The 56,725-nt window shown below is 67.7% G+C and carries 56 protein-coding genes, 1 tRNA gene, 1 pseudogene and 1 riboswitch (2 of these 59 only partly in view); of the genes and pseudogenes, 29 read left to right on the forward strand and 29 right to left on the reverse strand.

Annotated features, from left to right (window positions below):
* The 3 genes from PV766_RS01400 to PV766_RS01410 all read right to left on the reverse strand — a co-directional run.
* Positions 1-480, reverse strand: the start of a protein-coding gene (locus PV766_RS01400; protein WP_421096265.1) for a CocE/NonD family hydrolase. Its footprint begins 1,239 nt before the window's first position; only the first 480 of its 1,719 coding nucleotides appear in the window; it begins with the start codon at positions 478-480; the stop codon falls past the left edge of the window.
* Between the two features lie 146 nt (positions 481-626).
* Entirely contained in the window at positions 627-1,880 is a 1,254-nt protein-coding gene (purD, locus tag PV766_RS01405; RefSeq protein WP_064063090.1) for a phosphoribosylamine--glycine ligase, read from the reverse strand.
* A gap of 10 nt (positions 1,881-1,890) precedes the next feature.
* Positions 1,891-2,556 (reverse strand): nucleoside/nucleotide kinase family protein, encoded by a 666-nt coding sequence (locus PV766_RS01410; RefSeq protein ID WP_064063105.1) that lies wholly within the window; start codon positions 2,554-2,556, stop codon positions 1,891-1,893.
* 139 nt (positions 2,557-2,695) lie between these two features.
* On the opposite strand from PV766_RS01410, the gene PV766_RS01415 reads away from it, so the two are divergent.
* Entirely contained in the window at positions 2,696-3,121 is a 426-nt protein-coding gene (locus tag PV766_RS01415) for an HIT family protein (RefSeq protein WP_064063089.1), read from the forward strand.
* A gap of 58 nt (positions 3,122-3,179) precedes the next feature.
* On the forward strand, positions 3,180-4,643 hold the full coding sequence (locus PV766_RS01420; protein ID WP_129977202.1) for an MDR family MFS transporter: 1,464 nt from the start codon (positions 3,180-3,182) through the stop codon (positions 4,641-4,643).
* Positions 4,644-4,664: 21 nt separating this feature from the next.
* Here PV766_RS01420 and PV766_RS01425 read toward each other — a convergent pair whose 3' ends face one another.
* The gene (locus tag PV766_RS01425) at positions 4,665-5,813 is read right to left on the reverse strand and encodes an alpha/beta hydrolase (RefSeq protein ID WP_421096266.1); all 1,149 of its coding nucleotides are present in this window, start codon (positions 5,811-5,813) and stop codon (positions 4,665-4,667) included.
* A 98-nt stretch (positions 5,814-5,911) separates the two neighbouring features.
* Between PV766_RS01425 and PV766_RS01430 the strand changes: the two genes are divergently transcribed.
* The 3 genes from PV766_RS01430 to PV766_RS01440 all read left to right on the forward strand — a co-directional run bounded on the left by PV766_RS01430 (position 5,912) and on the right by PV766_RS01440 (position 7,463).
* Entirely contained in the window at positions 5,912-6,118 is a 207-nt protein-coding gene (locus PV766_RS01430) for a hypothetical protein (protein ID WP_064063086.1), read from the forward strand.
* 40 nt (positions 6,119-6,158) lie between these two features.
* A riboswitch (guanidine-III (ykkC-III) riboswitch) is annotated at positions 6,159-6,223 on the forward strand.
* 13 nt (positions 6,224-6,236) lie between these two features.
* Positions 6,237-6,551 (forward strand): DMT family transporter, encoded by a 315-nt coding sequence (locus PV766_RS01435; RefSeq protein ID WP_026002820.1) that lies wholly within the window; start codon positions 6,237-6,239, stop codon positions 6,549-6,551.
* 81 nt (positions 6,552-6,632) lie between these two features.
* Complete coding sequence (locus tag PV766_RS01440; RefSeq protein ID WP_064063085.1) at positions 6,633-7,463, forward strand: hypothetical protein; 831 nt, start codon at positions 6,633-6,635, stop codon at positions 7,461-7,463.
* A 17-nt stretch (positions 7,464-7,480) separates the two neighbouring features.
* Here the strand turns inward: PV766_RS01440 and PV766_RS01445 are convergent, their stop codons facing one another.
* Positions 7,481-8,350, reverse strand: coding sequence for a ribokinase (locus tag PV766_RS01445; protein WP_084421541.1), 870 nt, complete (start codon positions 8,348-8,350; stop codon positions 7,481-7,483).
* A gap of 10 nt (positions 8,351-8,360) precedes the next feature.
* On the reverse strand, positions 8,361-8,951 hold the full coding sequence (locus PV766_RS01450; RefSeq protein ID WP_421096267.1) for a TetR/AcrR family transcriptional regulator: 591 nt from the start codon (positions 8,949-8,951) through the stop codon (positions 8,361-8,363).
* Between the two features lie 155 nt (positions 8,952-9,106).
* On the opposite strand from PV766_RS01450, the gene PV766_RS01455 reads away from it, so the two are divergent.
* The 5 genes from PV766_RS01455 to PV766_RS01475 all read left to right on the forward strand — a co-directional run bounded on the left by PV766_RS01455 (position 9,107) and on the right by PV766_RS01475 (position 13,224).
* Positions 9,107-9,580 (forward strand): general stress protein, encoded by a 474-nt coding sequence (locus PV766_RS01455; RefSeq protein WP_421096268.1) that lies wholly within the window; start codon positions 9,107-9,109, stop codon positions 9,578-9,580.
* Between the two features lie 172 nt (positions 9,581-9,752).
* Positions 9,753-9,995 carry a hypothetical protein gene (locus PV766_RS01460; RefSeq protein ID WP_016932038.1) on the forward strand — a complete coding sequence of 81 codons (243 nt, stop codon included), beginning with the start codon at positions 9,753-9,755 and terminating at the stop codon, positions 9,993-9,995.
* Between the two features lie 484 nt (positions 9,996-10,479).
* The gene (efeO, locus tag PV766_RS01465) at positions 10,480-11,619 is read left to right on the forward strand and encodes an iron uptake system protein EfeO (protein ID WP_064064450.1); all 1,140 of its coding nucleotides are present in this window, start codon (positions 10,480-10,482) and stop codon (positions 11,617-11,619) included.
* Positions 11,616-12,872, forward strand: coding sequence for an iron uptake transporter deferrochelatase/peroxidase subunit (efeB, locus tag PV766_RS01470; RefSeq protein ID WP_421096269.1), 1,257 nt, complete (start codon positions 11,616-11,618; stop codon positions 12,870-12,872). Before efeO ends, efeB begins: the two co-directional genes overlap by 4 nt.
* 46 nt (positions 12,873-12,918) lie before the next feature.
* A complete protein-coding gene (locus PV766_RS01475; protein ID WP_016932041.1) occupies positions 12,919-13,224 on the forward strand; it encodes a hypothetical protein in 306 nt (101 codons plus the stop codon).
* A gap of 58 nt (positions 13,225-13,282) precedes the next feature.
* Here the strand turns inward: PV766_RS01475 and PV766_RS01480 are convergent.
* Positions 13,283-13,357 (reverse strand) — tRNA-Thr (locus PV766_RS01480).
* A 145-nt stretch (positions 13,358-13,502) separates the two neighbouring features.
* Between PV766_RS01480 and PV766_RS01485 the strand changes: the two are divergent.
* A pseudogene (locus PV766_RS01485) lies at positions 13,503-14,900 on the forward strand (threonine/serine ThrE exporter family protein); the annotation flags it as partial.
* A gap of 348 nt (positions 14,901-15,248) precedes the next feature.
* Here PV766_RS01485 and PV766_RS01490 read toward each other — a convergent pair.
* From PV766_RS01490 to PV766_RS01500, 3 genes are all read right to left on the reverse strand, one after another.
* Positions 15,249-15,485 carry an MbtH family protein gene (locus PV766_RS01490; RefSeq protein ID WP_006551884.1) on the reverse strand — a complete coding sequence of 79 codons (237 nt, stop codon included), beginning with the start codon at positions 15,483-15,485 and terminating at the stop codon, positions 15,249-15,251.
* Positions 15,482-16,873 carry a lysine N(6)-hydroxylase/L-ornithine N(5)-oxygenase family protein gene (locus tag PV766_RS01495; protein ID WP_421096270.1) on the reverse strand — a complete coding sequence of 464 codons (1,392 nt, stop codon included), beginning with the start codon at positions 16,871-16,873 and terminating at the stop codon, positions 15,482-15,484. The genes PV766_RS01490 and PV766_RS01495 overlap by 4 nt, the downstream gene beginning before the upstream one ends.
* A 232-nt stretch (positions 16,874-17,105) precedes the next feature.
* A complete protein-coding gene (locus PV766_RS01500) occupies positions 17,106-17,906 on the reverse strand; it encodes an alpha/beta fold hydrolase (protein WP_421096271.1) in 801 nt (266 codons plus the stop codon).
* A gap of 210 nt (positions 17,907-18,116) precedes the next feature.
* On the opposite strand from PV766_RS01500, the gene PV766_RS01505 reads away from it, so the two are divergent.
* Both PV766_RS01505 and PV766_RS01510 read left to right on the forward strand, forming a co-directional pair.
* Positions 18,117-18,326, forward strand: coding sequence for a hypothetical protein (locus PV766_RS01505; protein WP_016932045.1), 210 nt, complete (start codon positions 18,117-18,119; stop codon positions 18,324-18,326).
* A gap of 37 nt (positions 18,327-18,363) precedes the next feature.
* Positions 18,364-19,875, forward strand: a complete 1,512-nt coding sequence (locus PV766_RS01510; protein ID WP_371053525.1) for an alpha,alpha-trehalose-phosphate synthase (UDP-forming) — start codon at positions 18,364-18,366, stop codon at positions 19,873-19,875.
* A gap of 13 nt (positions 19,876-19,888) precedes the next feature.
* On the opposite strand, the gene PV766_RS01515 is transcribed toward PV766_RS01510, so the two are convergent.
* The 12 genes from PV766_RS01515 to PV766_RS01570 all read right to left on the reverse strand — a co-directional run bounded on the left by PV766_RS01515 (position 19,889) and on the right by PV766_RS01570 (position 31,585).
* A complete protein-coding gene (locus tag PV766_RS01515; protein ID WP_421096272.1) occupies positions 19,889-20,521 on the reverse strand; it encodes a twin-arginine translocation pathway signal in 633 nt (210 codons plus the stop codon).
* Complete coding sequence (locus PV766_RS01520) at positions 20,518-21,030, reverse strand: hypothetical protein (protein WP_421096273.1); 513 nt, start codon at positions 21,028-21,030, stop codon at positions 20,518-20,520. The genes PV766_RS01515 and PV766_RS01520 overlap by 4 nt, the downstream gene beginning before the upstream one ends.
* Positions 21,030-22,442: an MCE family protein gene (locus PV766_RS01525; protein ID WP_421096274.1), complete on the reverse strand. Its 1,413-nt coding sequence runs from the start codon at positions 22,440-22,442 to the stop codon at positions 21,030-21,032. The genes PV766_RS01520 and PV766_RS01525 overlap by 1 nt, the downstream gene beginning before the upstream one ends.
* Positions 22,439-23,656 carry an MCE family protein gene (locus PV766_RS01530; RefSeq protein WP_064063487.1) on the reverse strand — a complete coding sequence of 406 codons (1,218 nt, stop codon included), beginning with the start codon at positions 23,654-23,656 and terminating at the stop codon, positions 22,439-22,441. Before PV766_RS01530 ends, PV766_RS01525 begins: the two co-directional genes overlap by 4 nt.
* Entirely contained in the window at positions 23,653-24,981 is a 1,329-nt protein-coding gene (locus PV766_RS01535; protein ID WP_064063486.1) for an MCE family protein, read from the reverse strand. The genes PV766_RS01530 and PV766_RS01535 overlap by 4 nt, the downstream gene beginning before the upstream one ends.
* On the reverse strand, positions 24,978-26,036 hold the full coding sequence (locus tag PV766_RS01540; protein ID WP_064063485.1) for an MCE family protein: 1,059 nt from the start codon (positions 26,034-26,036) through the stop codon (positions 24,978-24,980). The genes PV766_RS01535 and PV766_RS01540 overlap by 4 nt, the downstream gene beginning before the upstream one ends.
* On the reverse strand, positions 26,033-27,052 hold the full coding sequence (locus tag PV766_RS01545; RefSeq protein ID WP_064063484.1) for an MCE family protein: 1,020 nt from the start codon (positions 27,050-27,052) through the stop codon (positions 26,033-26,035). The genes PV766_RS01540 and PV766_RS01545 overlap by 4 nt, the downstream gene beginning before the upstream one ends.
* Before the next feature lie 2 nt (positions 27,053-27,054).
* A complete protein-coding gene (locus PV766_RS01550; protein ID WP_016933358.1) occupies positions 27,055-28,233 on the reverse strand; it encodes an MCE family protein in 1,179 nt (392 codons plus the stop codon).
* A gap of 10 nt (positions 28,234-28,243) precedes the next feature.
* Positions 28,244-29,092, reverse strand: coding sequence for an MlaE family ABC transporter permease (locus PV766_RS01555; protein WP_026003117.1), 849 nt, complete (start codon positions 29,090-29,092; stop codon positions 28,244-28,246).
* 16 nt (positions 29,093-29,108) lie between these two features.
* Positions 29,109-29,873: an MlaE family ABC transporter permease gene (locus PV766_RS01560; protein WP_064063482.1), complete on the reverse strand. Its 765-nt coding sequence runs from the start codon at positions 29,871-29,873 to the stop codon at positions 29,109-29,111.
* A gap of 466 nt (positions 29,874-30,339) precedes the next feature.
* Complete coding sequence (locus PV766_RS01565; protein ID WP_064063481.1) at positions 30,340-31,266, reverse strand: 3-oxoacyl-ACP reductase; 927 nt, start codon at positions 31,264-31,266, stop codon at positions 30,340-30,342.
* A gap of 133 nt (positions 31,267-31,399) precedes the next feature.
* On the reverse strand, positions 31,400-31,585 hold the full coding sequence (locus tag PV766_RS01570; protein WP_064063480.1) for a ferredoxin: 186 nt from the start codon (positions 31,583-31,585) through the stop codon (positions 31,400-31,402).
* Positions 31,586-31,717: 132 nt separating this feature from the next.
* Here PV766_RS01570 and PV766_RS01575 point away from each other — a divergent pair, with 132 nt between their 5' ends.
* The 4 genes from PV766_RS01575 to PV766_RS01590 all read left to right on the forward strand — a co-directional run bounded on the left by PV766_RS01575 (position 31,718) and on the right by PV766_RS01590 (position 36,312).
* Positions 31,718-32,902, forward strand: a complete 1,185-nt coding sequence (locus PV766_RS01575) for an acyl-CoA dehydrogenase family protein (RefSeq protein WP_255162177.1) — start codon at positions 31,718-31,720, stop codon at positions 32,900-32,902.
* Positions 32,903-32,917: 15 nt separating this feature from the next.
* The gene (locus PV766_RS01580) at positions 32,918-34,033 is read left to right on the forward strand and encodes an acyl-CoA dehydrogenase family protein (protein WP_064063478.1); all 1,116 of its coding nucleotides are present in this window, start codon (positions 32,918-32,920) and stop codon (positions 34,031-34,033) included.
* 4 nt (positions 34,034-34,037) lie between these two features.
* On the forward strand, positions 34,038-35,672 hold the full coding sequence (locus tag PV766_RS01585) for a long-chain-fatty-acid--CoA ligase (protein WP_129977215.1): 1,635 nt from the start codon (positions 34,038-34,040) through the stop codon (positions 35,670-35,672).
* Positions 35,673-35,790: 118 nt separating this feature from the next.
* Positions 35,791-36,312, forward strand: coding sequence for a DUF3253 domain-containing protein (locus PV766_RS01590; RefSeq protein WP_129977216.1), 522 nt, complete (start codon positions 35,791-35,793; stop codon positions 36,310-36,312).
* A gap of 15 nt (positions 36,313-36,327) precedes the next feature.
* On the opposite strand, the gene PV766_RS01595 is transcribed toward PV766_RS01590, so the two are convergent.
* The 4 genes from PV766_RS01595 to PV766_RS01610 all read right to left on the reverse strand — a co-directional run bounded on the left by PV766_RS01595 (position 36,328) and on the right by PV766_RS01610 (position 41,891).
* Complete coding sequence (locus PV766_RS01595; protein WP_129977217.1) at positions 36,328-37,458, reverse strand: nitronate monooxygenase; 1,131 nt, start codon at positions 37,456-37,458, stop codon at positions 36,328-36,330.
* Positions 37,459-37,607: 149 nt separating this feature from the next.
* A complete protein-coding gene (locus PV766_RS01600; protein WP_064063475.1) occupies positions 37,608-38,828 on the reverse strand; it encodes a CaiB/BaiF CoA transferase family protein in 1,221 nt (406 codons plus the stop codon).
* A gap of 274 nt (positions 38,829-39,102) precedes the next feature.
* Positions 39,103-40,215 (reverse strand): NAD(P)H-dependent flavin oxidoreductase, encoded by a 1,113-nt coding sequence (locus tag PV766_RS01605; RefSeq protein ID WP_255162174.1) that lies wholly within the window; start codon positions 40,213-40,215, stop codon positions 39,103-39,105.
* A gap of 8 nt (positions 40,216-40,223) precedes the next feature.
* Positions 40,224-41,891 carry an acyl-CoA synthetase gene (locus PV766_RS01610; protein ID WP_421096275.1) on the reverse strand — a complete coding sequence of 556 codons (1,668 nt, stop codon included), beginning with the start codon at positions 41,889-41,891 and terminating at the stop codon, positions 40,224-40,226.
* Positions 41,892-41,936: 45 nt separating this feature from the next.
* Here PV766_RS01610 and PV766_RS01615 point away from each other — a divergent pair, with 45 nt between their 5' ends.
* Both PV766_RS01615 and PV766_RS01620 read left to right on the forward strand, forming a co-directional pair.
* Positions 41,937-42,836 (forward strand): crotonase/enoyl-CoA hydratase family protein, encoded by a 900-nt coding sequence (locus PV766_RS01615; RefSeq protein WP_421096276.1) that lies wholly within the window; start codon positions 41,937-41,939, stop codon positions 42,834-42,836.
* A 141-nt stretch (positions 42,837-42,977) separates the two neighbouring features.
* Entirely contained in the window at positions 42,978-44,507 is a 1,530-nt protein-coding gene (locus PV766_RS01620) for an AMP-binding protein (RefSeq protein WP_064063472.1), read from the forward strand.
* Between the two features lie 20 nt (positions 44,508-44,527).
* On the opposite strand, the gene PV766_RS01625 is transcribed toward PV766_RS01620, so the two are convergent.
* Positions 44,528-45,565 carry an LLM class F420-dependent oxidoreductase gene (locus tag PV766_RS01625; protein WP_064063471.1) on the reverse strand — a complete coding sequence of 346 codons (1,038 nt, stop codon included), beginning with the start codon at positions 45,563-45,565 and terminating at the stop codon, positions 44,528-44,530.
* A 90-nt stretch (positions 45,566-45,655) separates the two neighbouring features.
* On the opposite strand from PV766_RS01625, the gene PV766_RS01630 reads away from it, so the two are divergent.
* From PV766_RS01630 to PV766_RS01660, 7 genes are read left to right on the forward strand one after another with little or no spacing between them, the layout of a single operon-like run.
* A complete protein-coding gene (locus PV766_RS01630; RefSeq protein WP_064063470.1) occupies positions 45,656-46,627 on the forward strand; it encodes a Zn-ribbon domain-containing OB-fold protein in 972 nt (323 codons plus the stop codon).
* A gap of 13 nt (positions 46,628-46,640) precedes the next feature.
* Complete coding sequence (locus PV766_RS01635) at positions 46,641-47,702, forward strand: thiolase domain-containing protein (protein WP_019290103.1); 1,062 nt, start codon at positions 46,641-46,643, stop codon at positions 47,700-47,702.
* Positions 47,702-48,877 (forward strand): thiolase domain-containing protein, encoded by a 1,176-nt coding sequence (locus tag PV766_RS01640; RefSeq protein ID WP_006551914.1) that lies wholly within the window; start codon positions 47,702-47,704, stop codon positions 48,875-48,877. Before PV766_RS01635 ends, PV766_RS01640 begins: the two co-directional genes overlap by 1 nt.
* A gap of 8 nt (positions 48,878-48,885) precedes the next feature.
* Positions 48,886-49,767 carry a TIGR03619 family F420-dependent LLM class oxidoreductase gene (locus PV766_RS01645; RefSeq protein WP_006551915.1) on the forward strand — a complete coding sequence of 294 codons (882 nt, stop codon included), beginning with the start codon at positions 48,886-48,888 and terminating at the stop codon, positions 49,765-49,767.
* On the forward strand, positions 49,764-50,177 hold the full coding sequence (locus tag PV766_RS01650; protein ID WP_006551916.1) for a nuclear transport factor 2 family protein: 414 nt from the start codon (positions 49,764-49,766) through the stop codon (positions 50,175-50,177). The genes PV766_RS01645 and PV766_RS01650 overlap by 4 nt, the downstream gene beginning before the upstream one ends.
* 9 nt (positions 50,178-50,186) lie before the next feature.
* Entirely contained in the window at positions 50,187-50,759 is a 573-nt protein-coding gene (locus PV766_RS01655; RefSeq protein WP_421096277.1) for a nucleotidyltransferase family protein, read from the forward strand.
* 60 nt (positions 50,760-50,819) lie between these two features.
* On the forward strand, positions 50,820-52,085 hold the full coding sequence (locus tag PV766_RS01660; RefSeq protein ID WP_421096278.1) for a hypothetical protein: 1,266 nt from the start codon (positions 50,820-50,822) through the stop codon (positions 52,083-52,085).
* 82 nt (positions 52,086-52,167) lie between these two features.
* Here PV766_RS01660 and PV766_RS01665 read toward each other — a convergent pair whose 3' ends face one another.
* Complete coding sequence (locus PV766_RS01665; RefSeq protein WP_016931882.1) at positions 52,168-53,421, reverse strand: cytochrome P450; 1,254 nt, start codon at positions 53,419-53,421, stop codon at positions 52,168-52,170.
* 181 nt (positions 53,422-53,602) lie between these two features.
* On the opposite strand from PV766_RS01665, the gene PV766_RS01670 reads away from it, so the two are divergent.
* From PV766_RS01670 to PV766_RS01680, 3 genes are all read left to right on the forward strand, one after another.
* Entirely contained in the window at positions 53,603-54,766 is a 1,164-nt protein-coding gene (locus PV766_RS01670; RefSeq protein WP_016931881.1) for a steroid 3-ketoacyl-CoA thiolase, read from the forward strand.
* Between the two features lies 1 nt (position 54,767).
* Positions 54,768-55,241 carry a nitroreductase family deazaflavin-dependent oxidoreductase gene (locus PV766_RS01675; RefSeq protein ID WP_255162167.1) on the forward strand — a complete coding sequence of 158 codons (474 nt, stop codon included), beginning with the start codon at positions 54,768-54,770 and terminating at the stop codon, positions 55,239-55,241.
* 94 nt (positions 55,242-55,335) lie between these two features.
* Positions 55,336-55,995: a GNAT family N-acetyltransferase gene (locus PV766_RS01680; protein WP_016931879.1), complete on the forward strand. Its 660-nt coding sequence runs from the start codon at positions 55,336-55,338 to the stop codon at positions 55,993-55,995.
* Between the two features lie 63 nt (positions 55,996-56,058).
* Here PV766_RS01680 and PV766_RS01685 read toward each other — a convergent pair whose 3' ends face one another.
* Positions 56,059-56,725, reverse strand: the 3' portion of a protein-coding gene (locus PV766_RS01685; RefSeq protein WP_026002790.1) for an SDR family oxidoreductase. Its footprint extends 248 nt past the window's final position; only the last 667 of its 915 coding nucleotides appear in the window; its start codon lies beyond the right edge, outside the window; the stop codon is at positions 56,059-56,061.

The raw sequence follows: 56,725 nt of genomic DNA on the forward strand, positions 1-56,725 counted from the left end.
GTTCAGTGCCGCGGTGTACCACTGCAGGGTCGCGAGATAGTCGGCGCCGGCGAGACCGACCCGGCCGTTGCTCCACTCCTGGCTGCCGGCCCATTCCACGACGGCCGCGCAGTCGAGCGCGGCCCGGCCGAGCAGCATGCGCGGCCGGCCGCCGCTGGCGTGGTGGCCGCGCATGTCGGCGACGACGAGGACGTAGCCGCGAGGAACCCAGTAGGCGGGATCGGGTGCCTCGAAGGAGGTGCAGTCGCTGAGTTCGAGGTCGCCGATGTGGTTGCCGGATTCGGCGAGCTCGTCGAAGTCGACGGGATACCGGTCGACGCCGGCGTTCTTGCCGTAGGGGGTGACTGCCACCAGTACGGGGCACCGGTCCTGTTCACCGGCACTCGCGGGACGGTAGACGTCGGCTCGCAGGACGGTGCCGTCCGCAGTGCGGACGGGCACGTCGCGCTCGACGACGACATCGTCCGGCAGCTCGTTCACGACGACGTTGTGGTGCCGTAGCGGTGTCGGGTCCGGCGTCGGCGTTCGTCCTCGAAAAACCATGCTGTCACCCCTGCTGGCATCAAGATGCACCGAGTGTGCAACATACAACCGGTAGGTGCAAGGTGGAGAACGAGGATGAAAGGCTAGACCGAGATCCGGCCCTCGACGGCCGCCATACCGATGTCGCGGCGGAAGTGACCGCCCGGCAGCTTCACGGTGGCGAGCCGATCATAAGCGGCTTCGCGCGCGGCCGCGAGATCGGCGCCCACGCCGATCACGTTGAGCACGCGCCCACCGGCGGAGACCAGCGCACCGTCGTCGCGACGCCTGGTGCCGGCATGCAGCACCGTCTCGCCCTCGGCACCGGTGATCACGTCGCCGGTACGCGGGGTGGACGGGTAGTGCTCGGCGGCGAGCACCACGGTCACCGCGGCGCCGCCCTTCCAGCGAAGCGGCGGGCGATCGGCGAGGGTACCGGTGGCCACCGCGTTCAGGACCTCACCCAGCGGCGACTCGAGCAGCGCGAGCACGGCCTGGGTCTCGGGATCGCCGAAGCGGCAGTTGAACTCGACCACGGCCGGACCTTCGGCGCCCATCGCCAGACCCGCGTAGAGCAGTCCGGAGAAGCCGCATCCGCGCCGCACCATCTCGGCCGCGACCGGTTCGACGACCTCGGAGACGATCTGCTCGACGCTGCCCTCGGGCAGCCACGGCAACGGGGTGTAGGCACCCATTCCGCCGGTATTGGGGCCGGTGTCGCCCTCCCCCACGCGCTTGTGATCCTGCGCCGGGAGCAACGGCACGACCGTCTCACCGTCGACCAGGCAGAACAACGAGACCTCGGGACCGTCGAGGAAGGACTCCAGCAGAACGGGGTGCCCGTTCTCGAGGATCTCGACAGCATGATCGCGGGCGGCATCGCGGTCGGTGGTGACGACGACACCCTTGCCTGCGGCGAGACCGTCGTCCTTGACCACCCAGGTCGGTCCGAAGCGGTCGAGTGCCTCGTCGATGGTCGCGGGGCTGTCGACGACCTCACTGTGGGCGGTGCGCACGCCGGCGGCGGCCATGACGTCCTTCGCGAACGCCTTCGACCCCTCGATGCGGGCGGCGGCGGCGGACGGACCGAAGCAGGGGATACCCGCGGCGCGGACGGCGTCGGCCACACCGAGGACGAGCGGAACCTCGGGGCCGATCACCACGAGGTCGGCCTTCTGCTCGGTCGCGAGGGCGACGACACTGTCGGCGGAGGCGGCGTCGACCGGGAACAGCTCGGCGACGTTCGCGATACCGGGATTGCCGGGCGCCGCCAGCACGGCGGTCACGCCGGGGTCGCGGGACAGAGCGAGAGCCAGAGCATGTTCACGGGCACCGGAGCCGATAACGAGTACGCGCACGCAGGACAGACTACGGGACCGGTCTCCACACGAGATCGGCGCGGGAGCGGGTGCGCTGGACGGCTTCCGCATTCGGCAGATCGACCGTGCGCACCCATTCGCGCGCCCCGTCGTCGTCCCGTCCGTGGTGGCGGTGCCTCCGGACGAGACGTCGCGTGAGCGTGCGGCGGGGCGCGTCGATATAGATGACGAGGTCGAGCAGCGGGTGGATGTGTTCCCATCCCCCGGTCTCGAACATCAGATAGTTGCCCTCGGTGACGATCACCCGCGCATCGGATGGGACGGCGTGCACCGCTGCGATCGGTTCGTCGAGGGCCCGGGAGAAGTCGGGAGCATAGATCGTCTCGTCGCGGCACTGCCGCACCCGGCTCAGCATGTCGCGGAAACCCGCGACGTCGAAGGTGTCGGGTGCTCCCTTCCGGTCGCGCGCACCGAAAGTGTCGAGCTGGCGGTTGGACAGGTGGTAGCCGTCCATCGGCACCTGACCGGTGGACACCCCCGCGCACCGCAGCGCGTAGACGAGCAGGGCCGCGGCACGGCTCTTCCCGGCACCCGGTGGCCCGCACAACCCGACGACCGTGCGCCGGTCCACGGGAAGTCCTACGAGGACGTGCGTGACGAGTTCGTCCACGAGTACGCGCAGCGGCGCCTCCCGGACGTTCTCCTCTCCTCCCATGCGCCCGACGATACGACCGCTCACCGCACAGGAGCCGTCGCGACCTCCCGACACGCCCACATCGCTGCCCTCCTCACCGTCGCGGCAGCCGATGTCACGGAACACCTCCGGTGGACACGGTGTCCTTTATCCTCCGGGTATGGCTTCCGTGTTCAGCAAGATCATCGCCGGTGAACTGCCGGGCCGCTTCGTCTGGCAGGACGACGACGTCGTCTCGTTCCTGACCATCAACCCCTTCACCGAAGGGCACGTGCTGGTGGTGCCGCGGCAGGAGGTCGACCACTGGCAGAACGTGGACGACGACCTCTGGGCGAAGGTGAACGACGTCGCCCGCATCCTGGGTCGCGCCGTCACCGCCGCCTTCGACGCGCCGCGCGCCGGTCTGATGATCGCGGGTCTGGAAGTCCCCCACCTGCATCTGCACGTCTTCCCCGCCTACTCCCTCGGCGACTTCGACTTCGCGACGGCCGACAAGGATCCGTCGCCCGAATCGCTCGACCGCGCGCAGCAGAAGATCAAGGACGCCCTCCGCGAACAGGGTCACGGCGAGCACGTCCCGGACTGATCTCCCGTTCACGGGATGCCGGTGGAACAATTCCGACCGGTATCCCGTTGAGGTCCTCGTGTCCTCTACTCCACCGAGTCCTCCCGCACCGCGAGCCGGTCTGCTGATCGCCGTCCTCGTCGGGGCCGCGTTCGTGGTCATCCTCAACGAGACGATCATGAGCGTCGCGCTGCCGAAACTGATGGTCGAGTTCGACGTCGGCGCGGCCACCGCCCAATGGCTCACCACGGCGTTCATGCTGACCATGGCCGTCGTCATTCCCATCACGGGTTATCTGCTCACCCGCTTGTCGCTGCGCACGGTCTTCGCGATCGCGATGGGCAGCTTCCTGATCGGCACCCTGATCGCCGCGATCGCGCCGATCTTCCCGGTCCTCGTGCTGGGCCGTGTCGTCCAGGCCGTGGGCACCGCGGTGATGCTTCCGCTGCTGTTCACGACGGTGCTCAACCTGGTACCCGCCGAGCGTCGCGGGCGCACGATGGGCGTGATCTCGATCGTCATCGCCGTCGCACCTGCGATCGGCCCGACCATCGGTGGCGTCGTGCTCGACCAGCTGAGCTGGCGGTGGATGTTCTTGCTGGTGCTGCCGATCGCGGTCGTCGCGACGACGCTCGGCCTGAGCTGGATCCGCAACGTCACCGAACCGGTTCCGGTGCCGCTCGACGCCCCGTCGGTGGCGCTGTCCGCCCTCGGTTTCAGCGGTCTGGTCTTCGGTCTGAGCAGTCTCGGTGAGGCCGCCGAGGGCGATCCGCTGCTGCCGCCGTGGTTGCCACTGGTCGTCGGACTCGCCTCGCTCGCACTCTTCGTCCTGCGTCAGCTCCGCCTCGGCGACGACGCCCTGCTCGACCTGCGCGCGTTCCGCACGCCGGCGTTCTCGCTCGCGGTGGCGCTCGTGTCGGTGAGCATGATGTCGCTGTTCGGCACGCTCATCCTGCTGCCGATCTACCTGCAGAACGTGCTGGGACAGTCGACGCTGGCCACCGGCCTGATGTTGCTGCCCGGCGGCCTGGCGATGGGTCTGCTCGGCTACATCGTCGGACGGTTGTTCGACCGGTTCGGTCCGCGGCCGCTGGTCGCACCGGGCGCGCTGATCGCCTGCGTCGCGATGTGGGGCATGACGACCTTCGACGCGGCCACCGCGACCGGCACGGTCATCGCCTGGCACGTGCTGCTCAACATCGGTCTCGCGCTGATGTTCTCGCCGCTGCTGACCTCGGCGCTCGGGGCGCTGCCGCGGCGGCTGTACTCCCACGGCAGTGCGATCGTGAGCACGATGCAGCAGGTCGCCGGCGCGGCCGGTACGGCGCTGTTCATCACGGTGCTGACCCGCACGACGGTCGCGGGCGCCGAGAGCGCCGACGATCCCGCAGGCGCGCTCGCGGACGGTGTCCACGGAGCGTTCACATGGGGCGCGGTGATCGCCGTGATCGCCGTCGTCGGATCGCTGTTCGTCCGGCGGGCCGCGGAGCCCGGGCCGGACGAGGTGGAGACGTCGGCCCCCGAGGTCGCCGGAACGCATTGACAGGCCGGGCGACGCAACGCCTCACACGCCGGTCGTCCCGACTTCCTGTTCGACGGGAAGCGTGGCGGCCGGCGCGTTGCTGTTCGTGGGGGATTCGCGCAGGAAGACGTCCAGTTCGATCCATGAGGTGTCGCGTGCGGCGCTGCCGGTGAGCATGCCGAGGTGCGTTCCCGGGACGCGGACGAACCGCACCTGCGTGCCGCTGAGCAGTCTCGTGACGGGCTCCACGGCCGGGATCGGGGCGAGCACGTCGTCCTCGCCGCCGAGCGCGAGCACCGGCACCGCGACGTCGGCGAGGTCGACGACCCGGTCGCCGAGCCGCAGACGCCCGGTGGCGAGCTCGTTGTCGATGGTCACGCTCGTCGCGAGCTGACGGAACACACGTCCGGCGTAGCCGTGGATCTCGTCCTGGAACCGGTCGACGCATTCCATCCGCGCGAGCGTCTCGGCATCGGTGAGATGTGTCGCCACGAACCACGGGCGGTGGATCTCGCGTTCGATCGCGGTGAGGCGGTAGGCCGTGCGCACGAGGGGTGCGGGTACCCCGCCGAAGACCGCGTCGAGCAGACCGAGTGCGGGTTCGGCGACGAACCGGCCGAGGAGCCGAGGCAGCGCCATCACCGGGATCGCGGAGTAGTCGAGCGGACTGCCGAAGGCCGTGAGCGACCGTATCGGCAGGCCGGGATGTGCCGCCGCGGTGAGCATCGCCAGCGTGCCCCCGATACTCCACGCCACCACGTCCACCTCGCGGTTCCCGCACAGTTCGGACGTGCGGGCGATCGCTTCGGGGATCACGTCGTCGATCCAGAATTCGAGCCCGAGGTCGCGGTCGTCGGGGGTCATCTCGCCGTACTCGACGAGGAAGACGCTGTGTCCGAGAGCGAGCAGGTGCTCGACGAGGCTCTGCCCCGGCATCAGGTCGAAGCAGGTGGGCGACGCGGCGAGCGGGGTCACGAGCAGTACGGGAGGACCGGCGTTCTCCGGTACGAAACGTCGCAGTGTCCGGTGGTGGCCCTTCCCGACGATCACCGAGGGAGTGCGGTGGGGAGGCGCGATGCCGTCGGCGGCGAACAGCGACCACGCGTTCCGCGCGGCCTTCCCGACCACGTCCGCGATCCCCATATGTGGTTGCTCCCCGAGTCGTCGCATCCGTTCGTTGTGCGTGCTCACGATAGTCGTGGGACGTCGAGGCCCGCTCACCGGACGAACCGGACAGCGCGACGCCCCATCCTCACCACACTCTCCGGCCGCAGTGCTATCAAGGGGTCATGACGTGCTCACAGTGCAACCACGATCTCGACCACTGCCACGGCACCCTCGTGATCCACGCCGGCACGCAGGTGGACTGCACCGATCCCGACTGCGTCGATCTCGAGATCGTGCGGCACACTCTCGTTCTCGAATGCACCGAACTGGACGGCGGATGCTCGTGCACAGTCGTTGCGCAGGAATCACAGCTGTTGCATGTGTCCTGAGCAATTTGCCAATCCTCGCCCGTAATTCCTAACCTGGATGAAGGTGGCCGTAGTCGGCCTCCCGGACGAGCGCACCGTACCCGGCCAGCGACAAGACGGTGCAGGAGCGTTGTACGTCATGGCCTGGATCGTTCTCGTCCTGTCGGGTGTGCTCGAAGCCGTATGGGCCACCGCCCTCGGCAGATCCGCCGGCTTCAGCCGGCTCACTCCGACGCTGGTGTTCGTCGTCGCCCTCGTCCTGAGCATGGCCGGACTCGCGTATGCCTTGCGCACCCTGCCGGTCGGTACGGCCTACGCGATCTGGGTGGGTATCGGTGCCGCGCTCACGGTCGGCTACGCGATGGTCACCGGCACCGAGACCGCATCACTGCTGAAGATCGCTCTGATCGCGGGCATCGTGCTGTGCGTCGTCGGACTCAAACTCGTGCACTGACGTTCTCGTGCACTGACGTTCTCGGGCACTGACGTTCTCGGGCACCGACGTTCTCGGGTACCGACCGTTACAGTCGGTCCCATGAACCTCGGGTCCGTACTCGTGTTGCCGGTGCGTGTGGGTCTGACCGCGGCCGAGACCGCCCTGAGCGTCGCCGAGACGGTCGTCGGCACCGTGCGGGTCGCGGTGTCTCCCGCCACCTACTCGGCGCTCGGTGCGGTCGGCCTGCCCGACACCCGCAGTTCGGTGGGGCTGCTACAGCAGATCTCGAAGCTCACCTCCGAGGACCGCGGACTCGGCCACGCCCTGCGTCCCGGTGGTCCGCTCGACCGCCTGCTCGCACCGGGCGGAACCGTGGATCGGCTCACCGAACCGGGCGGACTGCTCGACCGGTTGCTCGCACCGGGCGGACCCGTCGACCGGCTCACCGCACCCGGTGGTCCGCTCGACCGGATCCTCGCCGACGACGGCGCCCTCGACCGTCTCGTCTCCGAAGGCGGCCTACTCGATCGCCTCACGGCACACGACGGTCCGCTCGAACGGCTGCTCGCCCAGGACGGTGCCGTCGAACGGCTCACCGCACCGGGCGGCATCGTCGACGTGGCGATCCGGCCCGGCGGGGTCGTCGAGCGCGCCCTCGCCCAGGGCGGCGTGCTCGACGTCCTGCTCTCCGAACAGGGAGCCCTGGAACGACTGCTCGCCGAAGGCGGGCCGCTCGATCAGATCGTCTCGCTCTCGGAGACACTCTCTCACCTCGCGCCCGGTATCTCGCAGATGAACGCGAGCATCGACATGCTGCAGGAAACGGTCGAGCTGCTGCGCGGGGCCGTCGGTCCGCTCGGCGATCTCGCGGGCCGGCTCCCCGGGCGCTGGCTCCGCAGCGGCAAGGGCGAACTGCTTCCGCCACCCTGACGTGGTGCTCCGCTGCTTCAGCGGTCGGCACGCCGGGATGCGACCAGCCGTGCAGCGTCGGCCGACGCCCGGCGCGCTGCCGCGAACAGGTCCTCCCCGTTGCCGAGCAGGGCGGCGAGGGTGCCGGCGAAATGGTCGCCGGCACCCGTCGTATCGACGACGTCGACCTGCGGGACCCGGAGGTGTTCGATCGCGTCCTCGGTTCCGACGACCACGTCCTCCCCGCCACGGGTGATCACCACGGTTCGCACCAGCCCGAGCAGGTGGGTGACGACGTCGTCGAAAGGGGTGCCTGCGGGAAGGTTCGCGTAGTGCAGGGCCTCCTGCTCGTTGAGCACGAGCGGGTCGGCGCCGGCGAGGACGTGGTCGTCCAGGTCGACGGCCGGGCTCGGATTGAGCACGAACCGGCGGTCGTGATCGTGCGCCCATCGGGCGGCGGCCCAGGTCACCGCAGGAAGAAGCTCGAGTTGGGTGAGCACCACGGCGGGATCGAGGGCGTCGAGGGCGGTGGTGACGTCCTCGGCCTTCAGCAGCGAGTTGGCCTCCGGAACGACGACGATCCGGTTCTGTCCGTCGTCGGAGACGACGATGACGGCCCGGCCGGTCGGTCCCGGCATGGTGCGGAGGTGGGAGGTGTCGACCCCGGCCTTCTGCTGCACGCCCCGGAGCACGTCGGCGGCGTGATCGCTGCCGACGGCACCGACGATGGCGGTGGGAGCGAGTCGTGCCGCGCCGACGGCCTGGTTCGCACCCTTGCCGCCCGGATAGGTACTCAGGTGCCGGCCGAGCACCGTCTCACCTTCTTCGGGAGCACGCGCCACGACGACCGTCAGGTCGAGGTTGAGCGATCCCACGACCGCCACGACGCATCGACTCGACCCGGTCACGTCGTCGAGCCTACGGCCGATGCACCTCGGTGTCCGGTTCGAGTTCGGGACAGACGATGTGGACGACTTCGTCCGCCCAGGACTCTCCCACCTCGCCGTGACGCAGGTACGCACCGAGGTACGCCCCGACGAGCATCGAGACGGCAGTGTCGACGTCGATGTCCTTGCGCAGCGCGCCCGAGTCGATCGCGGTGCGGAGCACGTCTGCGACGACCTCGCTCCGGGCGTTGATGATCTCGCGGATCGATTCCGTGACACCCGGTTCCTGGTCGGTGAGCAGTGCGCTGACGCTCCCCATGCCCACCTCGTTCGACAGCCCACGACGGATCAGCTCGAGGGTCCACTTGACGCGGTCGTAGACGCACAGCCCGTCGGGAACGCACGGCGAGGCCACCTGCGAATGCAGTGCCGCGTCGAGAATCTCCTCGCGATTCGCATAGCGCCGGTAGATCGTCGTCTTCGCGACCCCCGACAGCGCCGCGACCGCTTCGACGGTGACGCGGTTGGGGCCGTGCAGACGAAGGATCTCGAGCGCAGCCTTCACGATGCGTGCGTCCGTCCCGGCGCGCTCCTTGACGGGACGTCGCGATGTCACTGCCACGGACTGCGCCTCGCCCACCATGTCCACATCCTCCTCGCGCAGGCGTACACCCGCAGGATTCCCGAGTCTCCCGAAAAGAAGACCCCGAATCAAACACTACGAAACGATACGCTACGATGAGCGTATCGTTCCAATTGTCGACGATAGGGGAACGCATGACAGATATCTACGCGCCTACACCCGTGCACGACGCCGAATCCGAAACCCTCCTCGAGAGCTACCGCACCTACGCCGCGGTCGAGCGGGCCATCGACCACCTGTCCGACGAAGGCTTCCCGGTCGAATACCTGCGCGTCGTCGGGCAGGGGGTCACCACCGTCGAACACATCGAAGGCCGGATGACCACCGGCAGGGCCGCGCTCCGCGGTACCGCCGCAGGCATCTGGACCGGCCTGCTCTTCGGCCTGCTCCTGGCATTGTTCCTCCCGGCCACCGGTATGGCCGCCGTGATCCTCGCCGCCGTCGCCGTCGGTGCCGTATGGGGAGGATCACTCGGCTTCGTCACCCACTGGAGCACCGGAGGGCGCCGCGACTTCGTCTCGCGGAAGAGCATCGAGGCCACCCGCTACGACCTCATGGTCGATTCCGAGTTCGCCGACCAGGCGTGCGCGAAGCTCGCGTTGCGCTGATCGCCGGCTCCTCCACTTCGTCCACTTCGTCCACGTCGCCCGGCGTGGACGAAGTGGTATCGGGACGACCGAAACAAGCAAATCGGATATTTCACCCGGCCATCGTGTGATATCGGCGCGAATGATCCCTGTTCTCCGGTCGTTCCCTTCTCCCGATGGCATGATTCGAGTTATGGCCGGATCCTCGAACACTCCCCCGAAACCTGCTGTGGGCGCGAAGGTCGTCGTACGCGCGGGTGTCGCGGGCGACGATGCCTGCCGCGGCACGATCGTCGAAGACTTCGGTCCGGCCCAGGAAGCGGTGGGCGACCAGCTGGGCCGCGACTGGGCTCCGGTGCGCCGCTGGGCCGTGGCCCTCGAGGACGGACGGCTGATATTCGTCGACATGGACGCATTCGAGTCCTCGAAATCCTGACACCCGGCGCAGCCCCGGCCTCCGGTGCAGCCCTGACATCCGACCCGTTCACATCTTTCGCATCGCTCGACAGCGGCGCTGTCGCGTGTGGGACGGAAGAAGAGACGGATGCGCCGACGCTCCTGCACGCCCGCGTCGGTCTGCGGACCTGACGTCGAACGGCACGACCGCATGCTCACGCCGGTCGCCGCTCCGTCCGGACATCGGCCGAAGCGCCGTCCGCCGGCCGTCGAGCGACGACTTCCCTGCATTCGTGGACCGGAGCCCCTCCCGCAGCAGTGTCGCCCGGGTGTATGTTGACGTTCCGATATCAAAGGTTCGCCTCACCTAAGCAGGAACGCTTCATGATGCCGTTCGCCGTCGATGCGCCGCCTCGAGCCTCGCAGCGGGTGCGGTCCGGCCGCGGCGGCGCAGCCGCCGGGGTGGCTGCGATCGTCCCGTTCTTGCCGCGACCTCACACGCTCGTCCCGAAAGGCTCTCGTAGATGCGCCGCACCACCTGCTTCCTCGCGTCGACCGCTGTCCTCCCGCTCGTCCTCGCCGGGTGCACCGAGAAAGCGACATCCGACCCGGGAGCCGTCTCGGTGACCGCGACGGATTCGTCCTGTGAGGTGTCCGCCACCGAGGGTGTCACAGGGCATTCGACGTTCACCGTCACCAACAACGGCTCGAAGATCACCGAGTTCTACGTATTCGCGGCCGGGGATCGTGCGGTGGGCGAGGTCGAGAACATCGGTCCGGGACTGACCCGGCAGCTCATCGTGAACATCCCCGAGCCCGGCGACTACGAACTGTCCTGCCGGCCGGACATGGCGGGCGAGGGCATCCGGCAACCGTTCACCGTGACGGGCGATTCGCAGGCCGCGACGGGCGCCGAGGACACGCTCACGGAGGCGGCCGACGGGTATCGCCGCTACATCCGGAGCGAGGCCGACGCGCTGGTCGCCGCCACCGGCGGGTTCGTCGCAGCGGTCCACGCGAACGACGTCGGCGAGGCGAAGCGGCTGTTTCCGCTCACCCGTACCCACTTCGAACGGATCGAGCCCGAGGCGGAGAGCTTCGGCGATCTCGATCCGCGTCTGGACCTGCGCGAAGCCGACCTCGAGCCGGGGCAGGAGTGGACGGGCTTCCACCGTCTCGAGAAAGACCTGTGGGTGACCGGTCCGCAACCCGACACCGGCACGATCGCCGACCGGCTCGCTGCCGACGTCGCAGAGCTGGCCGCCCTGGTGAACGCGGAGGACTACGTCGTCGATCCCACCCGGATCGCAGGCGACGCGCAGGGTCTGCTCGACGAGATCTCCACGTCGAAGATCACCGGTGAGGAGGACATCTTCTCGCACACCGACCTGTACGACTTCCAGGCGAACGTCGACGGCTCGCAGGCCGCCGTCGCCGCAGTGCGACCGATCATCGACGAACACGACACGGCACTCGGCACCGCAATCGACGCCCGGTTCGCGGATCTCGATGCAGCACTGGCCCGATACCGGGTGGGTGACGGTTTCGTCTCGTACGACACGGTCACCGAACCGCAGCGTCAGGAACTGTCACGACTGATCGATGCGCTGTCCGCCGAGGTGAGCAGGGTGCAAGGGGTCGTGGCGGAAGCGGCGGGCCTGTGACCGGCTCCGGCTCCTCCCCCCTCGTCTCGCGCCGCCGGTTGCTCGGCGCGGCAGGTGCCGGTGCCGTGCTCGCCGGAACCGGTGCGGTGGTCGGCCGCGTCACCGCTCCCTCACCGGAGAACGTGGCCGCCGAGGGTGTGGTCCCGTTCCGGGGCGAGCACCAGGCCGGGATCGTCACTCCCGCCCAGGACCGCATGCACTTCGTCGCCTTCGACGTGACCACACGCGACCGTGACGAACTGATCGCCTTGCTGAAGACGTGGACCTCGATGGCCGAACGGATGACCTCGGGGCTCGAGGCCACCGAGGACGGTGCGACCGGCGAGGGTATCCATCACCCGCCGAGCGATACCGGTGAGGCTCTGGACCTGGCGGCCTCCCGGCTGACTCTCACCATCGGCTTCGGACCGTCGTTGTTCGACGATCGCTTCGGCCTCGCCCACCTGAAACCCGCCGCGCTGGTGGATCTTCCACATTTTCCCGCCGACAACCTGGATCCGGCCCGCAGTGGCGGTGACATCGCGATCCAGGCGTGTTCGGACGATCCGCAGGTCGCGGTCCACGCCATCCGCAATCTCGCGCGGGTCGCCTTCGGCACGGCCTCGGTGCGATGGTCGCAGCTGGGATTCGGCCGTACCTCCTCCACCTCGACGTCCCAGACCACGCCCCGGAACCTGTTCGGTTTCAAGGACGGCACGAACAACCTCAAGGCCGAGGATCCGCAGGCCCTCACCGAATCGGTGTGGGTGGCGCCGGACGACGACCAGGCATGGCTGGCGGGCGGAACCTATCTGGTGGCGCGGCGCATCCGGATGTTCATCGAACAGTGGGACCGGGCCGTGCTGGGCGAGCAGGAAGCGGTCATCGGACGCGACAAGCGGGAAGGTGCACCGCTCGGCCGGACGAACGAGTTCGACGAACTCGACCTCGAGTCGAGCGGCCCGGACGGTCCGTTCGTTCCCGCCACCGCCCACGTGCGGCTCGCGTCCGCTCAGCATCTCGGGGGCATCCGGATCCTGCGACGCGGCTACAACTTCACCGACGGATCCGACGGACTCGGCCACCTCGACGCCGGGCTGTTCTTCGTCGCCTTCTGCCGCAACCCGCTCGAACAGTTCGTGCCGATGCAACTCGAACTCGCACGGCACGACGGACTGAACGAGTACATCCAGCACGTCGGGTCGGCCGTCTTCGCATGCCCACCCGGAACGGAGGGTGAAGACTATTGGGGTCGTTCGCTGTTCGAGGCCTGACAACCCCGGGACGACAGCCGAGTACCGACCTGCGAGCGGAGGCCCCATGCACGAAGATCTACCCGTTCCCCCGGCTCCGCCCGTTCCCCCTCCTCCGCGCAACGGTGCCGGGACTGCGGCACTGATCGCAGGGATCGTCGCCCTCGTCTTCGCGTTCGTCCCCGTCATCGGGGACTTCGTCGCGATCCCTGTCGGGCTGGTCGCCGTGGTGTGCGGGTGGGTCGGACTCGAACGTGTCGACAAGGGCACGGCGACGAATCCTCGTGAGGCTCTGGTCGGTGCTTGTCTGGGTGCTGCGGCACTGTTCGCCGTCTTCGTGATCTTCGCAGCGGTTCACAGCACCACCGCATGAGACAGGCCCGCGCGCTGTACGCGACAGGCCTTCCGTGCCGAGCACGAGGAGACCTCGGTGGAGCCCCCTGTCAGGATTGAACTGACGACCGCTCGCTTACAAGGCGAGTGCTCTACCACTGAGCTAAGGAGGCACTGAACTCGAAGGCCGCGGACGACCCGTGAGCGACGCCATCATATAGCGCGTCACACTCTCGGCGCGCACCCACCCGCCTTCGTTACGGTGGATTCCATGCCCGCCTTCTCCGTTTCCCCCAGCCGTACCGGAGGCCGCGGACGGTGATCCGCTTCGACGACTTCCTCGATCGGGTTCTCGGTACCCGCCGCGCGACCATCGACGCGGTCACCGAAGCACCGGCCCCACTGCAGCCGATCGATCTGACCGACGATGCGGTGGTCGCCGAGGCACTCGACGTGGCCGTGCGCGTCGGTGAGGTTCTTCTCGCCTCGGGCACGGGTGCGATCGACACCGCCGAGCAGGTGCGGTTCGTCGCCGCCACCTACGGTCTGGCGCAGTGCGACGTCGATGTCACCTACAACTCGATCGTGCTGTCGGCCTATCGCGGACCGACGATGCCGCCGTCGAGCACGATGCGGGTGGTGCACTACCGCTCGATGGACTTCACGCGACTCGCGGCTGTCGACCGCCTGACCCGCCGCATCCGCCGCGACGCGATCTCCCCCGCACAGGCGCACGAGGAACTGCTCGCCATCACCACCAAGGCGCATCCGTACAACCGCTGGGTGGCGACGATCGCGTGGTCGGCCATGGCCGCGTCGATCGCCGTGCTCCTCGGCGGCGACGCGCTGGTCGCTCTCGTCGCCTTCGGCTCGACCTTCGTCATCGACCGCGTCAACCGCAAACTCAACGCGGCCGGCCTGCCGTTCTTCTTCCAGCACCTGGTGGGCGGCATCATCGCCACGGCCCCCGCGATCACGCTGTACGGCATACGGGAGACCATCGGCGTCGAAGTCTCCCCCGGACTGATCATCGCGGCCGGGGTGACGGTGCTGCTGTCCGGGCTGTCGCTCGTCGGGTCGGTGCAGGACGCCATCACCGGTGCCCCGATCACGGCGTCGGCGCGCTTCTTCGAGGTGCTGATGATGACGGGCGGGATCATCGCGGGCGTCGCGACGACCCTGCGGATCGCCTCGGTGTTCGGCGCCGAACTTCCCCTCATCAGCTACGAAGCCCTACCCGACCTCACGCAGCTGCCGACGAAGATCCTCGCCGGCGCCGCGGCTGCGCTGTTCTACGCCCTCGCCTGTTACGCCGAGCGTCGGGCCCTCACGGTCGCCGCGCTTGCCGGCGCCACCGGCAGCCTGGGCTACCAGCTCGCGCTCGGACTGTCGCTCGGCCCCATCATCTCGTCGGCCCTCGCCGCGACCACCATCGGTTTCGCAGGTGGTCTGATGGCCCGCCGCGCGCTCACGCCGCCGCTGGTCGTCGCGGTCGCCGGCATCACGCCGCTGCTGCCCGGTCTCGCCCTGTACCGCGGCCTCTACGCCATGCTCCGCAACCAGATGTCCACCGGCATGACGGCGCTGTTCTCGGCGTTCGGGATCGGTTGTGCGCTCGCTGCCGGTGTCACGCTCGGTGAATGGCTCGCCCGCCGCACCCGGAACCCCCGGGGTCTCCTCCGGGTCGGCGCGCTGCGCCGCCCGCAACTGCGGCGGATCCCCCGGATCCGACTCGACAAGAACCGCCCGGTGTGGCGGCCGGCGCCGGGGCCCGCCACGGGTCCGATCCCGGTGAGGTCGCTGCATACCGGACCGATACCCACCGCTCCCGGAACCGGACCGATCGCAACAGGACCGATCGCAACAGGCCCGATCGCGACGGGTCCGATCGCGACAGGACCCATACCCACCGGCCCGATCGGGTCGGGTCCGCTGGCGACGGGTCCGATCCCCGTCACTTCGCAGGGGTCGTCGGGCCGGGAGGTCGCATCGTCCGTACAAACGACGAGAGCCACGCTGCGCTTTCGGCGCGGGCGTGACTCTCGGCGGATCTGACGGAAGCGTTCAGCTGCCCTGGCGGGCCTTCTCGTCGGCTTCCATTGCGTCGCGAAGGCTCTTCGGACGCATGTCGGTCCAATTCTGCTCGACGTACTCGACGCAAGCGGCGCGCGACTCTTCGCCGAATACCACCCGCCACCCCTGCGGAACCTCGGCGAAGGTCGGCCACAGCGAGTACTGCTCCTCATCGTTGATGAGGACGTAGAAGCGGCCATCTTCGTCGTCAAATGGATTCGTGCTCATCTCGCCTCACTTGTTGCGTAGGTGTGATGGTCCGATATCCTACCAAGCTCGTCGATTCCGCCCCCGGCTCCGGGCAGGCGAAGCTCCCGGCGTTCGACGATCGAGGTCAGGATCTCCCCCGCGCGGATTGCTGCGTTGGACAGCAACGACGCGGTCGGACCGTGTGTCTTCTCGGTGCCGCCCTGCAGGTAGATGTCGGCCGTGATGCCTTCGAGCAGCGGCAGACGGTAGTCGCGGGCGACGGACAGGACGGGAGATTCGGGCGCGAGATCGCCGAGCAGCGGCTGCAGGGATGTCGGTTCGAAGCCGGTCGCGAGGATCACCGCGTCGCACTCGAGCGTCTCGATGTCACCTTCGAGATTGTTGCGGACCTCGACGGTGACCCCTCCGTCGTTCTCGATCGCCGACACGACCTCCGAGGCACGACGCAGGAACAGGCGGCGGCGACCGCTGACCCGCTCGCGGTACTCGGTCGCGTACAGGGCCTCGATGAGTTCCGGGGACACGACCGAGTAGTTGGTGCTGCGGTGCAGGGCGAGCAGACGCTCTCGCTCCGACAGCGGGGCCGCATGCAGTTCGTCCACGACCTGCGGGTCGAAGATGCGGTTCGCGTACGGGCTGTCGTCGGCGGGGCTGTATCCGAAGCGGTTGAAGATGTTGTGGACCTCGGCGTGCGGGTAATGCGTGTGCAGGTACTGCACGACCTCGGCGGCGCTCTGTCCGGCACCGACCACCACGAAGCGCTGGTGGTGCGGCTCCGGCATGTCTTCGATGTGGACGAGGAAGTGGTGGTTGTGGAAGCAGCGGGCCGACGCGGTCGCCCACTTCGGGAGGCGGGCGCGCAACCCGACCCCGACCACGATGCTGTGCGCGTACACGACGTTTCCATCGGCGGTCCGCACGGCGAAGAGGTCGGCGACCCCGTTGTGGTTGTGGACGGTCTCGACCGAGACCACCTCGGTCCCGTAGCGGACGTCGGCGTCGACACGCGCGGCCGCCCACTGCAGGTAGTCCTGGAACTCGTGGCGCGTGGGGAAGAACGTCTGGTGATTGACGAAGTCCACGAGACGGCCACGATCGTGCAGGTAGGAGAAGAAACTGTACGAGCTCGTGGGGTTGCGGAAGGTGACCAGATCCTTGGGGAACGCGATCTGCATCGTGGCGCCCTCGAGCAACATGCCCGGGTGCCAGGCGAAGGCCGACTGCCGTTCGAAGAAGCGTGACCGGATCGCCGCGGAGGGATTGTCGGTGTTGTGCTCCTCGACGGCGATCGCGAGCGCCAGGTTCGAGGGGCCGAAACCGATACCGACGAGGTCGAAGACGTCTCCTTGCGAGTTGCCCTCCGACCTCCCCGCGTCATCGGCGACAAGGCTGGAACGGTCGGTCATCACTCAACTTTCGTACTAGGGGGGCCGGATCGGCCCGTGATCGGTTCGTACGAGACTCGAAGGTAGCCCAGGCTAACCTTTGTTCGGTGAGCGTACCAGTGCCCGACGGTCCGCAGGGACGTCCCGATCTCCCCGATCGCAAGGATCCTCGTCGCAGTCCACAGACGACGGGCGCGGTGGATCGTCGCCGATTCCACCGCGCCCGCTTACGGATTCCCCCTGCGGAGCTTCCTCACGAACCCAGGAAGTCCACCAGGATCTTGTTGACCGCCTCGGGCCGCTCGAGATAGCCGTAGTGCCCCGCGTCCGGGATCTCCTCGTAACGCGCACCCGGGATGGCGTCCGCCACCTCGCGCGACAGGTAGGCCGGGATCATCCGGTCGTCGGCGAACCCGACCGCCAGGCACGGCACCGTGATGTCCCGGTAGGCCGCGCGCCGGTCGAAGTCGCGGTCCATGCCGAGCTGCGCGCGCACACCCGCCGACACCTTTCCGCCGCTGAATTCGAAGACGTCCAGCCAGTCGCGAGCGGTGTGCTCATCGGCCAGCGACGCCGGCGACAGATTCATCACGGCCGTCACGGCGGCCTGATACTTCGGCGGCAACTCGACACCGCTGTCGTAGAGCTGCCGCTCCCCCTCGGTGAGCGTCAGCTGGAACTGGTCCATGCGGGCGTGCCCGGCGAGGAAGGCGGCCTTGCGGACCAGGTCCGGGCGGGCGAGCGCCAGCTCCTGCGCTACACGCGCACCCATCGACGTGCCGATCACATAGGCCGGACCGCCGAGCAGTTCGATCAACCCGGCCGTATCCTTCACCAGGTCGTCGATGGTCATCCCGCCGAGGCTCTCGCCCGACGGCGCGATGCCGCGGTTGTCGAAGATGGCGACCCGGTAGCCGGCCTTCACGAGCGCGGGCACCTGGTGCAGGTCCCACACGCGTCCCGGACTGCCCGTGCCCATGATGAGGACGACGAGATCACCCGTCCCCTTGACCTGGTAGTTCAGCGGGATGCCGTTCACGGTGGCGATGGGCATGAATACCTTCCTCGACGAAAGCGCGGTGGTGCGCCGCGGGTCGGCGCCGTGACGTCGTGTCCTGCGAGTACACGCCGCACGTACACGGGGCGCTGCGCTCACACACGACCGTCCTACGGTACCGCGACGGAGAACTGCAGGACCGCGCCAGGACGGTCCACGGAAGGCGGGTGGCGGCGAGCTGTCCGATTCTCCTAGAGTCGAAGGACGATGCGTGCTCGCACAGAGCAGCGACCCCGGGAGGACATCATGGCCGCGGACCCGACCACCGCGAACGACATCGCCGACGAGGATCTCGAACCCGTCGCCGACGAAACCGCACGACAGGCGCAGCGAGTCGTCGCCGCCTACGCAGAGAACGCGGACGAATGCCGCATGCTGCTGGCGATGCTCGGCATCGGCCCCAGCGACAAGCACTGACGAGCACCACACCACCCGGCCGAAAGAGGACCAGAACGTGACAGCAGGCGAAGCGGACGCAGCGGGGAACCATGACTCGCATGCCGGGTCGGACTTCGTGGTCGTCGCCAATCGCCTGCCGGTCGATCTCGAACGGGTTCCCGACGGCACCACCCGCTGGAAGCGCAGCCCCGGTGGGCTCGTCACCGCGCTCGAGCCGATCCTGCGGTCGAACAACGGTGCCTGGGTCGGCTGGGCCGGCGTGGCCGACGCCGAGTCCGGCATCATCGTCGAGGACGGCCTCACCCTGCATTCGGTGAGGTTGAGCACCGAGGACATCGCCGACTACTACGAGGGGTTCTCCAACGCCACCCTGTGGCCGCTCTACCACGACGTGATCGTGCGGCCGGAGTACCGGCGCGAATGGTGGAACTCCTACGTCGAGATCAACCGGCGTTTCGCCGAGGAGACCGCCGAGGCCGCCGCGGAGGGCGCGACCGTCTGGATCCAGGACTACCAGCTGCAGCTGGTGCCGAAGATGCTGCGGATGCTTCGCCCCGACCTGACGATCGGGTTCTTCCTGCACATCCCGTTCCCGCCGATCGAACTGTTCATGCAGTTGCCGTGGCGCACCGAGATCGTCGAGGGGCTCCTCGGCGCCGATCTCATCGGCTTCCACCTCCCCGGTGGTGCACAGAACTTCCTGTACCTCGCACGACGTCTGGCGGGAGCGCAGACCTCGCGCGGCAACATCGGTATCCGGTCGAAGCTCGGCGTGGTCCAGGTCGGCTTCCGGTCGGTGCGCGTGGGCGCCTTCCCCATCTCCATCGAGTCGGGCCGGCTCGACCAGCAGTCGCGGAGCAAGGCGATCCGCGACCGCGCCAAGGCGTTGCGCAAGGAGCTCGGCAATCCGAAGAAGATCCTGCTCGGTGTCGACCGGCTCGACTATACGAAGGGCATCGACGTGCGGCTCGATGCGGTGCACGAACTTCTCGCCGAGGGCCGCATGGACCCGAAGGACACCGTGATGGTGCAGCTCGCCACCCCGAGCCGGGAACGCGTCGATTCCTATGTCCACATGCGCGGCGAGATCGAGCGGACGGTCAGCCGCATCAACGGCGAGTACGCCGAGGTGGGACGCCCGGTGGTGCACTACATCCACCGCCCCGTCCCCCGCGACGAGCTCATCGCGTTCTTCGTCGCTGCCGACGTCATGTTGGTGACCCCGCTGCGCGACGGCATGAATCTCGTCGCCAAGGAGTACATCGCATGTCGCAGCGATCTCGGCGGCGCGCTGGTGCTCAGCGAATTCACCGGTGCCGCAGCCGAACTGCGTCAGGCCCTCCTGTGCAACCCGCACGACCTCGACGACGTCAAGGACAAGATCCAGGCGGCGATCGAGGTGCCGCGCGAGGACGGTCGCAAGAGGATGCGAGCCCTGCGCCGTCAGGTACTCACCCACGACGTGAATCGTTGGGCCCGTTCGTTCCTCGACACTCTCGCCAACACCGGCGCTGCCGGGCGCGCCCTGATCGCGCCCGACGAGGCCGGCGAACCCGACCCGTCCTGACGGCTCTCTGCTCCTAGATCGGAGTCAGCCGGCCCACGAGCCAGCGTCCGTCCTGCTTTTCGAGTTCGACGCGCACCCGGCTGCCACTGCTCACCGCTTCGGGGTTCTCCGAACTCGTCGTGATCTGGTTGAGGAACAGCAGGGTCACGGCGTTGTCGGCGTCGGCGGAGACCACCGAGGACGCCTGCACGCTCACCTGGACGCTGATCGCCTTCTCCTTGGCGCCCGGCGCGATGATGTTCTTCATCAGATTCGTGTACTCGTCGCGGAAGTCGCCGGTGAGGCCTTCCGCGGCGGCTCCGATCTGCGCGTCCACCTGGTCGTGGGTGTAGGCGAGCATCGCGACCGCCTGTTCCTCCGCCGCGACCCGCGCCTCGGTCCGCGCCGTCTCGGCGGCGGACTGCTGGACGGCGCCGTAGGCGAGCCAACCCACCAGTACCGCGAAAACCAGCGCCACGATCGACAATCCGATCGCGATGTGCGGAAGGTACGAGGCCTGCGAATCCGATGTGGGGTCCGAGGCAGGGGCGTCGGGGGTGGGAGTCTCCGCGGTGGTGGATCCGCCGCCCGTGTCCACAGCCTGACCCGACGCGGCTTCGTCGGTCGTCTTGTCGAGCGTCACGCGATCGTCCTTCTCGTCGGTCACGGCACGAACTCCACCTTCGATGCCAGCAATTTCCCGTTCTCGTCGCAGATCGTCACCCGCAGACGGAAGTCGCGTGCTTCGGGTTCGGCCTGATCGGCGTTGCTCACCATCGCACGGGAAGCGACGAGCGACGACGCGCACGTGCCGTCCTCGTTCTGGATTCCCGCTTCGAGGACCTCACCGGTGGTGTCGACCCCGGCCTGCTGCACGACCTCCACGAAAGGCCCTTCGCGGCCCTCGAACTCGGCCGCGAAGTCGCCCGTCGCGCCTTCGAGCAGACGTGCGACGTCGGCGTCGGCGGAATCGGCGCTGATCGTGGTCAGGTTGAGCACCGTCTGCCGCGCGGCCTGCAGGTACGCCTCCCGCTTCTCGTCGCGTTCGTTCGCGGACTGCCTGTCGACGATGAGCCAGGCACCGGCCGCGACGAGCGCGACGACCAGTACGGACGCGATCACCGCGACCGGCTTCGCCCATGCCGGCTTCCTCTTCTTGTCGATCTCGTCCGTCATCAGCCCTGCTGCGCCTTCATGTAACTCTCCAAGCTCCGATCTCCACCGAGGTCGGCATGTGTGTACACGGTGCCGTCGGGACCAATGTACGTCCCGGTCTGCGGATCGATCCGTCGCGCCGCGACCCCGGCGGGAGCCGTGTCGCCGCGCTCACCGTAGGAAGCGGGTGTGGGTGCGACGTTCTCCGAGGCCACCGGTGTCGGCGGTCCGGTCCACGGATTGTCCGAATAGGTAGGGCTGTATCCGGTGCGGCACATCTCCGGGGTCGGTGCCCGACGACCCGGATACTCCATGCACGGCACGTTCCGGGCACCGCGGACCGCGTTCGGATAATCCTGTGGCAGTTGACAGAAGATGTCGCCGGGTGTGTCGACCACGGAGGTATCGGCCGGACTGCGCCACTGCTCCGGCGGCACGAAGCCTGCCAGGCACGGCGGCGGATCGTTGACCTGCAGGTGGAAGTCCACCACGGCGCCGTCCTCGGGCGGGCCGGCACCGGCGGCCGTGATCAGAGCCGTCGTCATCGGCGGGTACAGCACCAGGATCTGCTCGATGCCGGCGTTGTACACCACGCCCACCTCGCCGACACTCACCAGATTCGCGAGCAGCAACGGCAGGGTCGGTTTCAGTTCCTGCAACAGGGATTCGGTTTCGGCAGCGGCCCCCGGCCCGACGTCGAGCAGGGCCCGCAGGTCGGGGTCGCTCTCGCGCAGGCGGTCGGTGAAGGTGACCATGTCACGCGTCCACGACCGGATCGCATCGCTCGTGACCACCTGCGTGTCGAGCAGCGGACCGATCTGATCGATCAGCTGTCGTGTCTCGGCGCTGTTCGCCGAGGCCTCCTGGACGAACAGGCGTGTCGAGTCGATCAGTTCCTGCAGTTCGGGTCCGGAACCGTTGAACGCGGCGAACGCCTCGTCCACCACGGTCTGCAGCCGGGTGTCGCTGATCGAGGCGAGCAACACGTCGGCCTGGTCGAGCAGGGCACCGACCTCCTGCGGCACGCTCGTGCGGTCGGCCGGGATCACGTCGCCGTCGGCGAGACGCTCACCATCCGCACCTTCGGCTCGGGGAACGAGATCGACGTACTGTTCGCCGACGGCCGAGACGCTGCGCACCGCCGCGTCCACGTCGGCGGGAATCTTCGCGTCGCTGTCGATGGACAGCAACGCCTCGACCCCTGTCGGCGACAGGGCGACGCTCCGCACGGTGCCGACGGTGTTTCCGCGATAGGTGACGTTCGAGTGCGGATACAGACCGCCGGTCGACTGCAGTTCGACGACGATCTCGTACCGTCCGATCCCGAACAGCGCCGGCAACTTCACGTACATCAGCGACATCACGACGAGTCCGACGACCGTGAGGATCGCGAAGATCGTGAGCTGGATGCGGACGAACCGCGTGAGCATCATGGTGTGGGCACCCCCAGAGGCAGGCCGGGAATGGTGATCTCCCCGATACCGGGAATCGTCAGCTTCCCTTCGGGACCGGGAGGCGGCGGCGGGGGTGGTTCGAGCGGTGCGCGGAACGGGTCCGTCGCCTGTGCGGCGAGTCCCGCGTCGCGGCCGAGGATTCCTTCCGGGCCGGCGAGGCGTCCCGCGAGCGGCGTCCCGGACAGGAAGTTCAGGTCGAGGCGGTCGAGGGTGAGATCGATCGTCATCGCGAGGTTCGCGTAGTCGCCGCGGATGATGTTGTTGATACCCGCCTGCGGGAAGGGATAGGTGAGCAGCACACCGAGCACCTCGGTCAGGGCACTGCCCGAGTCGGCCAGGGCCTTCAAGGTCGGTGCGAGGCCTTCGAGGTTCGCCTTCAGATCGTCGTTCGAGGTCTCGACGATCCGGCTCGCCACGGTGCTCAGGTCACCGAGCGAACTCATCGCGGCGGTGAGGTTCGAACGCTGATCCGAGAGCACCTCCAGGGCGGGCGGCAACTCCTCGAGGGCGCGGACGAGTGTCGCGTTCTGGTCGTCGACGGTCGCGGCCAGCCGGTCCATGCCCTCCAACGCCGCGATGATGTCGCCGCGCTGTGTGTCGAGAGTGGAGACCAGTTCGTCCAGGCGCGGCAGCAGGTTCCGGATCGAGTCCTCCCGGCCCACGAGCGCCGCGTTCAGTTCGGTGGTGATGTCGTTGATCTGCGCGAGCCCACCACCGTTGAGCACCACCGACAGCGACGACAGCGTCTGCTCGGTGGTCGGATACGCACCGGCGCGTTCGAGCGGGATGAGATCGCCGTCCTCGAGCCTGCCCTGCGGGGGTTCGCCGACGGGCGGGACGAGTTCGAGATGCTGGGATCCGAGCAGGCTCGTCTGACCGATCCGCGCGAGCGAGTTGGCCGGAACCACCACGTCCTCGTCGAGGGAGATCGTCACGAGCGCATGCCAGCCCTCGAGTTCGATTCCCGAGATCGAACCGACGGTGACGTCGTCCATGCGCACGGGTGAATTCTGGGTCAGGGTGGTCACGTTGGGCATCTGGATCTGCACCTCGTAGGCACCCTCCCCGCGTCCGGCGCTGCCGGGCATGGGAATCGAGTTGAGTCCGTCCCACTCGCAGGCGGTGAGTGTCGTGCTCACCGCGACCGCGGTGGCCGCGACGCCGAGACGGCGGAACATCGAGCGGCCGGTCATCGCCCTCCTCCCGGCTGCAGCAGAGAACCCAGATCCTGCGGGACCTGGAGCGACGGCAGGCCACCGAGGATCCCGTCGACCGGCGAGGCGGTCTCCGAGGACGACGGCTCGGGCGCGGTGCCACGACCTGCCGACGCCTCCTCGAGCCAGGGTTCGGTGTAGACGATGTCGCCGGGGAAGGCCTGCACACCGGCGAGCGGATTGACCAGCAGCGGCAGGTAGTTGGCGTTGATGGACGACAGCACCGGGCCGAGTTGCTGGCGGCACAGTTCCTCGCTGCGCTCGGAGGTCGCGTTCGCGGCGGCCGCAACCGACCCGCACATCCACTCGACGGGGTTGGCGAGGTTGTTGATCGCGAGCGCGCCCGTGAGCGACCCCTGCGCCGGCTTGTAGATGTTGTAGAAGTTCGCGAGGGAGGTCGGGCCGGAGTGCAGCACCCGCTCGATCTCGGGACGTTTGCGGGCCAGCACCTCGGTCGCATCGGCCAGCCGCTCCACCGATTCGGTGAGCCCGGCCCGGTTGTCCTGCACGAACCGCTGTACGTCGCCGACGGCGATGTTCAACTCGGACAAGGAGACACCGAGCTGGTCGGAGCTCTGTGCGAGCACGTCCGAGACCGACGCGAGACGACCGCCGAACTGCACGATCTGTTCGTTGCTCGACGAGAGGACCGACACGAAGGTCTGCAGGTTGCGGATCGTCGAGAACAGATCGGTGCGCCCCTCCGAGAGCGTGCGCATCGTGTCCGACAACTCCCGAAGGGCCTCGCGCACGGTCTGCCCGTTACCCTCGAGATTCTCGGCCGCGGTGTCGATGAACCGGCCGAGGGATCCCTGCGGATCGAGTTCTTCGGGACCGAGCGCTTCGGACAATCGCATCAGTTCGGTCTTGATCTGGTCCCACTCCACGGGAGAGGCCGTGCGCTGCATCGGGATCGTCGCGCCGTCCTCGATCGTCGGGCCACCCGAGTACACAGGGGTGAGCTGGACGAAGCGCGCCGAGACGAGACTCTGCGCGATGACGACGGCACTCGCGTCGGACGGGATCTCGACGCCGTCGTCGACCTTCATCGTCACCTGCACGAGGTCGTCGCGGGGTTCGATGTCGCTGATGCGCCCCACCGAGACGCCGAGCACCCGCACGTCGTCGCCCTCGTACAGGCCGCTGGTGGACGCGAACTCGGCGTGGATCGTGCGTTTGCCGAGGTCCGGCAGGACGAACACGGCGAGGGCGCCGAGCACGAGCACGACGACGGCACCGATGATCACCGGCACCAGCAGGGGCGGGCGACGGCGGGCGGTCGTCGGGGCGGTATCGGTACTCATTCGCCGTCCCTCTTGATCGTCGGGGGCCCGTCCGGGATCACGTCCTGGAGATCCTCGGGGAGAAGATCGGGCGCGACCTGGCTGTCCACGATGGCCTTCCACCACGGCGCCGGCAGGATGTTGGACACGTAGGCGTTGAAGAACGGTCCGCTGGCGACGGATTCCCCGAGCGCGCTGATGTACGGGCCCAGGCCGTCGAGCGCCCCGGCGATGTTCTCCTTGTTCGCCTGCAGATTCGCCGTCACGAGGTTGAGCTTCTCGAGTGTCGGTGCCATCTGCGCCTGGTTGTCCTGCACGAGCCCGGTGAGCTGACGCGAGACGGAGGAGATGTTCGCGATCAGTTCGGTGATGGCGTCGCGGCGCAGGCTCAGTTCGCCGAACAGCGCGTTCGCGTCGACGATGAGCGCGTTGACCTGGTCGCTGCGCTCGGCCAGGATGCCTGTCACGCTCTCGGCACGCTCGAGCAGTTGGTGCAACGACTCGTCGCGGGCGTTGATCGACTGCGACAGGCGGGTCATGCCCTCCAGGGCGCCCTGGATCTCGGGCGGGGTGTTCTCGAGGGTCTGCGACAGCGCGTCGAGCGAGTCGTTGATGCGATCGGTGTCGAGTTCGGAGACGGTCGTCGTGAGGTCGCCGAGAGCGTCGGTCAGTGAGTACGGCGAATTGGTGTGCTCGATACCGATGATCGAGTTCGGGCGCATCACACCGTCGCCACCGGGGCGCAGCGCCAGCGACTTCCGGCCGAGCACGGTGTTGGTCTTGATGTCGGCGCCGGTGGTGTCGCCGAGCCCGATACCGTCCCGGATGCGGAAGCTCACCAGCACGGCCTGACCGTCGAGGCGCACGTCGGTGACGTCGCCGACGTTCACCCCGGCGAGCATGACGTCGTCGCCGGGCACCAGACCGCCGGCGTCCTGGAAGCGCGCCGAGTAGCTCAGGCCGCCGGAGAGGAAGTGCAGCTGGTCGTACTGCAGACCGGCCAGCACGATCGCCGCGGACACTGCCAGACCGATGATCCCGGTCCGGATGTAGTTGGGGTCACGGGGTGCACTCATTCGACCTTCGCACACCTTCCCGTGTCGTGGTTCGCCGAGGTGTACCGGATGGTGGTGCCGTCCGGACCGGAGAACTTGAAAGTATTGGCGCAGAGGAAGAATTGGAAGAAGTTACCGTATGCACCCACGCGGATGAGTTTCTTGTAGTCGGACGGCAGTCGTTCGAGGGTGCGGTTGATGTCGTCCTTGCCGAGATCGAGTTGGGTCATGGTGCGGTTCGTCTCGGCGATGACGGACTGCAGATCGGGCCGATTGTTCTGCAGCAACGCGGCCAGATCGGCGGTGCCGGAGGCGATCTGCGGGATCGAGGCGCCGATCGGGTCGCGGTCGGCGGCCAATCCGCCGACCAGCGTGCTCAGTTGCTCGATCGTGTTCTCGAACTCACGGTCGTGGTCGTCGATCGTGCCGAGGACGGCGTTGAGGTTGTCGATGACGTCGCCGATCAGCCGGTCGCGGTCGGCGAGGGAGTTGGTGAACGAGTTGGTGTTGCCCAGTAACGACACCAGTGTGTCGCCCTGGCCCTGGAAGACCTGCAGCAGTGCACCGGAGAGATCGTTGACCTGCTGCGCGTCGAGTCCTTGCAGCAGCGGCTTGAATCCGCCGAGGAGCAGATCGAGGTCGAGGGCCGGTTCGGTCTGTTCGATCGGGATGTGCCCACCGGCAGGCAGGACGTCGACGCTGCCGGCGCCTTCGAGCAGTTCGAGATACCGGTCGCCGACGAGGTTCTCGTACCGCACGGTCGCGCGGGTGCTGGTGAACAGCGTGTGCTTCGCATCCACGTCGAACTCGATCTCGGCGGTGTTGTCGCGGCCGATGTCGACCTTCTGTACCGATCCGACCTGCACGCCGGCGATGCGGACCTTGTCGCCGGTGCCGAGTCCGGACACATCGGTGAACGTCGCCCGGTAGTTGTCGGTACCCGTGAACCGGGCCTGGCTGAACACGACGGCCAGCCCGGCGAAGATCAACGCCATCGTGACCGCGAAGATCAGGAATTTGACGGTGGTCGCTCTCATGGTCACCGCCCACCCGCGAGCTGATCGCCGAACAGGTACTGGAAGATCGTCGGGTACCGGATCCAGGCCTCCGTGGCGGGCTTGTACGGCGTCTCGCCGGTGTTGGACACGACGAACGGCGCGTTACCGTCGCGTCGCGGATCGAAGTTCGGCAGGCCCCGGCAGCTCGGTCCGCCGGTCGCGCCGACCACCGGCAGATCCTGGGCGTCGTTGTACGGCGTCGCGCCACCCATGAAGCTGGTGCTCAGCATCAGCGCGGCGTACTCCCCGGTGCCGGCCATCGGCTCGAACGCCACCCGGGCGTCGTTGAGACCGATGATGAAGCAGGTCAATTGCGGCGAGTACTCACCGAGCAGACCTGTGGTGCGGCTCAGGCTGTCGAGTGCGGTGGTCAACTGTGCTTCGTTCTCCCCCAGGACGTCCCGTCCGGTGTTCGCGAGACCGGTGAGGTTCATCAGCAGCAGATCGAGTTGCTGTTGTTCGTCGACGACGGTGTTGCCGACATCGGTGGCATTGCCGATCGTGGTCATGAGGTCGGGCGCCGTATCGGCGTAGACATCGGTGACCTGTGCGGCCGAGACGAGGTCGGCCTGCAGCTGCGGGAGCGACGGATTCATCTCGGCGAGATACGCATCGGCCTCGACCAGAGCCGCACCGAGGGCATCGCCGCGTCCGTTGAGCGCTTCCGACAGCGCACCGAGGGTGGCGTTGAGCTTCTCGGGCTGGATCTGGGCGAGCACGTCGGACAGGTGCTCGAAGACGGTGTTGAACTCGACGGTGACGTTGTCGGCCGCGATCACGGCGCCTTCCTGCATCGGCACGGACGACGGATCGTCGGGGACGACGATGTCGACGAACTTGGCGCCGAAGACCGTGGTGGATTCGATCGCCACCCGCGCGTTCGACGGGATGAGCTGCATCTGCCCGGGCTGCATGTCGAGCTGCAGGACCGCGCCGGCGGGTGTGTGCTCGATCGAGGCCACCCGCCCCACCTCGACGCCGCGCATCTTCACCTTGGCGTCGGGTTCCATCACCAGACCGGACCGCGGTGAGGTGACGGTGAGCGGGACCGTCGAGGTGAAACCGCCCGTGAACATCGTCAGTGCCACCGCGACGATCGCGGCGAGTCCGCCCAGAAGACCGAAGGCGGCGAGCTTCTTCTTCCACGAAGGAGTTTCCATGTCGCGCGCCCTATCCCGACAGGTTGAAGTTGCCGGTCGCGCCGTAGACGGCGAGCGAGATGAGCAGGGTGACGGTGACAACCGCGACGAGCGAGGCCCGCACCGCGTTGCCCACCGCGACGCCGACACCGACGGGGCCGCCGCCCGCGGTGAAGCCGTAGTAGGTGTGGATGAGCATCACGGCGATCGCCATCACGATGGCCTGGACGAACGACCACAGGATGTCGGTGGGTATCAGGAAGGTCGTGAAGTAGTGGTCGTACACACCCGCCGACTGGCCGTAGAGCACCACCGTCGCGAAACGGCTCGCGACGAACGAGGCGATCACGGCGAGCGAGTACAGCGGAACGATCGCGATCATCCCGGCGAGCACGCGTGTGGACACCAGATACGGGATGGACGGGATCGCCATGGTCTCGAGCGCGTCGATCTCCTCCGAGACACGCATGGCGCCGAGCTGGGCGGTGGAGCCGGCACCGATGGTGGCCGCCAGCCCGATCCCGGCGATCGTCGGGGCGGCGATGCGCACGTTGATGAAGGCCGCGAAGAAGCCGGTGAGCGCTTCGACGCCGATGTTGCCGAGGGAGCTGAATCCCTGCACGGCGATGATGCCGCCGGTGAACAGCGTGAGGAAGCCGACGATCACGACGGTGCCGCCGATGACGGCGAGTGCGCCGGTGCCCATGCTGATCTCGGCGACGAGCCGCACCGTCTCCTTGGGGTAGTGCATCAACGCCCGGGGCACGGTCGCGAGAGCGCGCGCGAAGAACAGCGCCTGCTCCCCCACCCGGTCCACTGTGGACGACACTCGTGTCGCGCGCCGGACCGCACGGGGAAAGCGCCGAGAGATCACTGCCATGAATTCTCCGCTCCCCTCATCCCGCGGTCAGCTTGATGCCGACGGCCGTGACGAGGAGGTTGACCACGAACAGTGCCATGAACGCGAACACGACCGTCTGGTTGACGGCGTCGCCGACACTCTTCGCTCCACCTTTGACATTGAGGCCGAGGTAGGACGCGACCAGGCCCGCGATCATGCCGAACAAGCCCGCCTTCACCTGGGAGATCATCAGTTCCCCGAAACCGGTGAGCAGGGTGATGCCGTTGATGAACGCGCCGGGATTGACGTCCTGGAGGAAGACCGAGAAGGCGAATCCGCCGAGGATGCCGATCGTGCACACGAGACCGTTGAGCAGCAGCGCGACGACGGTGGACGCGAGCACCCGGGGGACGACGAGACGCTGGATCGGATCGATGCCGAGCACTCGCATCGCGTCGATCTCCTCGCGGATGGTGCGGGCGGCGAGATCGGCGCAGATCGCGGTGGCGCCGGCACCGGCGACGATGAGCACGGTGACCATGGGCCCCACCTGCGTCACCGCGCCGAGGGCCGCACCCGCGCCACTGAGGTCGGCGGCACCGATCTCCCGGAGCAGGATGTTGAGGGTGAAGCTCACCAGGACCGTGAACGGCACCGCCACCAGAACGGTGGGCATCAGCGAGACGCGGGCGACGAACCATGCCTGATCGACGAATTCGCGGCGCTGGAAGGGACGGCGGAAGGCCGCCCGGGCGGTCTCGCCGGTCATGGCGAACAGTCCGCCCACCGCCCGTAAGGGAACCTCGAGGAGGTCTACCATCGTGCGCCCCCTTCGATCCTCACGTCGTCGGCGCGCGGCCGATCGATGGCATGTGCTGTGACCCGGGTCATATTAACTAGAACGTGTTCACCTGTCAAAGATCCGTCCTGGGACATCTCGATCCATTTCCGTCCGAACGGACATACAAGCACCGACGGGCGCGCGTCGACGCGCTCGAAAGAGGTTTTACGCTGGAATTTCGGCGGGATTTCCGACGCGGAGCTCGGGCTCGATCACACCGGCACGGGACGCCGTCGGTATCGGTCCGAGGCATCGGAGCACGAAGAGAACTAGAACACGTATCAGGACTGGCAGCGGGGACCCACGAGAGCCGGAGAAACGACCCGAGTGGGCGTGAGGCTACCGGAATTCCCCGGTGCCCGTCACGCTTGCAGAATCCCGGTCCGGGACGAAGACGTGGCGTCCCCGCCGTTCCCGGACGGGCGACGGCGGGGCAGCCGGGAGACTAGAGATCGAGGGCCGACGACGCCGAGAACGTCCGGCCCGGATCGCGGTCGGCGAAGTATCCGCCGAGCTCGATGGCGAGCGCCTCGGGGGTCCACTGCCCGTCGGCGTCGAAGCGTTGCTCGACCACCGGTGCCGCCATCAACGCCACCATCGGGCCGTAGACGATGAAGACCTGCCCGTTGACGCGCCCGGCCGCCGGGGAGGCGAGATAGGCGACCAGATTCGCGACGTGGTCGGGCGAGAGCGGATCGATGCCGTCGTCCGGCGCATCACCGAAGACCGACTCGGTCATCGACGTCCGCGCTCGCGGGCAGATCACGTTGGCGCGGACACCGTACCGCTCGAGACCACGGGCGGCCGAGAGGGTGAGCGCGGTGATGCCGGCTTTGGCGGCACCGTAGTTGGGTTGCCCGGGCGGCCCGAGCAGACCGGCCTCCGACGAGGTGTTGACCAGACGCCCGTAGACGGGGCCACCCTCCTGCTTCGACCGGTCGCGCCAATAGGCCGCGGCATTGCGGGACAACAGGAAGTGACCACGCAGGTGCACGGCCACCACGGAATCCCATTCGTCGTCGGACATGTTGGGCAGCATCCGATCCCGCGTGATGCCCGCGTTGTTGACGACGATGTCGAGGCCGCCGAGCTTGCCCTGGGCGGCAGCGAGCATCGCGTCGGCCGTCTCACGCTCGGCCACACTGCCCGGCACGAATTCCGCGTCGACCCCGAGATCGCGGATACGCGTGAGGGTGTCCTCCACCGCGTCGTTCTCCGCCAGATCGTTGACGACCACCGATGCTCCGGCACGCGCCAGCGCAAGCGCCTCGGCACGGCCGAGACCCGCTCCGGCTCCGGTGACGACGGCGACCCGCCCTTCGAGAGACACCCGACCGTCGTTCTCCACGCCACCGCCGGCGTCCGCACTCATCCACGTACTCCTCGAGATTCGGGCCGATTTCCGGCCGCACGCGGGTACTCTCCCGATCAGGACCTGGAGGTACCGAAGATGTAGAACTTGTTACTTCCCTCGGCGGTGGCCGGTGCCGGCCACCGCGCGTGGCTCAGGCCTCGGCGAGCGCCGCACGCGGGCACTGGGCGACGGCCTCGCGAACGGCGCCTTCACTCCCTTCGGGAACGGGCCGCGTGACGATCAATTCGTCGTCGTCGTTGAGATCGAACACGTCGGGAGCCAGCCCGACGCACACGCCGTTGGCTTCGCAGCGGTCGAAGTCGACCTTGACATCCATCCGAGGACCTCGCTTCACATTCGCGCCGACCGATTGCATCCAGACTAGAACGCGTTCCAATTTTGTGCAATGATTCGCGGGGATCCCCCCGAGACGATTCACAGGGACCCGCAGCGACGGAACGGAGCGTTCGTGGACATCTCCTACACCCCGGGGCAACGAGCCCTCCGCGAGGAATTGCGGGGCTATTTCGCCCAGATCATGACACCCGAACGCCGCGACGCGCTCGCTGCCACGACCGGCGAGTACGGCGTCGGCAATGTGTACCGCGAGGTCGTGCAGCAGATGGGCAAGGACGGATGGCTCACCCTCGGCTGGCCCGAGGAGTACGGCGGCCAGAACCGTTCCGCGATGGACCAACTGATCTTCACCGACGAGGCGGCCATCGCCGGCGCGCCCGTCCCGTTCCTCACCATCGATTCCGTCGCGCCGACGATCATGCATTACGGCACGGACGAGCAGAAGGAGTTCTTCCTCCCCCGCATCTCCGCAGGCGAACTGCACTTCTCGATCGGCTACTCCGAGCCGGGCGCCGGCACCGACCTCGCTTCCCTGCGCACCACCGCGGTGCGCGACGGCGGTGAGTGGGTCATCAACGGTCAGAAGATGTGGACGAGCCTGATCGCCTACGCCGACTATGTGTGGCTCGCCGCCCGAACCAACCCGGATGTCCGGAAGCACAAGGGGATCAGCGTCTTCATCGTGCCGACCGACACTCCCGGATTCTCGTACACCCCTGTGCACACCATGGCAGGTCCGGACACCAGCGCCACCTACTACCAGGACGTACGCGTCCCGGCGTCCGCGCTCGTCGGCGAGGTCGACGGCGGCTGGGCCCTCATCACCAACCAGCTCAACCACGAACGGGTCGCGCTCACCTCCGCCGGTCCCGTGCGCACGGCCCTGACGGAGGTCCGGCGCTGGGCGCAGGAGACGCATCTGCCGGACGGGCGGCGGGTGATCGACCAGGAATGGGTGCAGGTGAATCTGGCACGCGTCCACGCGAAGGCCGAATACCTGCAGCTGATGAACTGGGACATCGCTTCGAGCGCCGGCACGACCCCCCTCGGTCCGGAGGCCGCCTCGGCGAACAAGGTCTTCGGAACCGAATTCGCGACCGAGGCCTACCGGTTGCTCATGGAGGTCCTCGGACCGGCGGCGACGGTACGGCAGAACTCGGCCGGCGCGCTGCTGCGCGGCCGGATCGAACGCATGCACCGCAGTTCCCTCATCCTCACCTTCGGCGGCGGCACCAACGAGGTCCAGCGCGACATCATCGCGATGACTGCCCTCGGCCAGCCGCCCGCCAAGCGTTAGACAAGGACGCGCACCGTGGACTTCACCCTCACCGAGGCCCAGAACGATCTCGCCGAACTGACCCGCAGCATCGTCGCGGACATCGTCACCAACGAACACCTGCGCACCCTCGACGCCGCCGAGGACCGTCTCGACCGCACCCTGTGGGACACGCTCGCGTCGTCGGGTGTGCTCGGTGCCGCTCTTCCCGAGTCCGTGGGCGGCGACGGATACGGCCCGCTCGAGCAGGCGAGCATCCTGCGCGAACTCGGCCGCGGCGTCGCAGCCGTCCCGTATCTCACGTCGGTCGCCGCGTGCGCGTCGGCGATTGCGGAGTTCGGCACCGCCGAGCAGCAGGCCGGATGGGGCCGCCCCGCCGCGACCGGCGAGCAGATCCTCTCCGCCGCACTCGCAGAGGATCTGAACCCGGATCCCACGGCACCGGCCACCCGGGCACAGGCATCGGGAGACGGCCACGTGCTCGACGGGGTCAAGACCGTCGTCGATGCGGCACCGATCGCCGACGGTTTCCTCGTCCCGGCCACCACCGGCGACTCGGTGGCGGTCTTCCTCGTGCGCCGCGACGATCCGGGTGTCTCGGTAACCCGGCAGCAGACCACGGACTTCGGCAGCCGCGGCATCCTCACCCTCGAGCAGGTCGCTCTTGCCGCCGATCGCGTTCTCGGCACCGACGGCCTCGCCGTGGCGGCGTGGTTGCGCGACCGCAGCCTGCTCGGCTCGGCCGCCTACCAGTGCGGTGTCCTCGAACAGGCACTCGAACTCACCGCGCAGTACGCACGCGAACGCGTCCAGTTCGACCGTCCCATCGGCAGTTTCCAGGCCGTCTCCCAACGACTCGCCGACGCCTACATCGACGTCAAGGCAGTGCGACTGACGTTGTGGCAGGCCGCTTTCCGCATGGCATCGGGAGAGTCCCACGACGACGCCCTGCGCACCGCGGCCTTCTGGGCCGCCGACGCGGGACACCGTGTGGCACACACGACCGTGCACGTGCACGGCGGCGTCGGACTCGACGAGGACCATCCGGTGCACCGCTACTTCCTGGCGGCCAAGCACCACGAGTTCCTGCTCGGCTCGGCCACCGATCAGTTGCGTGCGCTCGGGCGCGAACTCGCCGACGTCCCGGTCTGATCACATGGCTGCTCCCACCGTCACCGAACTGCTCGAGCGACTCACCGACGTCGACGACCGAGGGTTGCGTTTCGAGGAAACCGAACTGTCGTGGCGCGAGCACGTCGCACTGTCCCGACAACGGGCCGCCCTGCTGCAGGGCATGCTCGGCGGTCCGGCGCCGAAGCACATCGGGATCCTCATGGACAACATCCCGGAGTTCTCGTTGCTGCTCGGCGCCGCGGCCCTCTCCGGTTCCGTGGTGGTGGGCCTGAACACGACCCGGCGGGGCGCGGCGCTCGCGCGCGACATCACGCTCGCCGAGTGCCGGGTCGTGTTCACCGAGGCCGCGCACGCCTCCCTGCTCGACGGCGTGGATCTCGGCGAGGTGCGGGTGATCGACGTCGACTCCCCCGACTGGGCGACCATGCTCGCGCCGTTCGCCGACACCGTCGTGGAGACCGCCGCGCCCTCCCCCGACGACCTGTTCATGCTGATCTTCACATCCGGTACGAGCGGCGATCCGAAGGCCGTGCGGTGTACGCACCGGAAGTTCACGGAGCCGGCGACGATGCTCGCCACGCGATTCGGGCTCGGACCCGGCGACACCGTGTACGTGGCGATGCCGCTGTTCCACTCCAACGCGATGATCGCGGGTTGGTCGATCGGACTGGCCGCGCGCGGGAGCGTCGCTCTGCGGCGCCGGTTCTCGGCGTCGGGTTTCCTTCCCGACGTGCGCCGGTTCGGGGTGACCTTCGCGAACTACGTCGGCAAACCCCTGTCGTACATCGTGGCGACACCCGAGCACCCCGACGACCACCACAACCCGCTGCGCATCATGTACGGCAACGAGGCGTCTGCCACCGCCGTCGCCGAGTTCACCCGCCGTTTCGGCGCGCGGGTGGTCGACGGCTTCGGCTCGACCGAGGGCGGCATCGCGATCGCCTCGGCTCCCGACGCCCCGGCCGGATCCCTCGGCAGACTGCCCGAGGGCATCGAGATCCTCGATCCCGAGACGGGGCAACGCTGCCCGGCAGCGGTGTTCGACGCGAACGGCAGGATCACCAACGCCGACGCCGCGACGGGCGAACTCGTCAACGTGCGCGGCCCCGGCTTGTTCGACGGCTACTACAACAACCCCGAGGCCGACGCCGAGCGCCTCCGCGACGGGCGCTATCACAGCGGCGACCTCGCCTACCGGGACGAGAACGGTTTCGTGTACTTCGCCGGACGCAGCTCGGGCTGGTTGCGGGTGGACGGGGAGAATCTCGGTGCGGCGCCCATCGAGCGCATCCTGATGCGGTACGAGGGCTTCGCTCAGGTCGCGGTGTACGGGGTGCCCGACCGGCAGGTCGGCGACCGCGTGATGGCCGCCGTGATTCCCGCCGCGGATTCCGACTTCGATCCCGCCGCCTTCGCGCGTTTCCTCGATGCACAGACCGATCTCGGTCCCAAGCAGATGCCCACTCTGATCCGTGTCTGCCGCGAATTCCCCCGCACCGCGACTTTCAAGGTCCTGTCCCGTTCTCTGGCCGCCGAACGCTGGTACTGCACCGATCCGGTCTGGATTCGGGAACGTGGCGATTCCGAATTCCGGTCGTTGTCGGACGAACTGGCGCAGCTTCTGGAACCGGCCTCCCTCGGCACTCCTGCGCGATAGCGTCGTCGCCCCTCGGCCGACGCGCCCCCACGCGTACAGTTGTGCCGCGACGGTGGTTGTTCGGCGACAAGTCCGGAAGGACTTCCGTCGCCGCCGAGTCGAGTGACGGGCGGGACCGATGGATACCGACGGGTCATCCGGAGGGGCGGAGCGCACGCCCGACGGCAGATATGTGGTGGTGAACGGGCGGCGCTGGCGTGCCACCGATCCCACGATTCCTGAACCGTTGCAGAAGCGACTCGTGGCGGAGTTGATGCGCGCTCGGCGTCTCGTGAAGAGCGACGGCGACTCCGCACGGCACCGCGTCCAGGACGCGAAGGTCGCGCTCGGTGAACGCGGGCATCCGTGGTGGGAACCACGCGACGAGCATGCGGATCGTGAACGGCTGGCGGCCACGATCTGCGCGCTGCTCCGGGAACGGAACCCGTCCACCATCTGTCCCAGCGACGCCGCGCGGGTCGCGGGTGGCGACTCGTGGCGCGACCTCATGGACGCCGCACGCTCGGTGGCCGCCGATCTCGAACGCAGCGGCCACGTCGTGATCACGCAGAAGGGTGAGCCGGTGGACGTGGAGACGGCCCGAGGTCCGATCCGGATCGCACCCGGACCGGACCTCGGGCAACCACGGCCCTCCCTGTGAGTCGAACGGTGTGGATCAGGCGCTCGCGGCCTCGTTCAACTTCTCCAGGGTTCCGGTCGCTTCGAGGTACTCCTGCACCCAGCGTTCGATGACCGCAGAGGTCTTGTCGACCTTCGTGAACTGCCCGACGACCTGACCGACCGGGTTGAACGCGACGTCGACGGACTCGTCCGGGTATTTGTGAGTGGCCGCGACCGCCATGCCGGACACCATGTACTGCAACGGCATTCCGAGGGGCTTCGGGTTGCCCTCCTCCTCCCAGGCCTCGGTCCAGTCGTTGCGGAGCATGCGGCAGGGCTTGCCGGTGAACGAACGACTGCGCACGGTGTCACGGCTGGTCGCCTTGATGTAGGCCTCCTGTTGCACCGGGGTGTTCTCGGCTTCCTCGACCATGAGCCACTGCGAACCGGTCCACGCGCCCTGGGCGCCGAGCGCGAGCGCGGCCGCGATCTGCTGACCGCTGCCGATCCCACCGGCGGCCAGCACCGGAACGGGTGCGACCTCCTTGACGACCTGCGGCCACAGCACGATCGAGCCGACCTCCCCGCAATGCCCGCCACCTTCGCCGCCCTGCGCGATGATGATGTCCACGCCGGCGTCGGCGTGCTTGCGGGCCTGCTTCGGAGAACCGCACAGCGCCGCGACCTTACGACCGGCGTTGTGGATGTGCTCGATCATGTCGGCGGGTGGGGTACCGAGCGCATTGGCGATGAGGGTGACCTTCGGATGCTGCAGCGCCACCTCCACCTGCGGGGTCGCGGTGGCTTCCGTCCAGCCGAGGAGCTGCAACGCGTTATCGTCACCTTCGGGCAGCGGAACCCCGTGGTCGGTGAGGATCTTGCGGCCGAATTCGAGGGTCTCCTGCGGCACCATCGATTGCAGCATCTTCGTGAGTTCCTCCGCGGAGAGGTTCGCGTCCATGCCCTCGTACTTGTTCGGAATGACGATGTCGACCCCGTACGGGCGGTCGCCGATATGCTCGTCGATCCAGTTCAGCTCGATTTCGAGCTCCTCCGGGGTGAACCCGACGGCGCCGAGGACACCGAAGCCTCCAGCCTTGGCGACGGCGACGACGACGTCGCGGCAGTGGGTGAACGCGAAGATCGGGAACTCGATGCCGAGTTCGTCGCAGATGGGCGTGTGCATTCGGCACTCCTCATAGAAGTTCGAAATACTGAAACGAGTTCCACCTTAGTGGCATGTACGCCTGCGGGGAAGCACGCAACAACGAACGAAGGCTCGCAACACCGGCAGTGACTGCCGATGTTGCGAGCCTTCGCCCCGCGTTGTGTGCCTCAGATGATGCCGCGCTCGCGCAGCTCCTTCTGCTCGACCTCGCTCAGTCCGAGCACCTCGCCGTAGACCACGGCGTTGTCGTATCCCGCGACGGGCGGACCGGCGCGGCGCACCGAACCGGGCGTCTCACCGAGCACCGGCACCACACCGGGGCCGAGCACATCGGTGTCGGTGCGCTCGTCGTGGTGGGGCACGATCATGTCGCGTGCCCGGAACTGCGGATCGGCGACCACCTCGGCCACGGTGTTCACCGGACCGGCCACCACACCGGCCTCCGACAGATGCGCGAGCAGATCCTCGAGCGTCGACGTCGCCGCCCAGTCACCGATGAGTACGTCGAGTTCGTCCTGGTTCAGGCCGCGCGCGAGGTGATCGGCGAAACGCGGGTCGTCGGCGAGTTCGGGACGATCCATCGCCGTGCACAGACGACGGAAGACCGTGTCCTGGTTCGCGGCGATGATGATCCACATGTCGTCGGACGTGCGATACAGATTCGACGGCGCGATACCCTCGAGACGCGTACCCGACGGGCCGCGCACCACACCGGCCGCGTCGTAGTCCGGAATCACCGATTCCTGCACCGCGAGGCACGCCTCGGTGAGTGCGACGTCGACGACCTGGCCGCGACCGGTACGTTCGCGGCTCAGGAGAGCGGCCAGTACCCCTTGCACCGCGAACATGCCGCCGAGAGTGTCGCCGAGCGACAACGCGAGTCGCGGAGGCGCTTGTCCCGGATAACCGTTGAGATGCCGTAGTCCGCTCTCACCCTCGGCCACCGAGGCGTATCCCGCGCGGCCGGCCTTCGGGCCGGTCTGCCCGTAGCCGGAGACCCGGGCCAGGACGATGCCCGGATTGATCTCGGAGAGCACGTCGTAGCCGAGACCCCACTTCTCGAGCGTTCCGGGACGGAAATTCTCGACGATGACATCCGATTCGGCGACGAGACGCCGGAAGAGTTCCTGTCCGTCGGGCGCCCGGAGATCGAGGGTGATGCACCGCTTGTTGCGGGCGTGCACCGTCCAGAAGAAGCGGTGCCCGTCCCGTTCGCCCTGCCCCCAGGTGCGGAGCGGGTCGGGCCGCTTCGGGTCCTCGATCTTGATGACGTCGGCACCCATGTCGCCGAGCAGGCGTCCTGCGTACGGCCCGGCGATCAGGGTGCCCAGTTCGAGCACCCTGATGTCCGCGAGTGCTCCGGTTGCCTGCGACTCGGCCTGTGTCACTGCGTCTTCCGTCCTCTGCTCGGTAACCGAGGTGAACGGCCTCCTCCTCGGTGAACGCTTCGAGTCCGCTGCGGTGCGGTTCACGACCGGTACCGCTCGCGTCACGTCCACCCCAGGGTAGTGCCGGATCGGGCACACCTCGGCCGTCGACCCCCACCCGCGACCGCCGCTGCTCCCTGTCCGGCGACGCCCCGGCCGACGCAGATCCCGGAACGGGACGATGCCCGGGGCGGATCACTCCACCCCGGGCACCTGCCACCCCACCACTGTGGTCCTATCGCGCCTCGTTCAGCCGATCGACGGCCTCGTCGTAGCCCCGCACGAGGTCGGCCATGATCTCCGCGACGGGACGGATCTCGTTCATCCGTCCCACCACCTGCCCGACCGGCATGGCGACGGCCTCGGGATCGTCGGCCGCCGACATACGCTGATGCGCCTCGCTCACGAGGATGTTCTGCAGGGGCATCGGCAATGGCTCGGGCGCATCGGGTTTCGACCACGCCTCCGTCCACTTGGTTTTGAGCAGCCGCGCCGGCTTGCCCGAGTAGATCCGCGACCGCACCGTGTCGGACGAACTCGCGCCGAGCAACGCGCGCTGGATCGACGACGGGCCGTGCGCGGCCGCCCCGAGCTTGTACTCCGAGGTGGTGAGCCAGTACGAACCCATCCACACGCCGGAGGCACCGAGGGCCAGTGCCGCCGCGACCTGCCGTCCCGATCCCACACCGCCGGCGGCGAGCACGGCCGCCGAATCACCGAGTGCGTCGACGATCTCGGGCCACAGCACCATCGACGCGATCTCGCCGGTGTGGCCCCCGGCCTCGTAGCCCTGCGCGATCACGATGTCGACACCGTTCTCGACGTGCCGCTTCGCATGTTCGACCGCACCCGCGAGCGCTGCGACCGGCACACCCTTGTCGTGGGCGAGGTCGATGACGTCCTTCGGCGGTGACCCGAGGGCGTTCGCGATCAGCGCCGGCCGGTGGGCGAGGGCGACCTCCACGTGCGAGCGTGCGACCGAATGCAGCCAGCCCAGAACACCGCTCGCCTCACCGACGTCGTCGGACAGGGGCGGAACACCGAGTTCGTCGAGCGTGCGGTTCACGAAGGCGCGGTGCTCGGCCGGGATCAACCTGTCGAGGTCCACCGCGGTGCCTTCGGTGGGCACCGCAGCGGGCATCACGATGTCGACGCCGTACGGTTTGCCGTCGGTGTTCTCGTCCATCCATGTCAGGACGGTGTCGAGTTCGTCGGGGTCGTTGAACCGCACGCACCCGAGAACACCGAGTCCGCCCGCGCGGCTGATCGCCGCCGCGACGTGTTCGGAGGGTGTGAAGCCGAAGATCGGATACTCGATGCCGAACTTCTTGCCGAGGCCGGTCTGCATGTGTCCCTCTACCCCGCCGCAGCGGCGCCGTTGCCGTCGCCGTTGTCGTAGACCTCGTCGGCCGGGCGCAGTTCCGTCTGGTCCTTGGCCCACCGGTAATCGGGTTTGCCGGCCGGCGATCGCTTGATCTCGTCGACGAACCACACCGCGCGCGGCACCTTGTACCCCGCGATCTGCGACCGTGCCGTCGCCGTGAGTTCCTCGAGCGTGACCTGCGCGTCCTCGCGTCGCGCGACGACGGCGGAGACCCGTTCGCCGAACCGCTCGTCGGGAACACCCACGACCAGTGCGTCGAAGACGGCCGGGTGCTGCTTGAGTGCACCCTCGACCTCCTCGGGGTAGACCTTCTCACCGCCGCTGTTGATCGAGACCGATCCGCGGCCGAGCATCGTGACGGTGCCGTCGGCCTCGACCCGCGCGTAGTCGCCGGGGATCGAGTAGCGGATCCCGTTGTACTCGCGGAAGGTGGCCTTGGTCTTGGCCTCGTCCTTGTAGTAGCCGAGCGGGATGTTGCCGGTGCGCGCGACCATGCCGACCTTCTCGGAACCCGGTTCGATCGGATTGCCGTCGTCGTCGAGGACGGTGGTGGACTCGTCGATCTTCACCGTGGGGCCGCCGCCGAGGGTCTTGCCCTTCTCGGCGATGCCGATGCCACCGAAGCCGGTCTCGGACGAGCCGATGGAGTCGGTGATGATCTTGCCTGGCAGCAGGTCGAGGAAACGGTCCTTGATGGACGGGGAGAACAGGGCCGCACTCGATGCCATGGCGAACAGGGTCGAGAGGTCGTAGGGCTCACCGGTTGTCGGGTTGCCCTCCTCCAGTGCGTCGAGCATGGGGCGGGCCATGGCGTCGCCGGTGATGAAGATGACGTTGACCTTGTGGTCGTCGATGATGCGCCACACCTCGTGGCCCGAGAACTCGGGGTGCATGACGACCTTGCCGCCGCTGAACAACGACTGGAACAGCGCCCACTGGGCGCCGCCGTGGATCATCGGCGGGATGGGATAGCGCACGAGACCGGGATTCTCGGCGCCCTCCTTCGCCAGCTGCCACTCGTCCTTGACCCATTCCCCGGTCATGAAGTTGATACCGCCGCCGAGGACGCGCCACACGTCCTCGTGACGCCACATCACGCCCTTGGGGTGACCGGTGGTGCCGCCGGTGTAGAGCATGTAGATGTCGTCGGCGCTGCGTGCTTCGAAGTCGCGTTCCGGGTTGCTCTGCGCCAGCGCCGCTTCGTATTCGATGCCGGCATAGGACGAGAAGTCGGCGTCGGTGCCGTCCTCCACGGCGATCACGGTCTTCACCAGCGGAGTGTTCGGCAGGACGTTCGCGACCTTGTCGGAGTAGCGACGTTCGTGGACGAGCGCGACCATGTCGGAATTGTCGAAGATGTACTGCAACTCGTTCTCGACATAGCGGTAGTTGACGTTGATCATGATGGCGCGGATCTTGAAGACCGCGATCATCGCCTCGACGGCCTCGATGGTGTTGCGCGAGTAGATGCCGACCTTGTCGCCCGGCTTCACACCTTGTTCGCGCAGGTAATGAGCAAGTCGGTTGGCTCGGTCCTCCAGCTGTGCGTAGGTGACCTCACGTCCGTCCGAAGCCAGCGCGACGCGCTCGGGAACGAGGTCGATTGCGTGTTCGACGAGGTCTGCGATGTTTAGGGCCACGCTGACAAAAGTAGAACGTGTTACCGTTTCTGACAAGACCCGAATATGATCCAGTTCACAATCCTGCGAGGAGTCCCGCCAGTGTCCGCTACCGAAGCCCCCCGCGCAGCCGATTCGGACATCTCGTCCCGCGAACCGCATTGCCTCGTCGAGCAACGCGGCCACGTTCTGATCGTCACGCTCAACCGCCCCGAGGCACGAAATGCGCTGTCCGGCGAAATGATGGCGATCATGAACGAGGCCTGGGATCGCGTCGACAGCGATCCCGAGATCCGCGTCGCGATCCTCACCGGTGCCGGTGGAGCGTTCTGCGCGGGAGCCGATCTCAAGGCGATGAACGCGGCACCGCCCGGAGACGCATTCGAGCAGGGCGAGCGAAGCGACGGGAAAGGCAACGGTGGCGGCTGGGACCTCACACGGCTGCCGGCGTTGCTCAAGGGTCGCCGTCTGACCAAGCCGCTCATCGCGGCCGTGGAGGGTGCCGCCATCGCCGGTGGCACCGAGATCCTGCAGGGAACCGATGTCCGAGTGGCCGGCGAGAGCGCGAAATTCGGTGTTTCCGAGGCGAAGTGGGGACTGTTCCCGCTCGGTGGGTCCGCGGTGCGTCTCGTCCGCCAGATCCCGTACACGATCGCCGCCGACATCCTGCTCACCGGACGCCACCTCGGGGCCGCCGAAGCCAAGGAGATCGGACTCATCGGTCACGTCGTTCCGGACGGCACCGCGCTCGACAAGGCCCTCGAGATCGCCGAGACCATCGCGAACAACGGCCCGGTTGCCGTGCAGGCCATCCTCCGGACGATCCGCGATTCGGAAGGACTGCACGAAGAGGACGCGTTCCGGATCGACGCCGAACTGGGCGCCGCGGTCTTCAAGAGCGCCGACGCCAAGGAGGGGCCGCGGGCGTTCGCGGAGAAGCGTGCCCCGAAGTTCTCGGGTTCCTGACCTGCGCCACTGTGGACCGCACTCCCACCCGTGAGAGCGCGGTCACAACCATCTCCTTAGCTCTGCTACATTGTCGGCTGTGATCCAGACCACAAGATCACAGTGTTCGTCGAGGCGATGTCGAGGCAATGAGGAGCCCCCATGTATCCAGGAGTGCACGCCCGGACCACCCCGGACAAACTTGCGGTCGTCCTCGCCGACAGTGACCGGAGTCTGACCTACCGCGAACTCGACGACCGGTCGGCAGCGCTGGCCCGCGTCCTGCACGACGCGGGTCTGCGCACCGGTGACGTCGTCGCCCTGCTCACCGACAATCAGCCCGAGGCCTTCGAGGTCTTCTGGGCCGCCCTCCGGTCCGGCCTGTACATCACGGCGGTCAACAGTCACCTCACCGCCGGGGAGGTGGCCTATATCCTCGAGGACAGCGGTGCGAAGGCCCTGATCGCGTCGGCGACACTCGACGAACTCCCCGAACAGGTCGGCGAGAAGGTCGCGATCGGTTCGGTGAGGCTCGCGTTCGGCGGCACCGTGCGCGGTTTCGAGTCGTACGAGGACGCCCTCGCCGCGGCCGGCCCGCGACTCGAGGAGGAACCGTGCGGCGCCATCATGCTGTACTCGTCCGGAACGACGGGCTTTCCCAAGGGAATCCAGCCGGATCTCCCGGAACGTCGCGTCGACGAACCCGGTGAGCCGCTGGTGACGGTGGCGCAGTTCCTCTTCGGCCTCACCGACTCCGACGTCTACTACTCCCCCGCCCCCATCTATCACGCGGCGCCTCTGCGCTGGGGTGGGGCGATCCACGCGCTCGGCGGCACGGTGGTCCTTGCCGAGAAGTTCGACGCCGAGACCGCGCTCCGGCACGTCGAGGAGCACGGGATCACCGCGGGGCAGATGGTGCCGACGATGTTCGTCCGTATGCTCAAGCTCGACGACGAAATCCGCGACCGATACGACCTGTCGAGTCTGCGCGTCCTCGTCCACGCCGCAGCTCCGTGCCCGCCGGAGGTCAAGCGAGCGATGATCGACTGGCTCGGACCGGTGATCTACGAGTACTACAGCTCCACCGAGGCCAACGGGATCACGTTCATCAACAGTCAGGAATGGCTCGAACACCCGGGCTCGGTGGGCAAGAGTGTGCTCGGGCCCGCGCACATCTGCGACGAGGAGGGGCGGGAACTCCCGGCCGGCGAGGTGGGAACGATCTACCTCGAATACGAGAAGGTTCCGTTCTCGTACCACAACGATCCCGAGAAGACCGCGGCGTCGCAGCATCCCGAGCACCCCACCTGGACCACGGTCGGCGACCTCGGCTGTCTCGACGACGACGGCTATCTGTATCTGACCGACCGCAAGTCGTTCACGATCATCTCCGGCGGTGTGAACATCTATCCGCAGGAGATCGAGAACGTGCTCGCCCTGCACCCGGCCGTCGAGGACGTCGCTGTCATCGGCGTGCCCCATCCGGAGATGGGCGAGGAGGTCAAGGCCGTCGTGCAACCGGCGGGCGGATCCGCCGGATCCCCCGACCTCGCCGACGAATTGATCTCGTACGTCCGCGAGCGGGTCGCGCACTTCAAGGTGCCGCGATCGGTGGACTTCGTCGACGAACTGCCCCGCACCCCCACGGGCAAGCTGGTGAAGGGCAAGCTGAAGGCGGCCTACGCCTCCTGACGCCCCGCCCGCTGCGGCATCTAGCGCAGCACCACCTCGGCGATCGTGCGCACCTGGTCGACATCGCGACAACCGACCAGCAGCATCGTCACGCCGGCCGCCTCCCAGCGCTTCACACCCTCGCGCACCTCGTCGGCATTGCCGACGATCATCGTCTCGGTGACCATCTCGTCCGGGATCACTGCCGCCGCCTCGTCCTTACGGCCGGCACGGAACAGCGCGGTCACCTCGTCGACCACGGCCTCGTATCCCATCCGCCGGTAGACCTGCGCGTGGAAGTTCAACTCCGGCGCACCCATTCCGCCGACATACAGCGCGGTCACCGGTTTCATCGCCGCGATCGTCCCTGCGCGATCGTCCGTGATCACCACCTGGCAGGTCGCCGCGATCTCGAAGTCCTCACGGGTGCGTCGGGCGCCCGGCCGGGCGAACCCCTCGTCGAGCCATTCGTCGTACATCGACGCCAGGCGCGGGGTGTAGTAGATCGCGAGCCAGCCGTCGGCGATCTCGGCGGTGAGCGCGACGTTCTTCGGACCTTCGGCACCGATCCAGATCGGGATGTCCGACCGCAGCGGATGCGTGATGGGCTTGAGCGGTTTACCGAGCCCGGTTGATCCGGCGCCCGCGTAGGGCAGCGGGAAGTGCGGTCCGTCGCCGGTCACCGGCGCTTCGCGCGCGAGCACCTTGCGGATCACGTCGACGTACTCGCGGGTCCGTGCGAGGGGCTTGGCGAACGGCTGGCCGTACCAGCCCTCCACCACCTGCGGCCCCGAGACGCCGAGACCGAGGATGTGCCGGCCCTTCGAGAGGTGATCGAGCGTCAGCGCGTGCATCGCGCAACTCGTCGGAGTACGCGCGGAGATCTGCACGACGGACGTGCCGAGCCGCACCCGTTCCGTGGACGAGCCCCACCAGGCCAGCGGCGTGAACGCGTCCGATCCCCACGATTCGGCGGCGAAGACGGCGTCGAATCCTTCGGCCTCGGCCGCAGCAACGAGTTCCGGTGCGTTCGAGGGCGGCTGAGCACCCCAGTAGCCGAGTTGCAGTCCCAGTTTCATTGGACGCCTTTCCTGTCGGGCGAATCGTGGAGAGATGCAGTTCGCGCGCCGCTCTTGCCAGCACCACTAGAACCTGTTCTACTCGAAATTGTGAGCCTGGGAAAGAGCGCGGTTGCCGAGCCACCGCTGAGCGCACCGCTGAATCTGAAGTTCGACTACACACGATCCACCGGGCCGACCGTCGGAGCCTTCGTCACCGGATTGCGCGACGGCCGCATTCTCGGCGCCCGCGGATCCGACGGACGGGTCCTCGTCCCACCCCCCGAATACGACGCGGTCACCCATGAACCACTCACCGATGTCGTCGAGGTCGGACAGACCGGCACCGTGGTGAGCTGGACGTGGAACGCCGAACCGCTGCCCGGACAGCCCTTCGACCGGCCCTTCGCCTGGGCACTGATCCGCCTCGACGGCGCCGACACCGCACTCCTGCACGCCGTCGACGTCGCCTCCCCGGACGACATCGAGACGGGTCTGCGGGTACGTGTGCGGTGGGCCGCCGAACGCACCGGCGACATCCACGACATCGAGGCGTTCGAACCCGGCGAGGCGACGATCACCGTCGCAGCGACCGAGGGCGAGCCGGTCACGATGATCACCACTCCCGTCGACCTGGACTACCGGCACTCCGCCTCCCCCGAGGAATCCTGGTACCTGCGAGGGTTGAAGGACGGCAGGATCATCGGTGGCCGCACCGGCCCGGGCGGGAAGGTCTACGTACCCCCGCGCGGTGCGAGCCCCACCGACGGTGTACCGACGAAGGAACCCGTGGAAGTGTCCGACAAGGGCATCGTCACCACCTTCTGCATCGTGAACGTGCCGTTCCTCGGCCAGCAGATCGAGCCGCCCTATGTCGCCGCCTACGTACTGCTCGACGGTGCCGACATCCCGTTCCTGCACCTGATCCTCGAATGCGATGCGTCCGAGGTGCGGATGGGCATGCGTGTCGAAGCGAAATGGCGTCCTCGCGAGGAGTGGGATCACACGCTGCGCAACATCGAGTACTTCCGTCCCACCGGCGAACCCGACGCCGACTACGACACCTTCGAACACCACCTCTGAGAGCGGCGGACACATGACAGACATTGCAGTCGTCGGCTTCGCGCACGCCCCGCACGTGCGCGAGACGTTCGGCACCACCAACGGCGTCGAGATGCTCGTCCCGTGTTTCCAGGAGCTGTACGGCAAGCTCGGCATCACCAAGTCCGACATCGGTTTCTGGTGTTCGGGTTCCTCCGATTACCTTGCCGGACGAGCATTCTCGTTCATCTCGGCGATCGATGCGATCGGCGCCGTCCCGCCCATCAACGAATCGCACGTCGAGATGGATGCGGCCTGGGCGCTCTACGAGGCGTGGGTCAAGCTCATCACCGGTGAGGTCGACACCGCCCTCGTGTACGGCTTCGGCAAGTCCTCGGCCGGCACTCTGCGCCGAACCCTGTCCCTGCAGCTCGATCCGTACCTCGTGGCCCCTCTGGGCGTCGACTCCGTCTCGCTCGCGGGCCTGCAGGCCCGCCTGGGTCTCGAATCCGGTAAGTGGACCGACCGCGAGATGGCGGAGGTCGCGGTCCGTAGCCGCGCCGCCGCCAAGGACAATCCCAAGGCGCAACTCTCCGGCGACTTCGACATCGACGAACTGCTCGCCCAGCCGTACATCGCCGACCCGTTGCGTAAGCACGACTGCGCCCCCGTCACCGACGGCGCGGCCGCGATCGTCCTCGCGACCGGCGACCGGGCGCGCGAGCTGTGCGAGAACCCGGCGTGGATCACCGGGATCGAGCATCGCACCGATTCACCGAACTTCGGCGCACTCGATCTGACCGTCTCACCCTCGACCCGGGCCGCAGCGCAGGCCGTCACCGGCGGGGACACCGCCTTCGACGTCGCCGAGTTGCATGCACCGTTCACGCACCAGGAACTCATCCTGCGCGAGGCGATCGGCCTGGGCGAGTCGACGACGATCAACCCGTCCGGTGGGCCGCTGACGGGCAACCCGATGTTCTCCGGCGGTCTCGAGCGCATCGGTTACGCAGCGCAGGCGATCATGGACGGCACGGCCGGACGTGCACTCGCGCACGCGACGAGCGGTGCTGTGCTGCAACAGAATCTGGTAGCCGTTCTGGAGGGACGCAACTGATGGCGAAGCAACCCGCAGCTGTCCTCGGAACCGGGCAGACCCATTACGTCGCCAAGCGGCACGACGTGTCGATGTCCGGCCTCGTCCGCGAGGCGATCGACCGCGCCATGACGGACGCCCAGGTGGGCTGGGACGACATCGACGCCGTGGTGATCGGCAAGGCCCCCGACCTGTTCGAGGGCGTCATGATGCCCGAACTGTCGATGGTCGACGCCATCGGCGCCACGGGCAAGCCGATGCTGCGCGTGCACACCGCCGGGTCCGTCGGGGGCTCGACGGCGAACGTCGCGGCAAGCCTCGTCCAGGCCGGCGTGCACCGCCGGGTACTCGCGGTGGCCTGGGAGAAGCAGTCCGAGTCGAACGCGATGTGGGCGCTGTCCACACCGGTCCCGTTCACCATGCCGGTCGGTGCCGGCGCGGGCGGCTACTTCGCGCCGCACGTCCGTTCGTACATCCGCCGGTCCGGTGCGCCCGAGCACATCGGGGCGATGGTCGCGGTCAAGGACCGCCTCAACGGCGCGAAGAATCCGTACGCGCATCTGAAGCAGCCCGAGATCACCCTCGAGAAGGTGCAGGCCTCGCAGATGCTGTGGGATCCGATCCGGTACGACGAGACGTGCCCGTCGTCCGACGGTGCGTGCGCGGTCGTGCTCGGCGACGAGGACACCGCGAAGGCCGCCGAGCAGGCCGGCCGCCGGGTGGCGTGGATCCATGCCACGGCGATGCGCACCGAACCCACCACCTACGCCGGGCGCGATCAGGTGAATCCGGAGGCCGGACGGGTCGCTGCCGCAGCACTGTGGAAGCAGGCCGGTATCACCGATCCGCTCGGCGAGATCGACTGCGCCGAGATCTACGTGCCGTTCTCGTGGTTCGAGCCGATGTGGCTCGAGAACCTCGGTTTCGCGTCCGAGGGGTCGGGGTGGAAACTCACCGAGGCCGGCGAGACGGCGATCGGCGGTCGGCTTCCGGTCAACATGTCCGGCGGCGTGCTCTGCTCCAACCCCATCGGGGCATCGGGCATGATCCGGTTCGCCGAAGCCGCGATCCAGGTGATGGGCACGGCGGGAGATCACCAGGTCGACGGCGCCCGCAAGGCACTCGGACATGCCTACGGCGGTGGATCCCAGTACTTCTCCATGTGGGTGGTGGGCTCCGACCGGCCCACGAATTAGGAGGCATCATGGTCTCGTTCACCGTCGGGGTCGCGATGACCCCACTCGACCAGCTCACCGGCATCGCGCAGACCGCCGAGGAGTGCGGATACACCTCGATCGCACTGCCCGACTCCCTGTTCTACATGGAGAAGCAGACGGTCGACTATCCGTACACCCCCGACGGTTCGCGGATGTGGACGCCCGACACCCCCTGGGTGGATCCGCTCATCGCCGCGGCGTCGATGGCGGCGAGCACGTCGACGATCCGGTTCTACACCCAGGTGCTCAAGCTCGGCTCCCGCAATCCGGTGCTGCTGGCGCGGCAGGTCGGATCCGTTGCGAACCTCACCGGGAACCGGTTCGGACTGGGTGTCGGAATCGGCTGGGCGCCGGAAGAATTCGAGTGGTGCGGTGTGCCCTACGCGAAGCGCGGCAAGCGCGTCGACGAGATGATCGACGTTCTGAAGCTGATCCTCGACGGCGGCATGGTCGAACATCACGGCGAGTTCTACGACTTCGACCGGCTGCAGATGAGTCCCGCGCCCACCGCACCGGTACCGCTCTACGTCGGTGGGCACACCGAGGTGGCACTGCGTCGTGCGGCCCGGGTCGGTGACGGTTGGACGTCGGCGATGATCGGGTTCGACGATCTGGTCGGGGTCATCACCCGACTGCGCGAATTGCGGGCCGAGTACGGCCGCAGCAACCTGCCGTTCGAGATCCAGACGGTGTGTGTCGACAGGTTCGGTGGTTCCGGTTACGCCGAACTGGCCGACGCCGGGGTCACCGACATCATCGTGGTGCCGTGGATCTTCGACGGCCACGGTTTCGACTCCCCGCTCGAGGCCAAACAGGAATCGCTGCGGAAGTTCGCCGACAAGTACATTCCCGGAAGGGATGCCGCATGAGCGAGGAACACCCGGCGCGTATCGCAGCGAAGGCGTCGCAGGCGGCGGCGAGCGGGAAACGCAAGGACGAGTGGCTCGCGCTGTTCGCGGAGAACGCGTGCGTCGAGGATCCGGTGGGTCCGTCCGGCTTCGATCCGGAGGGCAAGGGGCATCACGGTGCCGAGGCGATCGCGAAGTTCTACGACATGACCATCGCGAACACCGACAAGCTCGAATTCCTCGTCGACGACGTGCTGGTCTGCGGCGACGAATGCGTCAACATCGGCACCATCCGTACGACGATGGCAGGCAATCTGATCGATGCGGAGGGCGTGTTCGTCTACCGCGTGGACGACGACGGGAGGATCGTCTCGTTGCGTGCGTTCTGGGAAGTGGACCGCGCGATGAAAACCGTGCGCCCCGTCTCGTAGAGTCGGGCCATGGGCACAGCCGGGATCGTTCTTGCGGCAGGGGACGGCTCGCGGCTGGGCGGACGCGCGAAAGCGCTGCTCCCCCACCGCGGCCGTCCCCTGCTGCATACCGTCGTCGAGGCACTGCTCGAAGGTGGTTGTGACGACGTGATCGTGGTCGTGGGCGCATTCGGCGACGATGTGGCCGCCGCGTGCCCTACCGGAGCGACAGCGGTCTACAACCCCGACTGGGCCGTCGGCATGTCGACATCCCTGCACCGCGGGGTCGACGCGGCACGAGCCCACCACAGGGTTGCGCTCACCGTCGTCGATTTTCCCGGCATCACAGCCGAATTGGTCCGCCATCTCCTGGATGCGCACCACACGGGGACGGTGACGCTCCCCGTCTTCGGAGATCACCCCGGTCATCCGGTGGTCTTCGACATCGCCGACGCGCTGGGCGCCGCCGCCGACGCCACCGGCGACGAGGGCGCGCGGTCCTTCCTCGCCCGCAATCGTGAACGCGTGCGGCGTCTCGACTGCACCGGGCTCGCCGACCCCGGAGACGTCGACACCTCCGAGGATCTTCGCCGCCTGACCTGATCGCATCGTCGCCCGGCGTGTCGGCGCCGCGTCCCGGTGACCGCTCGGAGAAGGTAGGGGGTGCCCTCCTGGATTCTCTACGCACTCGCAGCCGTCGGCAGTTTCACCGCCGGAACCGTCCTCGCCGCGCCGAGCGTCGACACCTATCCACTCGATACCGGGTTCGGTTTCGGTGCCGTGGAGACTTCGGGTATCACCGCGTCTGCCACGGGAGCGCTCGTCGCCGCGTCGATCGCGCTGTGGTTACGCCACCGGGTGGGCGCGCTCGGCGCCGTCGTGGCCGGGGCCGCACTCGTGGCGGTCGTCGCCCTGCCGGGTGCGTGGCGGTTCGACATGTACGTCTCGGCGGTCGGTGCAGGCCTGGTGCTCGGTGCCCTCGTCGTCTGCTGCGCCCGAACTGCGGGCACCCGGCTCCCCGCGGTGATGACCGGTGGCGTCGTTGCCGCGCTGCTCACCGCAGAACCCATCGCGGAATACCGGGAGTTCGCGGCCTCCTCGCCCGGAAGCGCCGTGTACCTCGAGGTGTCGGCGCAGCCCGCCGACACGGTGTGGACGGTTCTCTCGGCGACTGTCATCGCGGTGGCAACAGCGGCTCTCGTGATGCGTGCCGGTGCTCCCGATTCGGTCGACGAACGACGATGGGATGTACGGGAAACGGTGGTCGGTATCGGCCTACCGCTCGTCGCCGTCGTGCTGTATCGGTCTCTTCACAGTGCCGTGTGGTCTCCGGATGCGAGTCCCGGTGGGAACGGGCGATGGCTGTGGGGCATCGTCGCTGTCCCACTCGTGATCGGTGCTGCCCTGTGGCTGCGCGAGAGAAGCGGAGCGGTCCTTCTCGCCGCCTTCGCGGTGGCCGTCGCCGCGGGTACCGCTCCCTCGTGGATTCCCGGCGGATGGTTTCTGCCGGCCGTGATGGTCGTGCTCGCCGCCGTCGGCGCGTGGCTGGGCCGTCGCGCGCCGAGGCCGATGGCCGGAGTGGGCGTGCTCGCGTTCGTCACGATCACGGCGATCTTCACTCGTGCGCCCTGGGACAACGTCCACCTCCTGGCGACCTTCTTCGTTCTTCCGGTGGCAGCCGCGTACACGATCAGCGCGGCACTACCGTCGACGAGCGCGGTCACCGCCGCGTCCTTCTCGCTGCCCGCCGTGATGGCGTTGCCTCTGCTCACCCGATTCGGATGGACCGCCTACACGCCTCTCACCGATTCTCCGTCCGGGTGGACGCCGGACTCGTGGACGGTTCTCACGACCGGTGTATCGGTAGCCGGTGTGCTCGCGGCGGGGGCCGCGATGTGGTGGATCGGCCGCAGGTCCGAGGTCCTGTAGACGACACGGGATGTGCGAGGTCCCCGGGCGCGCAGGGGCGGCCGGGGACCTCGATGTTCGGTTCGGTCGGTGTTCGGTTCGGTCAGTGCTGGACCGGGCACCCACCCGAGGTCTTGTAGTCGACCTGGAATTCCTTGATGCCGTTGAGCCAGCCCGACCGCAGACGGTGCGGGTCGCCGATCTTCGTGATGTCCGGGATGTGGTCGGCGATCGCGTTGAAGATCAGGTCGATCTCCATACGTGCGAGGTTCGCGCCCAGGCAGTAGTGCGCGCCCGTTCCACCGAATGCCAGGTGCGGGTTGGGATCACGAAGGATGTCGAACTCGCGGGGGTTGTCGAATACTTCTTCGTCGTTGTTGGCCGACGCGTACAGCATGACGACGCGATCGCCCTTCTTGATCGTCTGCCCGCCGAGTTCGGTGTCCTCGAGGGCGGTGCGCTGGAACGACGTGACCGGGGTGGCCCAGCGGATGATCTCGTCGGCGGCGGTCTTCGGCCGGTCGCGCTTGAAGATCTCCCACTGCTCCGGATTGTCGAGGAACGCCGCCATGCCGTGGGTGATCGCGTTGCGGGTGGTCTCGTTGCCGGCCACCGCGAGCACGATGAAGAAGAAGCCGAACTCCTCGGGAGCGAGTTCGTCGCCGTCGATGTCGGCCTCGATGAGGGTGGTGACGATGTCGTCGGCCGGGTTCTCCTTGCGGGCCGCGGCCATCTGGTAGGCGTACCCGAGGACTTCCATGGACGCTGCCGCCGGATCGGCGGTGTTGTCCGGATCGTCGTAGCCCGTCATCTGGTTGGACCACTCGAAGAGCTTGGCGCGATCCTCCTGAGGCACACCGATGAGGTCGGCGATGGCCTGCAGCGGCAGCTCGGCCGCGACCTGAGTGACGAAGTCGCCACGACCGGCCTGGCACGCCTCTCCCACGATGGCTCTCGCGCGACGATCGAGCTCGTCACGCAGGCCGTTGATCGCACGGGGGGTGAAACCGCGGGCGACGAGTTTGCGCAGCTTGGTGTGCTCGGGTGCGTCCTTGTTGAGCAGGACGTGGCGCTGCAACTCGATGGCTTCGCGCGGAATGTCGTCGTTGAACCGCGGAATCGCTGTGTTCTCCCAGTTGGAGAACACGTCGCTCCGGCGGGAGACCTCACGGACCTCCTCGTGCCGGGAGACAACCCAGAATCCGTCGTCGTGGAACCCACCGACGTCGGGAGACTTCTTGTTCCACCACACCGGCGCGGTCTTCCGCAGTTCCGCGAACTCTGCGAAAGGCATACGGTCTGCGTACAGATCGGGATCGGTGAAGTCGATGTCTTCGGGGATGTTCGGCTGCGCCACTGATATCTCTCCTGCCCTGGCGGGTACCGCTCGCGTGATATGTAACACGTTCTAAAACCATTCAAACACAGACGCGCCTTCCGACCAAGGGATCTGCACGTCCACTGGGAAAAGCCGGTCCTGTTGCCAGCCGGAAAAACGTGTTCTATTTTGCGAAGAGCGTAGGAGAAAGGAGCCCGCCGTGGGCACACCAGTCATCGTCGAGGCCGCACGGACCCCGATCGGCAAGCGGGGCGGATGGCTCGCGGGCCTGCACGCCGCCGAGATCCTGGGCGCCGTCCAGGCCGGGCTCGTCGAACGCGCCGGCATCGACGCCGAGCTCGTCGAACAGGTCATCGGTGGCTGCGTCACCCAGGCGGGCGCCCAGTCCAACAACATCACCCGCACCGCGTGGCTCAACGCGGGGCTTCCCTGGCAGGCCGGTGCCACCACCATCGACGCCCAGTGCGGATCGGCCCAGCAGGCCAACCACCTGATCGCCGGGCTCATCGCCACCGGCGCCATCGACGTGGGCATCGCGTGCGGCATCGAGGCAATGACCCAGGTCCCCCTCGGTGCCAACGTCGGTGATCAGGCCGGCCCCCGTCGCCCCGAGTCCTGGAACATCGACATGCCCAACCAGTTCGAGGCCGCCGAACGTATCGCGCGGCGCCGCGGCATCACCCGCGAGGACGTCGACGCGCTCGGAGTGCGGTCGCAGCAACTCGCCCAGCAGGCCTGGGACGAGGGCCGGTTCGACCGCGAGGTCCTGCCGGTCGTGGCCCCTGTCGTCGACAAGGAGGGCAACCGCACCGGCGAGAAGGCGACCGTCACCCGCGACCAGGGTCTGCGCGAGACGTCGACCGAGTCGCTGGCCAAGCTGAAGCCGGTGCTCGAGGGCGGCATCCACACGGCCGGCACCTCGTCGCAGATCTCCGACGGCGCGGCGGCCGTCCTGCTCATGGACTCCGACCGGGCGAAGGCGCTCGGGCTGAAGCCGCGCGCGCGGATCGTCGCGCAGGCTCTCGTCGGCGCCGAACCCGAGTTCCACCTCGACGGCCCCGTGCAGGCCACGGCGAAGGTTCTCGAGAAGGCAGGCATGAGCATCGGCGATCTCGACCTGTTCGAGGTCAACGAGGCGTTCGCGTCGGTGCTGCTGTCCTGGGCCCAGGTGCACGGACCCGACATGGACAAGGTCAACGTCAACGGCGGCGCCATCGCCCTCGGCCACCCGGTCGGCTCCACCGGTTCCCGGCTCATCACCACCGCACTGCACGAACTCGAGCGACGCGACGCGTCGACCGCACTGATCTCGATGTGCGCCGGTGGCGCTCTCGCGACGGGCACCATCATCGAACGGATCTGAGGTGGGTACCGGGGAGGCCCCGAAAGGACTGGGGTCCGGGGCCACGACGTCGATCATCAAGTGGGGATCGCGCGTGAACGTCGCCGTGTACCGGGCCACGGGTGGTCGCATCGGCGGCAGGTGGCGGGTCGGCAGTGCATTCCCCCGGGGCGTCCCCGTATGTCTGGTGACCACGATCGGACGGAAGAGCGGCCGGCCGCGCACCGCTCCTCTGCTGTTCCTCGAAGACGGCGACAAGGTGATCCTGGTCGCCTCCCAGGGAGGACTTCCCAAGCATCCCTTGTGGTTCCGCAACATCCAGGCGAACCCCGAGGTCACCGTGCAGATCAGGTCACGGATCCGGACGATGCGCGCTCGCGTGGCGAGCGATGCGGAGCGCGCGGCGTACTGGCCGCGCCTCACCGCGATGTATCCGGATTTCGACAAGTACCAGTCGTGGACCGACCGCGTCATTCCCGTCGTCGTGTGCGAGTGAGCCGGATCACCCGGATCACGCGGTCGCCGCGAGCGGAACGTGCGGGAATACTGAATCCCGTACGCCCAGTTCTTCGACGAAGGGATGTCGCACGATGGCAACCACCGATCACGACAAGGTGCTCGACCGGCGCGAGATCGCAGCCGCGCTGCTCCGGGCGCTCGAACGACGCCACGAGGTGCTCGACGTGATCGTCGAGAGCAAGGATCGGGGCGACGCGGTCGCGAAGCTCGCATCACTGCTCGACACCGGCGAGTTCTGCGCGGAGGCCGTGCTCAATCTTCCGTTCCGCCGCCTGACGCAGGCGGAGCGGAAGAAGATCCGTGAGGAACTCGACGATCTCGATGCGGTACTGCAATGGACGACAGCGGCGCGTCCGTACGCGACCGGCGCGCATTTCCGGCTGCGTCCCATCTCCCACAGTGCGGCCGATACCGCGTTGTTCACGGCGCGCTGCGCCGACCAGCTGGGTGACGACAGCGACGAGCGGGTCGAGTCCGAGCGACAGCGCGGCGCCGAGTTGATGGACGACGAGTCCGCGATGTGGCTTGTGGCCGAGGATCTTTCGGGCGACGAGCCGAAATCCGTCGGGTTCGCGTTCGGCGAGCTGACCGGAAACGAGGTCGACGTACGGATCTGGGTGCATCCGGAGTTCCGCAAGCAGGGCTACGGCACCGCCACGCTCAAGCAGGCGCGATCCGAACTCGCCGCCTACTTCCCCGGCTCCACCCTCATCGTCCGCACACCGGCGTAGGCGGCTGCGCCACTCGTGCGCGTTTCCGGTAGCACGTGCTACCGGAAACGCGCACGGGGACCGTCAGGCCCCGTAGACCGGCGTCGGCGGCTGCGACGATGCGATCAGCTTCTCGACGACGGGTCCGAGTTCCTTCGGATCCCAACGATCGCCCTTGTCGATCGCCTCGCCGTGGCGCCAGCCGTCGGCCAGCGACACCTTGCCCCCTTCGGCCTCGAACACCCGGCCCGTCACGTCCTTCGATTCGGCGCTGCCGAGCCACACGACGAGCGGCGAAACGTTCTCGGGTGCCATCGCGTCGAAACCCTCCTCGGGCGCGGCCATCATCTCGGCCATCGCACCACCGGCGCCGACGGTCATCCGGGTACGCGCCGACGGAGCGATCGCGTTGACGGTCACCCCGTAACGGCCGAATTCGGCCGCGGCCTGAACCGTGAGCGTCGCGATGCCCGCCTTGGCCGCGGCGTAGTTGCCCTGACCGATGCTGCCCATCAGACCGGCGCCCGAACTGGTGTTGATGATGCGGGCGTCGACGGGATTGCCGGCCTTGGATTCGGCACGCCAGTAGGTCATCGCGTGACGCATCGGTGCGAAGTGGCCCTTGAGGTGCACGCGGATGACCGCGTCCCATTCTTCTTCGCTCATGTTGGCGAGCATGCGGTCGCGCAGGAAGCCGGCATTGTTGACGAGCACGTCGAGGCGGCCGAAATTGTCCAGGGCCGTCTTCACG

Source organism: Rhodococcus sp. As11 (genome assembly GCF_048957735.1).
Taxonomy (GTDB): Bacteria; Actinomycetota; Actinomycetes; order Mycobacteriales; family Mycobacteriaceae; genus Rhodococcus; species Rhodococcus gordoniae.

What these genes read in the sequence shown, in the direction of transcription:
- PV766_RS01625 (WP_064063471.1), bottom strand. Translation starts at nt 45,565, where the DNA reads ATGAAACTGGGACTGCAACTCGGCTACTGGGGTGCTCAGCCGCCCTCG.
- PV766_RS01570 (WP_064063480.1), bottom strand. Translation starts at nt 31,585, where the DNA reads ATGGATGTCAAGGTCGACTTCGACCGCTGCGAAGCCAACGGCGTGTGC.
- PV766_RS01680 (WP_016931879.1), top strand. Translation starts at nt 55,336, where the DNA reads ATGGCAACCACCGATCACGACAAGGTGCTCGACCGGCGCGAGATCGCA.
- PV766_RS01525 (WP_421096274.1), bottom strand. Translation starts at nt 22,442, where the DNA reads ATGATGCTCACGCGGTTCGTCCGCATCCAGCTCACGATCTTCGCGATC.
- PV766_RS01550 (WP_016933358.1), bottom strand. Translation starts at nt 28,233, where the DNA reads ATGGAAACTCCTTCGTGGAAGAAGAAGCTCGCCGCCTTCGGTCTTCTG.
- PV766_RS01620 (WP_064063472.1), top strand. Translation starts at nt 42,978, where the DNA reads ATGTATCCAGGAGTGCACGCCCGGACCACCCCGGACAAACTTGCGGTC.
- PV766_RS01435 (WP_026002820.1), top strand. Translation starts at nt 6,237, where the DNA reads ATGGCCTGGATCGTTCTCGTCCTGTCGGGTGTGCTCGAAGCCGTATGG.
- PV766_RS01555 (WP_026003117.1), bottom strand. Translation starts at nt 29,092, where the DNA reads ATGGCAGTGATCTCTCGGCGCTTTCCCCGTGCGGTCCGGCGCGCGACA.
- PV766_RS01595 (WP_129977217.1), bottom strand. Translation starts at nt 37,458, where the DNA reads ATGCACACGCCCATCTGCGACGAACTCGGCATCGAGTTCCCGATCTTC.
- PV766_RS01560 (WP_064063482.1), bottom strand. Translation starts at nt 29,873, where the DNA reads ATGGTAGACCTCCTCGAGGTTCCCTTACGGGCGGTGGGCGGACTGTTC.
- PV766_RS01520 (WP_421096273.1), bottom strand. Translation starts at nt 21,030, where the DNA reads ATGACGGACGAGATCGACAAGAAGAGGAAGCCGGCATGGGCGAAGCCG.
- PV766_RS01460 (WP_016932038.1), top strand. Translation starts at nt 9,753, where the DNA reads ATGGCCGGATCCTCGAACACTCCCCCGAAACCTGCTGTGGGCGCGAAG.
- PV766_RS01410 (WP_064063105.1), bottom strand. Translation starts at nt 2,556, where the DNA reads ATGGGAGGAGAGGAGAACGTCCGGGAGGCGCCGCTGCGCGTACTCGTG.
- PV766_RS01440 (WP_064063085.1), top strand. Translation starts at nt 6,633, where the DNA reads ATGAACCTCGGGTCCGTACTCGTGTTGCCGGTGCGTGTGGGTCTGACC.
- PV766_RS01640 (WP_006551914.1), top strand. Translation starts at nt 47,702, where the DNA reads ATGGCGAAGCAACCCGCAGCTGTCCTCGGAACCGGGCAGACCCATTAC.
- PV766_RS01565 (WP_064063481.1), bottom strand. Translation starts at nt 31,266, where the DNA reads ATGAGTGCGGACGCCGGCGGTGGCGTGGAGAACGACGGTCGGGTGTCT.
- PV766_RS01655 (WP_421096277.1), top strand. Translation starts at nt 50,187, where the DNA reads ATGGGCACAGCCGGGATCGTTCTTGCGGCAGGGGACGGCTCGCGGCTG.
- PV766_RS01585 (WP_129977215.1), top strand. Translation starts at nt 34,038, where the DNA reads ATGGCTGCTCCCACCGTCACCGAACTGCTCGAGCGACTCACCGACGTC.
- PV766_RS01535 (WP_064063486.1), bottom strand. Translation starts at nt 24,981, where the DNA reads ATGAGTACCGATACCGCCCCGACGACCGCCCGCCGTCGCCCGCCCCTG.
- efeO (WP_064064450.1), top strand. Translation starts at nt 10,480, where the DNA reads ATGCGCCGCACCACCTGCTTCCTCGCGTCGACCGCTGTCCTCCCGCTC.
- PV766_RS01645 (WP_006551915.1), top strand. Translation starts at nt 48,886, where the DNA reads ATGGTCTCGTTCACCGTCGGGGTCGCGATGACCCCACTCGACCAGCTC.
- PV766_RS01455 (WP_421096268.1), top strand. Translation starts at nt 9,107, where the DNA reads ATGACAGATATCTACGCGCCTACACCCGTGCACGACGCCGAATCCGAA.
- PV766_RS01415 (WP_064063089.1), top strand. Translation starts at nt 2,696, where the DNA reads ATGGCTTCCGTGTTCAGCAAGATCATCGCCGGTGAACTGCCGGGCCGC.
- PV766_RS01615 (WP_421096276.1), top strand. Translation starts at nt 41,937, where the DNA reads ATGATCCAGTTCACAATCCTGCGAGGAGTCCCGCCAGTGTCCGCTACC.
- PV766_RS01545 (WP_064063484.1), bottom strand. Translation starts at nt 27,052, where the DNA reads ATGAGAGCGACCACCGTCAAATTCCTGATCTTCGCGGTCACGATGGCG.
- PV766_RS01590 (WP_129977216.1), top strand. Translation starts at nt 35,791, where the DNA reads ATGGATACCGACGGGTCATCCGGAGGGGCGGAGCGCACGCCCGACGGC.
- PV766_RS01505 (WP_016932045.1), top strand. Translation starts at nt 18,117, where the DNA reads ATGCGTGCTCGCACAGAGCAGCGACCCCGGGAGGACATCATGGCCGCG.
- PV766_RS01635 (WP_019290103.1), top strand. Translation starts at nt 46,641, where the DNA reads ATGACAGACATTGCAGTCGTCGGCTTCGCGCACGCCCCGCACGTGCGC.
- PV766_RS01650 (WP_006551916.1), top strand. Translation starts at nt 49,764, where the DNA reads ATGAGCGAGGAACACCCGGCGCGTATCGCAGCGAAGGCGTCGCAGGCG.
- PV766_RS01430 (WP_064063086.1), top strand. Translation starts at nt 5,912, where the DNA reads ATGACGTGCTCACAGTGCAACCACGATCTCGACCACTGCCACGGCACC.
- PV766_RS01500 (WP_421096271.1), bottom strand. Translation starts at nt 17,906, where the DNA reads ATGCCCATCGCCACCGTGAACGGCATCCCGCTGAACTACCAGGTCAAG.
- PV766_RS01605 (WP_255162174.1), bottom strand. Translation starts at nt 40,215, where the DNA reads ATGCAGACCGGCCTCGGCAAGAAGTTCGGCATCGAGTATCCGATCTTC.
- PV766_RS01540 (WP_064063485.1), bottom strand. Translation starts at nt 26,036, where the DNA reads ATGAGTGCACCCCGTGACCCCAACTACATCCGGACCGGGATCATCGGT.
- PV766_RS01475 (WP_016932041.1), top strand. Translation starts at nt 12,919, where the DNA reads ATGCACGAAGATCTACCCGTTCCCCCGGCTCCGCCCGTTCCCCCTCCT.
- PV766_RS01495 (WP_421096270.1), bottom strand. Translation starts at nt 16,873, where the DNA reads ATGACCGACCGTTCCAGCCTTGTCGCCGATGACGCGGGGAGGTCGGAG.
- PV766_RS01530 (WP_064063487.1), bottom strand. Translation starts at nt 23,656, where the DNA reads ATGACCGGCCGCTCGATGTTCCGCCGTCTCGGCGTCGCGGCCACCGCG.
- PV766_RS01490 (WP_006551884.1), bottom strand. Translation starts at nt 15,485, where the DNA reads ATGAGCACGAATCCATTTGACGACGAAGATGGCCGCTTCTACGTCCTC.